General features: G+C 49.9%; 57 protein-coding genes, 1 rRNA gene and 1 riboswitch (1 of these 59 running past the window's edge). Of the genes, 2 read left to right on the forward strand and 56 right to left on the reverse strand.

The window, feature by feature from the left end:
* The 38 genes from AB4124_RS32310 to pth all read right to left on the reverse strand — a co-directional run.
* Positions 1-83: ribosomal RNA gene (locus tag AB4124_RS32310) — 16S ribosomal RNA — on the reverse strand; the annotation flags it as partial.
* Between the two features lie 376 nt (positions 84-459).
* Complete coding sequence (locus AB4124_RS32315; protein WP_441975313.1) at positions 460-996, reverse strand: hypothetical protein; 537 nt, start codon at positions 994-996, stop codon at positions 460-462.
* Positions 997-1,158: 162 nt separating this feature from the next.
* Complete coding sequence (lysS, locus tag AB4124_RS32320; protein ID WP_098741245.1) at positions 1,159-2,670, reverse strand: lysine--tRNA ligase; 1,512 nt, start codon at positions 2,668-2,670, stop codon at positions 1,159-1,161.
* A 316-nt stretch (positions 2,671-2,986) separates the two neighbouring features.
* The gene (gene greA / locus AB4124_RS32325; protein ID WP_076326680.1) at positions 2,987-3,463 is read right to left on the reverse strand and encodes a transcription elongation factor GreA; all 477 of its coding nucleotides are present in this window, start codon (positions 3,461-3,463) and stop codon (positions 2,987-2,989) included.
* 210 nt (positions 3,464-3,673) lie between these two features.
* A complete protein-coding gene (dusB, locus tag AB4124_RS32330) occupies positions 3,674-4,705 on the reverse strand; it encodes a tRNA dihydrouridine synthase DusB (protein WP_076326681.1) in 1,032 nt (343 codons plus the stop codon).
* 223 nt (positions 4,706-4,928) lie between these two features.
* Positions 4,929-5,135 carry a helix-turn-helix domain-containing protein gene (locus AB4124_RS32335; RefSeq protein WP_076326682.1) on the reverse strand — a complete coding sequence of 69 codons (207 nt, stop codon included), beginning with the start codon at positions 5,133-5,135 and terminating at the stop codon, positions 4,929-4,931.
* The gene (folK, locus tag AB4124_RS32340) at positions 5,087-5,635 is read right to left on the reverse strand and encodes a 2-amino-4-hydroxy-6-hydroxymethyldihydropteridine diphosphokinase (RefSeq protein WP_215157248.1); all 549 of its coding nucleotides are present in this window, start codon (positions 5,633-5,635) and stop codon (positions 5,087-5,089) included. The genes AB4124_RS32335 and folK overlap by 49 nt, the downstream gene beginning before the upstream one ends.
* Positions 5,636-5,642: 7 nt before the next feature.
* On the reverse strand, positions 5,643-6,005 hold the full coding sequence (folB, locus tag AB4124_RS32345; RefSeq protein ID WP_006207454.1) for a dihydroneopterin aldolase: 363 nt from the start codon (positions 6,003-6,005) through the stop codon (positions 5,643-5,645).
* Positions 6,006-6,043: 38 nt separating this feature from the next.
* Positions 6,044-6,904 (reverse strand): dihydropteroate synthase, encoded by an 861-nt coding sequence (gene folP, locus AB4124_RS32350; protein WP_213647973.1) that lies wholly within the window; start codon positions 6,902-6,904, stop codon positions 6,044-6,046.
* The gene (locus tag AB4124_RS32355; RefSeq protein ID WP_441975314.1) at positions 6,901-7,788 is read right to left on the reverse strand and encodes an aminotransferase class IV; all 888 of its coding nucleotides are present in this window, start codon (positions 7,786-7,788) and stop codon (positions 6,901-6,903) included. The genes folP and AB4124_RS32355 overlap by 4 nt, the downstream gene beginning before the upstream one ends.
* On the reverse strand, positions 7,785-8,366 hold the full coding sequence (gene pabA, locus AB4124_RS32360) for an aminodeoxychorismate/anthranilate synthase component II (RefSeq protein WP_441975315.1): 582 nt from the start codon (positions 8,364-8,366) through the stop codon (positions 7,785-7,787). The genes AB4124_RS32355 and pabA overlap by 4 nt, the downstream gene beginning before the upstream one ends.
* A gap of 1 nt (position 8,367) precedes the next feature.
* Positions 8,368-10,032, reverse strand: a complete 1,665-nt coding sequence (locus tag AB4124_RS32365) for an anthranilate synthase component I family protein (RefSeq protein WP_441975316.1) — start codon at positions 10,030-10,032, stop codon at positions 8,368-8,370.
* Positions 10,033-10,303: 271 nt separating this feature from the next.
* A complete protein-coding gene (gene cysK / locus AB4124_RS32370; protein WP_076326688.1) occupies positions 10,304-11,239 on the reverse strand; it encodes a cysteine synthase A in 936 nt (311 codons plus the stop codon).
* 427 nt (positions 11,240-11,666) lie between these two features.
* Positions 11,667-12,602 carry a peptidylprolyl isomerase gene (locus AB4124_RS32375; protein WP_441975331.1) on the reverse strand — a complete coding sequence of 312 codons (936 nt, stop codon included), beginning with the start codon at positions 12,600-12,602 and terminating at the stop codon, positions 11,667-11,669.
* 20 nt (positions 12,603-12,622) lie between these two features.
* The gene (hslO, locus tag AB4124_RS32380) at positions 12,623-13,507 is read right to left on the reverse strand and encodes an Hsp33 family molecular chaperone HslO (RefSeq protein WP_441975317.1); all 885 of its coding nucleotides are present in this window, start codon (positions 13,505-13,507) and stop codon (positions 12,623-12,625) included.
* Between the two features lie 57 nt (positions 13,508-13,564).
* Entirely contained in the window at positions 13,565-14,329 is a 765-nt protein-coding gene (locus AB4124_RS32385; protein ID WP_098741235.1) for a type III pantothenate kinase, read from the reverse strand.
* Positions 14,326-15,201 carry a carboxylating nicotinate-nucleotide diphosphorylase gene (nadC, locus tag AB4124_RS32390; RefSeq protein ID WP_076326692.1) on the reverse strand — a complete coding sequence of 292 codons (876 nt, stop codon included), beginning with the start codon at positions 15,199-15,201 and terminating at the stop codon, positions 14,326-14,328. The genes AB4124_RS32385 and nadC overlap by 4 nt, the downstream gene beginning before the upstream one ends.
* Positions 15,191-16,807, reverse strand: coding sequence for an L-aspartate oxidase (nadB, locus tag AB4124_RS32395; protein WP_441975318.1), 1,617 nt, complete (start codon positions 16,805-16,807; stop codon positions 15,191-15,193). Before nadB ends, nadC begins: the two co-directional genes overlap by 11 nt.
* 38 nt (positions 16,808-16,845) lie before the next feature.
* Positions 16,846-17,784 (reverse strand): quinolinate synthase NadA, encoded by a 939-nt coding sequence (gene nadA, locus AB4124_RS32400; RefSeq protein ID WP_098741232.1) that lies wholly within the window; start codon positions 17,782-17,784, stop codon positions 16,846-16,848.
* Positions 17,785-18,013: 229 nt separating this feature from the next.
* The gene (gene ftsH / locus AB4124_RS32405; RefSeq protein WP_076326695.1) at positions 18,014-20,089 is read right to left on the reverse strand and encodes an ATP-dependent zinc metalloprotease FtsH; all 2,076 of its coding nucleotides are present in this window, start codon (positions 20,087-20,089) and stop codon (positions 18,014-18,016) included.
* A gap of 99 nt (positions 20,090-20,188) precedes the next feature.
* Positions 20,189-20,728 (reverse strand): hypoxanthine phosphoribosyltransferase, encoded by a 540-nt coding sequence (gene hpt / locus AB4124_RS32410; RefSeq protein WP_441975319.1) that lies wholly within the window; start codon positions 20,726-20,728, stop codon positions 20,189-20,191.
* A 68-nt stretch (positions 20,729-20,796) separates the two neighbouring features.
* Positions 20,797-22,227, reverse strand: coding sequence for a tRNA lysidine(34) synthetase TilS (tilS, locus tag AB4124_RS32415; RefSeq protein ID WP_441975320.1), 1,431 nt, complete (start codon positions 22,225-22,227; stop codon positions 20,797-20,799).
* Positions 22,228-22,275: 48 nt separating this feature from the next.
* Positions 22,276-23,196, reverse strand: coding sequence for a serine/threonine protein kinase (locus tag AB4124_RS32420; protein ID WP_441975321.1), 921 nt, complete (start codon positions 23,194-23,196; stop codon positions 22,276-22,278).
* A complete protein-coding gene (locus tag AB4124_RS32425) occupies positions 23,180-23,920 on the reverse strand; it encodes a vWA domain-containing protein (protein ID WP_076326532.1) in 741 nt (246 codons plus the stop codon). Before AB4124_RS32425 ends, AB4124_RS32420 begins: the two co-directional genes overlap by 17 nt.
* Before the next feature lie 167 nt (positions 23,921-24,087).
* Positions 24,088-26,598 carry a stage II sporulation protein E gene (spoIIE, locus tag AB4124_RS32430; RefSeq protein ID WP_441975322.1) on the reverse strand — a complete coding sequence of 837 codons (2,511 nt, stop codon included), beginning with the start codon at positions 26,596-26,598 and terminating at the stop codon, positions 24,088-24,090.
* A gap of 345 nt (positions 26,599-26,943) precedes the next feature.
* A complete protein-coding gene (locus AB4124_RS32435) occupies positions 26,944-27,432 on the reverse strand; it encodes a S1 domain-containing RNA-binding protein (protein WP_076326534.1) in 489 nt (162 codons plus the stop codon).
* 114 nt (positions 27,433-27,546) lie between these two features.
* Entirely contained in the window at positions 27,547-27,897 is a 351-nt protein-coding gene (locus tag AB4124_RS32440; RefSeq protein ID WP_098741227.1) for an FtsB family cell division protein, read from the reverse strand.
* Positions 27,898-27,908: 11 nt separating this feature from the next.
* Positions 27,909-28,478 (reverse strand): spore cortex biosynthesis protein YabQ, encoded by a 570-nt coding sequence (yabQ, locus tag AB4124_RS32445; protein ID WP_098741226.1) that lies wholly within the window; start codon positions 28,476-28,478, stop codon positions 27,909-27,911.
* On the reverse strand, positions 28,475-28,756 hold the full coding sequence (gene yabP / locus AB4124_RS32450; RefSeq protein WP_009591926.1) for a sporulation protein YabP: 282 nt from the start codon (positions 28,754-28,756) through the stop codon (positions 28,475-28,477). Before yabP ends, yabQ begins: the two co-directional genes overlap by 4 nt.
* 218 nt (positions 28,757-28,974) lie before the next feature.
* Complete coding sequence (locus AB4124_RS32455) at positions 28,975-29,253, reverse strand: RNA-binding S4 domain-containing protein (RefSeq protein WP_076326537.1); 279 nt, start codon at positions 29,251-29,253, stop codon at positions 28,975-28,977.
* Positions 29,253-29,525: an HU family DNA-binding protein gene (locus tag AB4124_RS32460; protein WP_009591918.1), complete on the reverse strand. Its 273-nt coding sequence runs from the start codon at positions 29,523-29,525 to the stop codon at positions 29,253-29,255. Before AB4124_RS32460 ends, AB4124_RS32455 begins: the two co-directional genes overlap by 1 nt.
* Before the next feature lie 166 nt (positions 29,526-29,691).
* On the reverse strand, positions 29,692-31,206 hold the full coding sequence (gene mazG, locus AB4124_RS32465) for a nucleoside triphosphate pyrophosphohydrolase (protein WP_441975323.1): 1,515 nt from the start codon (positions 31,204-31,206) through the stop codon (positions 29,692-29,694).
* A 92-nt stretch (positions 31,207-31,298) separates the two neighbouring features.
* Positions 31,299-32,978, reverse strand: a complete 1,680-nt coding sequence (locus AB4124_RS32470; RefSeq protein ID WP_441975324.1) for a putative polysaccharide biosynthesis protein — start codon at positions 32,976-32,978, stop codon at positions 31,299-31,301.
* 204 nt (positions 32,979-33,182) lie between these two features.
* Positions 33,183-33,725 carry a stage V sporulation protein T gene (spoVT, locus tag AB4124_RS32475; RefSeq protein ID WP_071221080.1) on the reverse strand — a complete coding sequence of 181 codons (543 nt, stop codon included), beginning with the start codon at positions 33,723-33,725 and terminating at the stop codon, positions 33,183-33,185.
* Between the two features lie 327 nt (positions 33,726-34,052).
* On the reverse strand, positions 34,053-35,138 hold the full coding sequence (locus AB4124_RS32480; RefSeq protein WP_339269204.1) for a peptidylprolyl isomerase: 1,086 nt from the start codon (positions 35,136-35,138) through the stop codon (positions 34,053-34,055).
* A complete protein-coding gene (gene mfd, locus AB4124_RS32485; protein ID WP_430112099.1) occupies positions 35,122-38,649 on the reverse strand; it encodes a transcription-repair coupling factor in 3,528 nt (1,175 codons plus the stop codon). The genes AB4124_RS32480 and mfd overlap by 17 nt, the downstream gene beginning before the upstream one ends.
* A gap of 186 nt (positions 38,650-38,835) precedes the next feature.
* Positions 38,836-39,066 (reverse strand): anti-sigma-F factor Fin family protein, encoded by a 231-nt coding sequence (locus AB4124_RS32490; protein ID WP_339269200.1) that lies wholly within the window; start codon positions 39,064-39,066, stop codon positions 38,836-38,838.
* Between the two features lie 128 nt (positions 39,067-39,194).
* Positions 39,195-39,758, reverse strand: coding sequence for an aminoacyl-tRNA hydrolase (pth, locus tag AB4124_RS32495; protein WP_339292094.1), 564 nt, complete (start codon positions 39,756-39,758; stop codon positions 39,195-39,197).
* 106 nt (positions 39,759-39,864) lie between these two features.
* Between pth and AB4124_RS32500 the strand changes: the two genes are divergently transcribed.
* On the forward strand, positions 39,865-40,065 hold the full coding sequence (locus AB4124_RS32500) for a hypothetical protein (RefSeq protein ID WP_006207422.1): 201 nt from the start codon (positions 39,865-39,867) through the stop codon (positions 40,063-40,065).
* A gap of 153 nt (positions 40,066-40,218) precedes the next feature.
* Here AB4124_RS32500 and AB4124_RS32505 read toward each other — a convergent pair whose 3' ends face one another.
* From AB4124_RS32505 to AB4124_RS32565, 13 genes are all read right to left on the reverse strand, one after another.
* Positions 40,219-41,172, reverse strand: a complete 954-nt coding sequence (locus AB4124_RS32505; protein ID WP_006207421.1) for a ribose-phosphate diphosphokinase — start codon at positions 41,170-41,172, stop codon at positions 40,219-40,221.
* 81 nt (positions 41,173-41,253) lie between these two features.
* Positions 41,254-42,648: a bifunctional UDP-N-acetylglucosamine diphosphorylase/glucosamine-1-phosphate N-acetyltransferase GlmU gene (gene glmU, locus AB4124_RS32510; protein WP_379415554.1), complete on the reverse strand. Its 1,395-nt coding sequence runs from the start codon at positions 42,646-42,648 to the stop codon at positions 41,254-41,256.
* A gap of 110 nt (positions 42,649-42,758) precedes the next feature.
* Positions 42,759-43,043: a septation regulator SpoVG gene (gene spoVG / locus AB4124_RS32515; RefSeq protein WP_006207419.1), complete on the reverse strand. Its 285-nt coding sequence runs from the start codon at positions 43,041-43,043 to the stop codon at positions 42,759-42,761.
* A 183-nt stretch (positions 43,044-43,226) separates the two neighbouring features.
* Entirely contained in the window at positions 43,227-44,054 is an 828-nt protein-coding gene (gene purR / locus AB4124_RS32520) for a pur operon repressor (protein WP_071221086.1), read from the reverse strand.
* A gap of 109 nt (positions 44,055-44,163) precedes the next feature.
* Positions 44,164-45,018: a 4-(cytidine 5'-diphospho)-2-C-methyl-D-erythritol kinase gene (gene ispE / locus AB4124_RS32525; RefSeq protein WP_379415558.1), complete on the reverse strand. Its 855-nt coding sequence runs from the start codon at positions 45,016-45,018 to the stop codon at positions 44,164-44,166.
* Positions 45,019-45,196: 178 nt separating this feature from the next.
* Positions 45,197-45,379, reverse strand: a complete 183-nt coding sequence (locus AB4124_RS32530) for a small, acid-soluble spore protein, alpha/beta type (protein ID WP_076326546.1) — start codon at positions 45,377-45,379, stop codon at positions 45,197-45,199.
* A 230-nt stretch (positions 45,380-45,609) separates the two neighbouring features.
* Positions 45,610-45,885: a biofilm formation stimulator Veg gene (gene veg / locus AB4124_RS32535; protein WP_006207415.1), complete on the reverse strand. Its 276-nt coding sequence runs from the start codon at positions 45,883-45,885 to the stop codon at positions 45,610-45,612.
* 290 nt (positions 45,886-46,175) lie between these two features.
* Positions 46,176-47,078 (reverse strand): sporulation peptidase YabG, encoded by a 903-nt coding sequence (gene yabG, locus AB4124_RS32540; RefSeq protein WP_441975332.1) that lies wholly within the window; start codon positions 47,076-47,078, stop codon positions 46,176-46,178.
* Positions 47,079-47,191: 113 nt separating this feature from the next.
* Complete coding sequence (gene rsmA / locus AB4124_RS32545; RefSeq protein WP_441975325.1) at positions 47,192-48,076, reverse strand: 16S rRNA (adenine(1518)-N(6)/adenine(1519)-N(6))-dimethyltransferase RsmA; 885 nt, start codon at positions 48,074-48,076, stop codon at positions 47,192-47,194.
* Positions 48,073-48,624, reverse strand: coding sequence for a ribonuclease M5 (gene rnmV, locus AB4124_RS32550; RefSeq protein ID WP_379415563.1), 552 nt, complete (start codon positions 48,622-48,624; stop codon positions 48,073-48,075). Before rnmV ends, rsmA begins: the two co-directional genes overlap by 4 nt.
* Before the next feature lie 186 nt (positions 48,625-48,810).
* Positions 48,811-49,998, reverse strand: a complete 1,188-nt coding sequence (locus AB4124_RS32555; RefSeq protein ID WP_441975326.1) for a G5 domain-containing protein — start codon at positions 49,996-49,998, stop codon at positions 48,811-48,813.
* 271 nt (positions 49,999-50,269) lie between these two features.
* A riboswitch (cyclic di-AMP (ydaO/yuaA leader) is annotated at positions 50,270-50,484 on the reverse strand.
* Positions 50,485-50,689: 205 nt separating this feature from the next.
* Positions 50,690-51,454 carry a TatD family hydrolase gene (locus tag AB4124_RS32560; protein ID WP_098741212.1) on the reverse strand — a complete coding sequence of 255 codons (765 nt, stop codon included), beginning with the start codon at positions 51,452-51,454 and terminating at the stop codon, positions 50,690-50,692.
* Between the two features lie 95 nt (positions 51,455-51,549).
* Positions 51,550-52,839 carry an HD domain-containing protein gene (locus AB4124_RS32565; protein WP_076326552.1) on the reverse strand — a complete coding sequence of 430 codons (1,290 nt, stop codon included), beginning with the start codon at positions 52,837-52,839 and terminating at the stop codon, positions 51,550-51,552.
* A gap of 322 nt (positions 52,840-53,161) precedes the next feature.
* Here AB4124_RS32565 and AB4124_RS32570 point away from each other — a divergent pair, with 322 nt between their 5' ends.
* A complete protein-coding gene (locus AB4124_RS32570; protein ID WP_006207408.1) occupies positions 53,162-53,416 on the forward strand; it encodes an AbrB/MazE/SpoVT family DNA-binding domain-containing protein in 255 nt (84 codons plus the stop codon).
* Positions 53,417-53,684: 268 nt separating this feature from the next.
* Here the strand turns inward: AB4124_RS32570 and rsmI are convergent, their stop codons facing one another.
* The 5 genes from rsmI to holB form a co-directional block, all read right to left on the reverse strand.
* Positions 53,685-54,575, reverse strand: coding sequence for a 16S rRNA (cytidine(1402)-2'-O)-methyltransferase (gene rsmI, locus AB4124_RS32575; RefSeq protein ID WP_379415569.1), 891 nt, complete (start codon positions 54,573-54,575; stop codon positions 53,685-53,687).
* Positions 54,572-55,339 (reverse strand): tRNA1(Val) (adenine(37)-N6)-methyltransferase, encoded by a 768-nt coding sequence (locus AB4124_RS32580; protein WP_441975327.1) that lies wholly within the window; start codon positions 55,337-55,339, stop codon positions 54,572-54,574. Before AB4124_RS32580 ends, rsmI begins: the two co-directional genes overlap by 4 nt.
* Before the next feature lie 201 nt (positions 55,340-55,540).
* Complete coding sequence (gene yabA, locus AB4124_RS32585; protein WP_076326555.1) at positions 55,541-55,909, reverse strand: DNA replication initiation control protein YabA; 369 nt, start codon at positions 55,907-55,909, stop codon at positions 55,541-55,543.
* 32 nt (positions 55,910-55,941) lie between these two features.
* On the reverse strand, positions 55,942-56,742 hold the full coding sequence (locus AB4124_RS32590; protein ID WP_076326556.1) for a PSP1 domain-containing protein: 801 nt from the start codon (positions 56,740-56,742) through the stop codon (positions 55,942-55,944).
* 56 nt (positions 56,743-56,798) lie between these two features.
* Positions 56,799-57,671: the 3' portion of a DNA polymerase III subunit delta' gene (gene holB / locus AB4124_RS32595; protein ID WP_441975328.1), read on the reverse strand. 114 nt of this gene lie beyond the right edge of the window; the window shows 873 of its 987 coding nt (coding positions 115-987); its start codon lies beyond the right edge, outside the window; the stop codon is at positions 56,799-56,801.

Genomic DNA, 57,671 nt, shown 5'->3' on the forward strand with positions numbered 1-57,671 from the left:
GCACTCCATCAAGTCCGCTCGACTTGCATGTATTAGGCACGCCGCCAGCGTTCGTCCTGAGCCAGGATCAAACTCTCCAATAAAGTGTTTGACTTGCTCATTTCTTAACTGACGAGAATTTGTTCAATTCTCTATTTCAACGTTCCACCAAAGTGGTTCGTTTTACTCACTCGTTGTTCAGTTTTCAAAGATCAACTTCTTCGTTTGCCGCCAACATTTTATCTCGTTAGCAACTCTTATATCCTATCACATCCGCTCGATCATCGCAAGCTTTTTTTGAATTTATTTTTCAAATTCATTTTGGCTTGTTGTCTCAAGCGATTGTTTCGACCGTATTTCTTGGCCGGAAATATAATATACCATGGTATTCGCCAATATGCAACCCTTTTGACAAATTAATAATAAGGTAAAATCATACATTCATTTACTTACTATATACTAGGTATTCAGTATCTCCATTTACCCTGCCTGCTTCTTAGGCCAGAAGGTATAGCTGAAGCTATATATGAAGTCAATTCCCAGGATCACTGCCCATTGCAAGATCAACGCCTTTAGCTGCTCCGTTCGTTCTGGTTCCCCAACCACAACAATCATAACGCCAAGCAATATAACTCCTATCATCCACGCCAACACATGGCGATACCACCCCTGGCGTTCACGCTTGGCGCGAGCCGCTCCATGTTTCGGGGCTGGCTCCGGTTTCTTACCACCTGCAAATCGGTGAGCAAACCGGACGTCCGCCCATTGGATCATCCGATGCCCAAAAGCAATCGTCACCCCGATGTATACAGCTGCCAGCCCATGCATGAATCCGGCCTCTGCCCCGCCACGCAGATCTATCATGGTTACGGCTATCAATAATAAGTCGATGATCGGCGTACACAGCAGCAGTATGCCGCCCGTTCTTTTCATCCCGAGCAGATATCTTGTGCTTAATCCAGCGAGAACAAATACCCAGAATAAAATTTCACATCCAATAATAAAAGCTCCAATCATTCTCCGGCCTCCTTATTTAATACGTATGTGCTAAATAAATGTAGCACAGCTTTATTCTCAGAACAAGAGAGAATCGGGATCACCATACAAAAAGAAGGCAGCCGACTATAGAGATCTATAGCCGACTGCCTCTTCCACAATCTATTAATGGAGCAAACGCTGCTACTCCTTATTACGCATGTGCGGGAACAGTAAGACATCACGAATGGATGGGGAATTCGTAAGAAGCATGATCAAACGATCGATCCCGATACCAAGTCCGCCTGTTGGCGGCATGCCATACTCCAGTGCACGCAAGAAATCTTCATCCATCTCGTGCGCTTCGTCATTGCCCTGTTCTTTTTCCTTCATCTGCGCTTCAAAACGCTGACGCTGGTCGATCGGATCATTGAGCTCCGAGAAGGCGTTCGCGTGCTCACGTGCCACGATAAACAGCTCAAAGCGATCCGTGAACCGCGGATCCACGTCGTTCTTCTTCGCCAGCGGCGAAATCTCAACCGGATGACCGGTTACGAACGTCGGCTGAATCAGTGTCTCTTCAACGAATTGTTCAAAGAACGCGTTCAAGATGTGGCCGAATGTCATATGCGGCTCTACCGGAACTTTATGTTCTTTTGCAAGACGATGCGCCTCCTCATTGGACATGTCAACACTAAAGTCAACGCCAACTACTTCTTTTACGGCATCAACCATGGATACACGACGCCATTGTGGCGTCAGGTCAACTTCGTGCCCTTGATAGGAAATCACTTGTGTACCCAGCACCTCTTGGGCAATATGGGCAATCATATTCTCGGTCAGTGCCATAATATCTTTATAATCCGCATAGGCTTCATAGAGCTCAATCATCGTAAACTCCGGGTTATGACGGGTAGAGATCCCTTCATTCCGGTATACGCGGCCAATCTCATACACTTTTTCCAATCCGCCCACGATCAGACGCTTCAGATGAAGCTCAATCGCGATCCGCATATACAGCTCCATATCCAGCGCATTATGATGCGTAATGAACGGGCGTGCCGCCGCACCACCAGCGATCGAATGCAAAGTCGGGGTTTCCACTTCAAGATAGCCTTGGGAATCCAGGTAACGGCGCATCGATTGAATAATACGGGAACGGGCAATGAAGGTCTTCTGCACATCTGGATTGATAATCAAGTCGACATAACGCTGACGGTAACGGAGTTCCACATCCTTCAAACCATGGAATTTCTCAGGGAGCGGATAAAGCGACTTTGAAAGAACCTCCAGTTCCTTCACTTTAATGGTGGTTTCACCGGTTTTGGTCTTGAACAAGACCCCTTTGACCCCGATGATGTCACCCAGATCAAGGATGCTGAATGCTTCATATTGCGCTTCTGCAATCGAATCCTGGCGAACATAGATCTGAATCCGGCCGCTCAAATCTTGAATATGAGCAAAAGAAGCCTTGCCCATGCCACGCTTCGCCATAATCCGGCCAGCCAGGTTCACTTCCACCTGCTTCTCTTCCAGTTCTTCCTTGGAGAGCTCGTCATACTGTTTCAGAATATCACCTGCGTGATGTTCTCTTTCATATTTTCCGCCAAACGGATCGATGCCCAGCTTGCGAAGCTCGTCCAATTTGTTGCGGCGGATTTGCAAAAGCTCACTTAACTCCTGTTCTTGTTCCTGGTTATTCATTTCTTCCGTCATCGTCATTCATCTCCTTCATTTCACTTCCATCGTAATCCCCAACAGCACAAACGCCGCCACCCATTACATGATCCGGACAGCCCCTTGAATAACTTGTACACATTCGGTTAGGACTTAACGGTAGGGCAGCCATATCAAGACATGCCATTAACCCATTAAGCCCCTAACACAGCCTTGCCTATTCAAAATAACCCCACAAAGTGGAGCCTATGCTACGATGCTTATTCCAAATACTTTGCGGGGACCCCAAAAAACTTATAAATTCTAATATGTTAAAAAAGCCCCCCGAAGGAAGCTTTCTACACCACATTCCGACTTACTTCTTAATGTCTACAATTTTATATTGAATAACGCCCGCAGGAACGTTAACATCTACAACCGATCCTTTTTGCTTGCCAATAATCGCTTTGCCGACAGGACTCTCGTTAGAGATCTTGTTGTTAAGCGGATCCGATTCAGCGGTACCTACAATGGTATATTGCATCGTGTCGCCGAATTCCAAATCCTCTACGATCACCGTGTTGCCCACGCCGACGACATCTGTATTGATATCATCATTGTTGATGATGCGCGCATTGCGGAGCATTTTCTCCAGCGTTATAATCCGGCCTTCGATAAAGGCTTGCTCGTTCTTGGCGTCTTCATATTCGGAGTTTTCACTAATATCACCATAACCGATGGCAACTTTAATCCGCTCAGCCACTTCGCGGCGTTTTACAGACTTTAGATTCTCAAGTTCGTCCTCCAGTTTCTTCAGACCGTCCTGGGTAAGAATGACTTCTTTATCGCTCATTAACCGATTCTCCTGTCATGTAAATAATTTAAACCACGGTATCAACATACTATATGCGAATTCTTGGGGATCAGAACTTCCCTCTGATGCCTGCTCAATTTCTTGAATTTATACTGAAAGATTATATGGGAACCATTTCAAAAAGTCAATGCGCGCAAAGGCTGTTACGAATGTCGCATACACGCACCCATTAACAGCCTGCACCCCTAATTATCCCATCGCCGCAACGACTTGAGGGTATACACTTTTTGTCGATTCTTCTTGGGCCTCCAGATTGTTCACAAAGTTGTTCAGAAGGTTCACCATTTCGTCGCGCTTCGTTTCTTCCATAATCATATCTTTAATGCGAGCGGATCCCTTCAGCCCTTTCAAATACCAGGAAAGATGCTTGCGCATTTCCCGTACCGCAACCGCTTCGCCGCGCAGAGCGATCAACCGGTCCATATGCAGAATGGCAATCCGGATTTTCTCCTGCGGAGCCGGATCCGGCAGCAGCTGGCCTGTCTTCAGGTACTCCACGGTACGATACAGCATCCATGGGTTCCCCAGCGCTCCTCGGCCGATCATGACACCATCGCAGCCTGTCGTATCCAGCATTCGGCGAGCATCCTCCGGCGTCACCACATCGCCGTTACCGATAACCGGAATGGCGACGGCTTCTTTCACTTGGCGAATGATGTCCCAATCCGCGTGCCCGGTGTAGAGCTGCTCGCGCGTACGTCCGTGAACGCTGACCGCCTGACCGCCCGCGCGTTCGACAGCTTGTGCATTTTCGACAGCATAGATGTGATCGCTATCCCAGCCTGTGCGCATCTTCACCGTGACCGGTTTGTTCACGGCATCAACAACGGCCGCTACCATTTCATAGATTTTGTTCGAATCCAGAAGCCAGCGCGCACCCGCATCAACCTTCGTTACCTTCGGTGCAGGACAGCCCATGTTAATGTCGATGATGTCGGCATTGGTTTGCTGATCGACAACTTTGGCCGCTTCCACCAAGGATTGACGGTCACCGCCAAAAATTTGCAGGCTCAGCGGCTTCTCCCGCTCGTCGACGAACAGCATCTCCTGGGTGCGCTTGTTCCCGTGAACAATGGCCTTGCCGCTCACCATTTCGGCGCAAACCAAACCGGTACCAAATTCCTTAGCAATCAAGCGGAACGCTGGGTTGCACACGCCTGCCATGGGCGCCAGAACCACTTGGTTCTTCATCTCGATGTTTCCGATTTGCAACTTGTCCATTTTATGTGTCACCCCTTTATATTCAGATATTTATAGTTGAAAGATCCCGGTTATCGTGCAAGGGATCCATATGTTTCAAACCAACCCATCATACTCATGAATCGCACCCTCGTCCAGTCCGCAAAAATTACATGTCTTGTAGATCGCATCCAGAAGCATCATCCTATATTAATAGCCGGGTTTAATGAAAATAAACCTGCACCGGCTTTTCTATTCAGAGGTTCTAGCTCCGTTCCTTAAGCTCCTGCAATGTAATCTCCAGCACGTCCGCAATCTGAGCCAGCATCTGCTCCTCGGCACGGCGGTTCCCCCGCTCAATCGCACCAAGGACGGCCAGTGATATACCGGTTCGCTCGGCGAGCTCTTGCTGGGTTAAACCCTTCAATTTTCGGAAAGCGCGGATACGCTGCGCCAGCTGCTTGTTTTCCAAAGCTGTATTCCTTCCTTTCCTTCCAGGTTCTCAAGTGCTGTCTTCACTACAGGGTACAGACCTGAAGGTTCGAGCTCATATACGATATCGGCCAGCGGTCTGAGCACAAAGGCCCGCTCCTGCATACGGGGATGCGGCAGAACAAGGTCCGGCGTATCCAGACGGCGTCCTTCCATCCATAACAGGTCCAAGTCCACCGTCCGCGGTCCCCAATGAATATGACGTACCCGGCCGAGCTGCTTTTCAATTCGCTGCATTTCGGCAAGCAGCTCATGCGGACTCAGCGATGTCGACACGGCTGTGGCCATATTAAGAAACATCGGTTGATCCACATAGCCGACCGGCTCGGTTTCATACAAGTTGGATACGCGCTCTACCGATATGCCAGGTACTTCATCCAACCGTTCCAAAGCCTCCATCAGGTTACCCTCGCGGTCTCCCAAATTGGCCCCTAAAGCAATATAAGCCTCTGAACACTCAGAGGTGGCGTGTGAATTCATGATCGTCTCACTTCCTGGTCCGGTGCAGCTCAATGGTCACACCTTCAAAATGAATGTCAAAAGGCGGGTGCGGCTTCGTCAATCGGACCGTTAAAGCATCGATAATAGTATAAGTGTCCAATACCTTAGATGCAATATGCTCCGCTAAAGCTTCAATCAGGCGGAACGACTCCGTCCGCATAATATCCAGCAAGAGATCATGAATCTCGGCATAATTTACCGTTAACGTCAGGTCATCCGTCTTCGCAGCTTTGCTCAAATCCATCTCCAGCTCCAGATCTACATAGAATCGTTGACCCAACTTGCGCTCTTCCTCAAACACACCATGGTAGCCGTAGTATTCCATGCGGCTCAGTATCATTTTATCCATCTCGTACTCCGCCCTTCCATCCTTTGTCCCGAAAAAAATTATATACGTGTAAGCTCCGTTGAAGCGTAAGTCATGGCATCACACATCTTCGCTGTCCGTTTCATATGCAAAACGTCATGCACACGAACGATCTGGCAGCCTTGCGCAATCCCGTAAGCCACCGTAGCGGCCGTTCCTTCGAGCACATCTTGCGCCGGGGCGCCAAGTGCGGTCTGGATGAACCTTTTGCGGGAGGTAGCCAGCAGCACCGGAAACCCAAGCCCTACGAGCTGATCGAGGGAGGCCATCACTTTCATGTTCTCGTCATAGTCCTTGGCAAACCCGATACCCGGGTCGAGCAAAATATGCTGATCCTGCACACCTGCAGCCCTCGCAATTTCGACACTTTCCAGCAAATCGCGCTTTACGTCCTCGATAAGATTGATGTAATTCCGATCGCGGCGATTGTGCATCAAAATCACGGGGCATCCGAGTTCTGCCGCTGTCTTGGGCATATCCGCGTCGTCTTTAAAGCCCCAAATATCATTTATGATATGAGCGCCCGCTCCAATAGCCTGACGCGCAACTTCCGCTTTATACGTGTCAATTGATAATGGAATATGCGGCGCATGCCGATGGATGGCTTCTATAACCGGGATAACGCGGGCGAGCTCCTCTTCAGCTCCAACCGGCTCATGGCCTGGACGCGTCGATTCTCCGCCGATATCGATGATGTCAGCTCCCTCTTCCACCAGTTGAAGCGCGTGCTCGACCGCCCGCTCCGTGTCGTGATAACGACCTCCGTCGGAGAACGAATCCGGCGTCACATTCAATATGCCCATAATGAGCGTGGATTGACCGAGCTTTAACACAGCATCCTTGCTCAGCCGATATTCACGTTCGTAAATCGTTGTTTTCATGCCTTTTGCCCTGCTTTCCTTCTATATGCGCTCAGTAATGTACGGGTTATCGGACCGGCCAATCCTTGTCCAATAACTAGAGTCTCGCCTTCAGCTCCAATCAACGTCGTAACCGGAACAATCTCCTGCACAGAACCGGTCGTAAATATTTCATCCGCTCCAGTGAAAAACTCCCAGCTGTAACGGCCTTCTTCGACTTCCATCCCAAGATCGGCAGCCAATTCCAGCACCACGGCCCTGGTAATCCCCGGCAAAATGCCCGTACTTATGTCAGGCGTATATACACGACCCGCTTTGACAAAAAAGACATTGCTGACAATGCCCTCCCCCACTTCCCCGGCCGCCGTTAGCATCAGCCCCTCTGTCGGACCATCCGAGTGGCTGGGGTATTCGGCCAATTCCCGCTTTGCGAGTATATTGTTCATATAATGCAGAGATTTCAGCCGAACCGAGGATTCCGGTGTGTTTCGCGGAAGGGACAGCCTCCGCATGGCTCTGCCTTTCTCGTAAAGCATTTCGTTTGCGGCCGGCAGCTCTTTGGCGAATAAAATCTCGGAAGGCTTCAAATAATCGTCAGCAGGCAAACCGAGCAATCCCTCTCCTGCCGTTACAGTATACCGGATATAAGCATCCTGGAGACCATTGGCCTCCATCAGTTCCGATATCCAGCGGCTGATCCTCTCAGCATCCGCCCTGTGGACGATCCCGAGCTCCCGGCAGCTGTTCATGAGCCGGCTCAAGTGCCGCTCTATTAAAAAAGGCTTCCCCTCGTAAGTGCGGAAGGTCTCGAATAACCCCATTCCGTACAGAAGACCGTGATCCATTACAGGTATGACAGCCTCGGCAGCTTCAACGATGCCGCCGTTCATGCCAATATACTTCATGCTTTGGTGCCAGCTGTACGCTTCAAGAAATTGCGCAGCATCTGATGGCCATGGTCCGTAATGATGGATTCCGGATGGAACTGCACCCCTTCTATGGGATAATGTTTATGCCGAAGACCCATGATTTCGCCCTCTTCGGTCCAGGCGGTAATCTCCAGCTCATCCGGCAAAGTTTCCTTCTCAACGATCAGCGAGTGATAGCGCGTTGCGGTGAACGGAACCGGTAAGCCTTCGAAGACCGAGCCGCCCGTATGCTGGATCGCGGATGTTTTCCCATGCATCAGGCGCTCCGCACGAATCACGTTGCCGCCAAAGGCTTGCCCGATCGCCTGATGGCCGAGGCAGACGCCGAAGATCGGAATCACACCCTTGAAATGCGAAATCACATCCAGACTGATGCCGGCTTCATTCGGCGTGCACGGTCCCGGAGATATCAGGATATGGTCCGGGGCCAATGCCTCGATGCCAGCGATGTCGATCTCATCATTCCGGAAAACCTTCACTTCCTCGCCGAGCTCACCCAAATATTGAACCAGGTTATACGTAAACGAATCATAATTGTCGATGACAAGTATCATATTAGTTCCCCCCTATATTCGCGGACAACACTGCCGCTTCTTCTTCACTGCATATCAGTGCAGCAATCAAAGCCTTTGCCTTGTTATGACACTCCCTGTATTCCCGGTACGGATCGGAGTCAATGACAATCCCCGCACCCGTCTGAATATAGCCGACCCCATCCTTCACGGCGAGGGTCCGAATAATAATGTTGAGCTCCATATCACCATTATAATCGATCCAGCCCATGGAGCCGGTATAGGGTCCCCGCGTCACGGGCTCCAGCTCTTCGATGATCTCCATGGTCCGGATTTTGGGTGCGCCTGTAATGGTGCCGCCGGGGAACGCTGCCGCAATGACATCATGTGCATGGTTGCCCTCTGCAATCCGCCCTTCTACTTGCGACACCAGATGCATCACGTGAGAGTACCTCTCGACAGTCATCAGCTCCGGAACATGCACGGTTCCGTATGCGGCAATGCGGCCAATGTCATTACGCTCCAAATCGACCAGCATAATATGCTCCGCCCGTTCTTTCTCGCTGCCAAGCAGTTCCGCTTCCATTGCCGCATCCTCTTCCGGATTGCTTCCCCGGCGCCGAGTTCCCGCAATCGGTCGTGCAGATACGACATCGCCATCCAGCTTCACCAGCAATTCCGGTGAGCCGCTAGCCAAGCTGAAGCCCGGCGAGGATAAATACCCCATATACGGCGACGGATTCAGGATACGCAGCCACTCATAAATATCCGCGGGGTCCGCATGCAGTTGCAAATGACGGCGCAGAGACAAATTGACCTGAAATACATCACCCTGCCGAATATATTCTTGAATCGAGCGTACCGCCTGCTCGAACGCTTCCTGCGTAAAATCAATCTCCAGCCGATCCCAAATCTCGACATTCGGCCCTGACAGCTCTTGCGCTTTCTTCCATCGTCCCTGCCGTACGTGCTCATCTTCGGACTCCGAGCCGTTCCCTACGACTGTTCCAAACATTTGATTCCATTGGAACAGCATCGATTCAGTCCTTACGACAGCCCGATCATATAACTCCTGCAATAGCTTCTCTTGATCGGTTGAAAGCACCGAACCTCTGGATGCATCAACAGAAGCACCGGATGCCGCCTTTTCCTCCGAAACTTCCCCGGTCCCGAATGCCCAAGGCAGAGGGACATGTATCGAACAGTAGATGCTGTCATCTGTATGATCATAGATCCAGATCTCTTCCATGCGCATCCACATATAATCCAGGAACCCCGGCTCATCTTTGGCCATCTTGGGGAGCTGCTCAATCGATCGGATTACATCGTAGCTTAGAAAACCGGCGCAGCCTCCGCGAAAGTCCGGCCAGCCCGGAACACGGGGAGCCCGCCATTCTTTCATCCACTGCTCTAACAGATGCAGCGGCTTTCCCGTTACCTGCGTTCGCGAATCCCCCGACAGCGCTATGATCTCTCCATAGCTTCCCTTCCCCTGCAGAATGGACACTGGCCGCAATCCAAGATACGTATAGCGTCCGCCCTTACCGCTCTCCAGCACAAAGGCATACGGCGATGCCGCTTTCCATGCATGTCTCCATGACAGGGGTAACCCTCTTGTTGCTCCTTTATATTGAACCAGATAGGGAACGACGGACCAGCCCTCTTTAGCCCATGCCTGCCACTGGGCCAGTTCCACTCTTCTCTCCATGCCGATCCTCCCTTAGTCATCAAAAGCCTTACTGTTGCCTGTCAGTATACTGTATCCCGCTTCTCTTGAAAACCCTAAATAGAAGCTCGTCCAACAATAATTTTTTGGAGCGGTCATCCCGTGGATTCCAATAAAGCGTTATCTTAGGGACTAGTATACGCAAAAAGCCCTCAATGCTATAAAAACACATTGAGGACCCCTACCTTGTCACGCATTATCTCACCCAGATGAGGTGAGACCATGCGGGCATATTACAATATCATCTTACTCGTTACTCGAAGTTATAGAGCGGCGTGCTCAGGTAACGTTCTCCATTACTTGGGATCACGGCTACCACCCGCTTGCCTTTACCAAGCTCTTTGGCAACCTTCAATGCCGCATATACAGCCGCACCAGAGGAAATACCGCCAAGAACGCCTTCTTCCTTCGCCACACGGCGGGAGGTTTCAAAGGCATCGTCATTCTCGACATGAACGATTTCATCGTAGACTTCTTGGTTCAAAATTTCAGGAATGAAGTTTGCGCCAATGCCCTGGATTTTGTGAGGACCTGGTTTGCCTCCGGCAAGGATTGGCGATGCAGCAGGCTCAACTGCAATGACCTTAATATCAGGGAATTGCTCTTTCAGCACTTCGCCCGCCCCTGTAATCGTTCCGCCTGTTCCGATACCTGCCACGAACGCATCCAAGGAACCGCCGATGGATTGGATCGCTTCAACGATTTCCGGACCTGTTGTTTCACGGTGGATTTTCACGTTGGCTTGGTTATTGAATTGATCGGCCATAAAGAATCCGGCATTTTCCTTCAGAATTTCTTCCGCCTTCTTAACCGCACCGTTCATTCCTTCCGATCCCGGTGTCAGTACCAGTTCCGCGCCATAGGCACGCAGCAGGTTGCGGCGCTCCAAGCTCATGGTTTCAGGCATAACGATAACCGCTTTGTAGCCTTTGGCAGCTGCCACCATAGCTAGACCAATACCTGTATTACCGCTTGTTGCTTCAATAATGGTATCGCCCGGCTTCAAACGCCCGTCCTTCTCCGCTTCTTCCACAATGCTGATCGCGATCCGGTCTTTAACGCTTGCACCCGGGTTCTGGTATTCCAGCTTCAGATAAATCTCTGCGCTATCCTCCGGTACGATCCGGTTCAAACGGACGAGTGGAGTTCCACCGATTAATTCTGTCACATTGTTTACGACTTTTGCCATGAATGAAGCCCTCCTCTAAATATGAATCTGAATAAACTAGTAAATCCATAATGGTGTTATACATTCTAATGTCGAATCATTAAATTTGTGGTGTCTGGATGTTGAAAGAAAAGCAGAGCCAGCATATAGACTCTAATTCTTGATTATTGAGGTTGCAGATATCCGAGTAAAAAGGTAGGTTTTTATACCTTCATCTTAACAACGTTACGTGTCATTGTCAATATCCCACACCTCGAAAATCAACATTTCTAGGTGGATTTTCCTCCGCCTACCGAACGAGGAAACGCGAATTCGTCTCTAGCCATGCACGCTCAAAAAGCCACCATTCCTCAGTGAATAAAACCTTTTGCAACCTTCAACGCAAAAAAAGCTCCTGCAGCCACATCTTACTCCGCCACAGCGAGCTTTCTCCATGTTCTTCTTCTATTTACAACGTGACCGTACCAGCGCTAATCCGGGCCTCGTATTTCTCGCGAAGCTGACGCTCCAGTTCGGATAAAGACACCGACTGCTCTAGGGCCAGCTGCTTACGAACCGCCTCGCGGACACTTTCCTCGCTCGGGGCCTGAGGCTCGATAATTTCCTTCACATAAACAATGGCATAGGTGTCTGTGAGTGAGATCGGTCCCGCAATATCCCCGGGCTCAAGCGTTGAAGCTGCATCCAGCAGTGCCGGCGGCAAGAAGGGATCATCCTCCTCGACCAAGCCGATCTGCCCGCCGTCTTCGCGAGTATACTCATCGAGAGATACCTGAGCCGCGAGATCCGCAAAAGCTTCTCCATTCTCCAGCCGATCCATGACCCGTTCTGCCTCATTTTCCGAAGCGACCTCGATCATGGATAAATTCAACTGCTTCTTGGGGCGAAATTGGTCAGGGTACTGTTCCAGATACGAATCGATCTGCTGCTCTTCGATGTGTACGTCGGAAGTCGCAATTTTCTCAAGCAGCAGCCGATACATCGTCTCTGTCTTTAATTCACTCTCCGTAATGCCAAGCTGATCTTCCATTTCCGATAAGAAACGTTCCTTAGAACCGTAGCTATGGCTCATGACTTCGATTTCTGCATCGACTTCTGCCGGCATAACATCAATATCCTTCGCTTTGGCCTCCAGAGCCACGGCGTGCCGATTCAGCATGGTCATCAGCATTTCGCGGCCATAACGCTTCTTTAGCTCGTCAACCCACTCGTCTTCGGTAATCGTCCTGTCCTGGATGGATGCAACTGGTTGGGAGCCATCTTTCCAAGATGGTGAAGCCTCTTGCGATAAATTCCCGGAAAACAGCATCCAGCCACCCATACCCAATACGCATGCTGTCAAGACAATGACGGTCGCCCACAATCCCTTCTCTTGTCTCGTCATCACGGTCGCTCATCCCAACGTTAAGATTTGGCCCGCTCTAGCACGGATTTTAGCTGTTCTCTATCGAACGTATATTTTTCATTGCAAAAATGACAAGAAACTTCGGCCTTGCCATCCTCTTCGATCATCTGCTCAAGCTCTTCCTGCCCCAAGCTGATCAAAGCGCGCTCCACTCGCTCATGCGAGCAGTCACAGCTGAAGTACACGTCCATTTCCTCCAAAATGGTCACATCCGGAACTACTCGTTTCAGGATGTCTTCCAGTTCCAGTCCTTCTTCCAGCATCTCGGTGATCGGTGGAATCTTGCTCAGCGCAAGCTCAAGCTCCGTAATCTCATCCTCGGTAACGCCGGGGAGAAGCTGAATGATGAAGCCGCCCGCATTCGACACGGAATAATCCGGTGAAACCAGCACACCCAGGCTTACCGCCGAGTTGGTCTGTTCGGATACGGCAAAATAGTATGTGAAGTCTTCAGCGAGCTCGCCCGAAATAATCGGTACACTGCCACGGTAAGGCTCCTTCAACCCGAAATCCTTGATCACATCAATATGGCCGGTGGTCCCTACAGCAGCGGCAACATCCATCTTACCCGGACGGATATTCGTCAGCTCCACATGCGGATTTTTGACATATCCGCGGACCTCGCCGTTGGCATTACTCTCCGCCACAATCAAACCGATCGGTCCGTCGCCTCGCACTTGAATGCTAAGACGCTCGTCTCCTTTTAGCATAGCTCCCATCATCGCTGCTGCTGACACGGTGCGGCCCAAAGCGGCTGTGACGACAGGAAACGTATCATGTCTTTGGCGAAGCTCTTCAACCAAATCGGTTGTCCGAACGGCAAATGTCCGTACTTTCCCGTTTAATGCTGTTCCCCGCAGCAAACGGTCTTTTTGATTACCCATCTTGAGGCCTCCTTGTCTTTCTAGTTGTTTGTAATATCTAACGGTTTTATAGCGGTTCTAGTTACGCTCATAAATAATACGCAAGCCTTCTAATGTCAGAAGGGGAGAAATCTCTTCAATGGACTCCGTTTCGCTGGCAATCAGCTCGGCCATTCCCCCGGTAGCGATAACCTTAACATTGTCCGTACCCATCTCGGCTTTTATACGCTTGACCAGGCCATCAACCTGTCCCGCATAACCAAAAACGATACCGGCCTGCATGGCATGTACGGTATTGCGCCCAATTACTTTTTTCGGCTTTTCGAGCTCTACGCGAGGAAGCTTGGAAGCACGCTGTACCAGAGCCTCAGTAGCAATGCCAATACCAGGCACAATCACTCCGCCAAGATAATTGCCTGCCTCATCAATGCAATCAAACGTCGTCGCCGTACCGAAATCCACCACAATCAGCGGCCCCCCGTACTGCTCGACGGCTGCTACTGCATTCACGATCCGGTCAGCACCAACCTCGCGCGGATTCTCATACCGCAGATTCAGTCCTGTTTTGATCCCCGGTCCTACGATCAGGGGCGCCTTGCCAATATATTTATTGCACATCTCCTCGACCACACGTACAAGAGGAGGAACTACGGAAGAAACAATTACGCCTTCTATTTGGCTTACCAATATATTGGACATTTGAAACAAATTGTGAATCAGTACACCGTATTCATCCACGGTGGACTGACGCGATGTACTGATTCGAAAATCATGCAGCAGCTTCTTCCCCTGATACACACCCAGTACAATATTGGTATTCCCTACATCCACAACTAGAATCAACCTTCTGTCCCTCCTTTCTTCGCATTCAGATCCAGACTGATATCGAGACTATGGAAAGAATAAGTAAGCCGACCAACGGATATCACGTCGACCCCGGTCTCGGCAATCCCGCGTACGGTCTCCAGCGTCACGTTCCCCGATGCTTCGACCCGCACATGAGGCGCCTTGGCCTTGATTCTTCGAACAGACTCCGCCATCATGTCATGACTCATGTTATCCAGCATAATAATATCTGCGCCTGCAGCCAGTGCTTCCTCCACCTGCGCCAAGCTCTCGGTTTCAACTTCTATCGTCATGGTATGTGGAATATGGGCTCTTGCCCGGCTGACCGCTTGCGCGATTCCTCCTGCACCCTTAATGTGATTATCCTTAATCATAACGGCATCGTACAGACCGAAACGATGGTTCGCGCCGCCGCCAACCCGAACAGCATACTTCTCGAGCATTCGGTGGCCTGGTGTCGTTTTGCGGGTATCCACCAATCTTGTCGGCAATCCCTCGAGTACATCTACAAAAGAACGTGTTCTTGTTGCAATACCCGACATACGCTGAAGCAAATTCAAAGCAAGACGCTCGCCTGTCAAAATACGATGAGTGCTTCCTTCCACCTCAGCGAGAACCGTTCCTTTTTCAACCTCGTCCCCATCCCGAACCAATGCCGTAAACGTCAGCGACGGATCAACCGTTTCGAATACCAGCTCTGCTACCGGCATGCCTGCCACGATTCCTGCCTCCTTGGCATGGATAACGCCCTTGGATTCATGACCCGGCTCAATGGTGGTGAGAGTCGTAATGTCCCCCGACCCAATATCCTCCTGCAGCCAGGTCCGTATACTCTGGAGAAGGCCATCGTTGTATCCGTTAAACATCATCGCTTAATTCCTCCGTCATTTCTTGATCCCGTGTATGGACAATATGTTTCTGCCATACGCTGTCATTCCGCTCCGGGAAATCCTCACGGTAGTGGGCTCCCCGGCTTTCTTCACGACCCAGCGCACCCTGCACCACGAGTAAGGATGCTGTGAGCATGTTGGCAAACTCGTATTCCTCACGCTTGGAAAGCATCGAATGGAACAATGGCAGCTGACGGCCGAGCTCTTCTGCTGCTCTTAATAGAGTATCCCGATTTCTGCGAAGTCCTGCATAACGTACCATCACCTTCTGAAGCTTCAAGCGCTTTTCCACCATTGCCTGGGACGGGGTGTCCTTGCGACCGAGATGGAATGATACATGAAGTGGATCTCCTGAGGGTTCCGGCAGACTCTTAATGCGCTCGACAATACGACTGCCGTACACAATCGCCTCCGACAGCGAATTGCTGGCCAAACGGTTCGCCCCGTGAACACCGGTAGACGATACCTCCCCGCAAGCAAATAAACGCTTCACGCTGCTCTCGCCATGCAGATTGGTTTTGATGCCCCCCATCATATAATGCGCAGCCGGGGAGACCGGAATCCAATCTGACGATAAATCGAGTCCATATTGCATGCAGGTTTCATAAATCGTTGGGAATCGATGTTTGACCATCTCCGGCGACTCATGGGTAATATCCAGATATACAAAGGTAGACCCCGTTGCTTCCATCTCACTGACAATGGCCCGTGCTACAATATCCCGCGGCGCCAGCTCCAGCAATTCATGGTATTTGGGCATGAACCGTTCCCCTCGTATATTCCGAAGAACGGCACCTTCACCCCGAACCGCCTCTGATATAAGGAATCGGGGCGCCCCCGGATAACTAAGCGCCGTCGGGTGGAACTGTATAAATTCCATATCCCGAATTTCTGCGCCTGCCCGATAAGCCATGGCAACGCCATCCGCTGTAGCAACCTCCGGATTGGTCGTATACCGGTACAATTGACCGGCGCCCCCGGAACACATCACCGTCGCCCGTCCACGTACGAATACCCGTTTGCCGTCCGGCATCTGTACTAAAACGCCATGACACTCTCCCTGCTCGGTAATCAGGTCAATGACAAAATGATCGTCCCACACCTCTACATTGTGAAGCATTTCAATCTGAATGGAAAGGGCACGCACGATTTCATATCCGGTTGCATCCCCGTTGGCATGAAGGATCCGGCGATGACTGTGCGCGCCTTCTTGGGTGAGTGCGAGCTCGCCATTCTCCACATCAAACATCGTACCGAGCCGAATCAGCTCTTGAACACCGACCGGGCCCTCGTTGACAAGCACATCCACTGCGGTAGAAGAACATAGGCCCGCCCCTGCCAGGAGGGTGTCCTGCCGGTGGTAGGCCGGAGAGTCATCCTCGGCTGTTACGGCTGCAATCCCTCCCTGTGCATAACGCGTGTTGCTTTCAAGCAGCGATTTCTTCGTAATCAATAGTACATTCTGAGTCGCGCTTGCCATGATCGCCGTATATAAACCCGCAATGCCTGAACCGATCACGATGACATCCGTCTCAATGACCGGAAGATCGTTCAGCTCAAAATCAATTAAATACTGCGGTATCACGATGCCTCACCTGTCTTTTCACGAAAGAGTAGCGCATGCTACTTAACTTGTAACATGCGCTCTAATGAAGTTCTGGCTTTCTCTGCAACGACCGGCGGCACATAAATTTGCGGCTTCATCGTTTCCAACGCTTTAACCAGCTTTTTGAGGTTATTCACTTTCATATTCGGACACACCAGGAACTTCGTAGCGAAGTGGAACGATTTATCCGGGCTATCCAATCGAAGCTGATATCCGGTTCCATCCTCTGTGCCTACAATAAACTCCTTGGCAGATGAATTTTTGCAATATTCCAGGATGGCGGTGGTACTCCCTACAAAATCGCCCATCGCTACAACCTCAGGACGGCATTCCGGGTGCACCACAAATTCCGCATGAGGATATTTGGCCTTCATCTCGACAACATCCTTAACCGTCAGCATGTCATGCGTGTTGCAATACCCTTCCCAGATAATAAGCTTCTTGTCGGTATGCTGCTGAACATAATGTCCCAGGTTTTTATCAGGCACCCATATAATTTCATCCGAATCCACCGACTGAATCACTTTAACGGCATTGGATGACGTACAGCAGATATCCGTTTCGGCTTTGATCTCAGCCGATGAATTGATGTATGTGACCACTTTCGCATTCGGATGCTGCGCTTTCAGCTTCCGAAGTCCGTCCACGTTCACCATATCCGCCATAGGGCAGCCAGCCCGCTCATCCGGTATAAGAACCGTCTTGCCCGGTGCCAGAATTTTAGCGCTCTCGCCCATAAAATGCACACCGCAAAATACGATGACCTCAGCATCGGTTTGTGCTGCCTTCTGCGCGAGCAGGAAGGAATCCCCCCGGAAATCAGCGACCTCTTGTATTTCGTCCCGTTGATAATAATGAGCCAAAATGATTGCATTACGTTCCTTCTTCAATTGCATTAACCGCTCACGCAGTTCACGGTTCTGTTCTGCTTTACGCTCCAGTGCCAAAGCTTCCATGATCGACCCTCTCCCTTTATGTAGTTCGGCGGTTCGCCGCTGATGACCATGTGACTTTCAGGATGGTTTCCACCTTTGTGAAAGGATGCGCATCCTTATTTAACAACTAATGTACACGTTCGTTCTGCCCCCTGTCAATGTGATAGAAAGCACAAAAAGAACCGGAAAACGAATTATCGTTCTCCGGTTCTTCAATTTTATTCGGTATTCGATGTTTTATCAGCGAATATTACGTTAAGCTGCTGTTACCGTTGTCCGATCCGCCTGGAGGATCCTTGCGCTCGGAATCTTTTCGCTCCGGCCCTGGATCATTCGAATCCATCGGGTTGTTCGGAATTTCTTCCGTGGAAGTCGGCTGCTCGCCGTCTTCTTTCCCTTGGATACGAACTTTCACGTCGCCAATGTTGTCGATGATCGGTTCACCATTCTCGGTAGAACCTTCTCCTTCACCGTCGCCACTGCCGTTGCCTTCAGCTGATCCGGTCTCAATGAGATTCTTGATTTGCTCAAGCTCCAGCGTTTCCATCTCGAGGAGCGTGTTCGCAATCAGGTGAACCTCTTTTGCATGCTTATTCAGGATCTCTTTACATTTCTCATAGCAATCATTAATGAATCGCTGCATTTCCTGATCGATCTCATAAGCAATTCGATCACTATAGTTCTGCTCATGTCCGATATCACGTCCAAGGAACACTTGTCCTTGGGATGTACCGAACTGCATCGGTCCGAGCTTCTCACTCATACCATATTCTACAACCATGCTGCGGATAATGCCCGTCGCTTGTTGGAAGTCACTATATGCTCCGGTTCCGATTTCACCGATGAACAGTTCCTCAGCAACACGGCCGCCGAGCAAACCGGTTACGCGATCCAGCAATTCCTGCTTCGTCACGAGCATCCGATCTTCCTTCGGCATCATGATGACATATCCACCGGCACGGCCACGAGGAATAATCGTTACCTTGTGCACCGTATCCGCATGCTCGAGGAAGTAACCCACAATGGTGTGACCTGCTTCATGGTAAGCTACGATACGTTTCTCGCGATCACTGATCACGCGGCTGCGTTTCTCCGTACCGACGATAACACGGTCAATCGCCTCATCCACTTCTCGCATGGAGATATCTTTACGGTTGCGGCGAGCCGCAAGCAAGGCAGCCTCGTTCAGGAGATTCTCCAGATCGGCACCTGTAAAACCGGTTGTACGTTTGGCGATGATGTCAAGTTTAACATCCTTCGTCAATGGTTTGTTGCGTGCATGAACCTTCAGTACGGCTTCACGGCCCTTCACATCCGGGCGATCTACGGTAATCTGACGGTCAAAACGTCCCGGACGAAGAAGCGCCGGGTCCAAAATGTCCGGGCGGTTGGTCGCAGCAACGATGATAATGCCTTCGTTCGCTCCGAAACCGTCCATTTCAACCAGCAACTGGTTGAGTGTCTGCTCACGCTCGTCATGACCGCCGCCAAGTCCGGCGCCACGCTGACGACCCACAGCATCAATCTCATCAATAAAGATGATACATGGTGCATTCTTCTTCGCGTTCTCGAACAAGTCACGTACACGAGAAGCACCGACACCGACAAACATCTCAACAAAGTCGGAACCGGAAATACTAAAGAATGGCACTCCTGCTTCACCAGCAACGGCACGAGCCAGGAGCGTCTTACCTGTTCCCGGAGGACCGACAAGCAGAACGCCCTTCGGAATGCGAGCGCCAACCGTGTTAAACTTGCGCGGATCTTTCAAGAAGTCAACAACTTCAACAAGTTCCTGCTTCTCTTCATCTGCTCCGGCTACATCCTCAAATGTAATCCGTTTCTTCTCTTCATTATATAAGCGGGCTTTGCTCTTACCAAAGTTCATCACTTTGCCGCCGCCGCCTTGGGCCTGATTAAACAGGAAGAAGAACAGAACAAACATAATGATGAGCGGAATAAAGGATGAAAGCAATGTCAGCCAAATGCTTTGGCCTTCCATTGGCTGCACGGACAGTTTGACGTTGTTGCTGTCACTGGCTGCAGTCAGCTCTTGCATCGCTGCATCCGTGGCAGGAATATAGGTTGAGAAATTCTCCGATTTTTTCTCTTCGGAAATCTCCCTATACTTACCGGTCACCAGATAAGCGTAACCGTCAAATTGTACCGTCATTTCCTCTATGTTGTTAGCTTTGACTTCCTGCCGCAGTTGATTATAACTAGGGGCATCGGCTTGCTCGCCGCCATTAGTAACGAATTGTACTATGCCCACCACGACTAAAAATAGAATCAAATAAAAACCAGAATTCCGGATGAACCGACTCATCCCCTACCTCCTCTCAAGACACATAAGATATTTTACCACAGCCTGTCTGGCCATCTCAACAAAGGGCCCTGAACTGTGATAGCAGCCCATTGCCGCGGTTTAACTGCTGTAGATTTCCGGCTTCAAAATCCCGATGTAGGGGAGGTTCCGGTAATGCTCGGCATAATCGAGCCCGTATCCGACAACAAAAGCATCCGGCAGCACGAATCCGGTGTAATCGGCCTGCAAATCCACCGTACGGCGTGCCGGCTTGTCAAACAGCGTGACAACGTGCACCGAGTTTGCCTTGCGGCTCTTCAAAAGCTCAATCAAATGGCTCAGCGTAAGACCGCTGTCGATAATATCCTCCACAATCAGCACATCCCTGCCTTCAACGGATGCGTCCAGATCTTTAATGATCTTCACCACGCCGGAGGATTTGGTTGATGCCCCATAACTGGATACAGCCATGAAATCCAACTCAAGAGGTACTGTTATGGATTTAACCAAGTCGGCCATAAAAATAAATGCACCTTTAAGAACGCAAATAACGAGTGGATTGCGTCCCACATATTCGGCGCTGAGTTTGGAACCAAGTTCCTTAATCTTTGCGTGAATCTCTTCTTCACTGATGAGTATTTCCTGAATGTCATTCTGCAACTTAAGTGGACCTCCTACGTTTATACTATGAAAGCGTGAAACGGGCCATTCTTCGTTTTACACTTGCCTTAAGCATCCGATAGCTCCATCCGGAGAACTCGTGATGTGTGCCGCCCGCAAGCGGCGTGAACGGAACGTCGTGCACCTGGAATCCACACGATGCTGCCGGAACCGTCACAAAGAATAGGAATCCGGGCACGGACAGACGGTGGGATTTTCTCATCAATGAGAATATCTTTCACCTTTTTGCTTCCGTTTAATCCCATGATCTTCATCTTGTCCCCCGGCTGTCTGTTACGCAAGGTTAAGGGAAACGTCAGCTCATCCGCATCAAAATCCGCCACAAAGGCTGATGGTCTGGAGCCGTTCCGGCTTTCGCTTCCTGTCATTGACGACAATTTCAGCATTTTTCCGATTTCCTTAACATACTGCTGCGAAACATCAGGAGAATCAAGAATGTATATGTACTGTCCCTGTTCATTCGGAGGCTTAGGCCAAAACTGGATCACTCCATACTCACGAACACAGGTAATGCCGTCACCCAGATCCAGACGCCAGTTGCTTCGCTGATCGTTAAGAATGCCATGGCGCACCGTTTCAATCTTGACAAAATCGGTGTTTTCCTGGTCTGAGGGCAGGTAATTTAATATTAGTTTAATCAAACGCCGTTGTAAAGCGACATGTAAGCCCAAAAAGGAAGGCGCGTCGAAAGCGAGCCTCCCATCGTTCTCCTGTACCATACTCCGAAATTGCTTCGCAGCTTCAAGCTCCACAAAATCATCCTCCTGCTGGACTATTTCGGCCAGCTGATTGAGTGAGGAGGAGAACTGCCCATTATATCGTTCCAGAAAAGGCAATACTTCCAGGCGAATCGCATTACGGCGGTACTTCGTCTGTAGATTGCTATCATCCACCGCATACTGGAAACCGCATTCGTGGCACAGCTCTACGATATCCGCCTTGTACATACGAAGGAACGGGCGGATAAGTTCCACTTTTTTTTCCGTGCGCTTAAATTTTATTCCGGCAAGTCCGGACAAGCCGCTTCCGCGCAGAAGCCTCATGAGTACCGTCTCGGCTTGATCGTCAGCATGATGAGCCAGTGCCACGGAGCGCGCGTTGTATTTATGAGCCGTTTGCAGCAAAAATTCATAACGCTTCTCTCTTGCAGCCTCCTGCCCACCCTTACCGCTCTCTTCCATATAAGCAGGAATATCGATGAACGCCGTTTCAAATGGAAGTCCGAGCCGCTCCGCCAGTTCACGCACCATCTCCGCCTCTTGGTCCGACTCTTTCCGAAACCCATGATGCACATGGGCGCAGATCAATCGGAGCGGTGTCCGGTGCAAAGAAATTTCATGCAGCACGTGCAGGAGCGCAACGGAATCAGGCCCGCCGGAAACAGCGACCACGATGCTATCGCCTTCTGACCACAGATCAAACTCTGCGGCTGTACGCTCGACATGTTGGACGAATGTCCGTAAATAATCCTGTTTCACTTCCAGGTCCCCTTTATGAACTCCCAGTAACAAGGTAACAATTCAGCTTCATGAGCGGAAGAAAAAATAAACAGCAAAGGCCATGATGACTAACGATAAACCAAACGCGTTCTTCAGCCAACGCGGAGTTCGTCCTGGATTAGGACGCACGTTCCTGCCCGAATCTTCGTATATTCGTTTTCTCCACTCGTTCAACGCTTCCCGTGAATCCGCGAAATCCCCCGATAAAGCCTTGTTCAGCCAAACAGCGTATGGTTTGAACACAAGGTTTCTTCGCAGCACCAGCTGCAGATCTGCAACACTACGGGTCTGGGGAAGCTGGCAAGACGCCTCCCGTAACGATTTCTCATCCAGCAGGCCGATGCACATCACGGCAAACGAGAACAAATCATAGGTTACGTCGCCAGTCCGGCTTCCGGCATTCCAGTATCCCCGATCATACCATTCCGTAAACTGCTTTACGCTGCGTCCGAAAGGGCTGACGCCTCCGTAATCTATCAGTTCCACTCTTCCGTATGCCGAGACCATCACATTATCCGGCTTCAAATCACCGAATGCATAACCGGATGCATGCAGAACGGACAGCTTCTCGAGCAGCTTCAGTCCGATCAATCCGATCCAGTCGGCACCGCGTTTGCGAATAAAATGATGCAGCGGACTCCCCTCAATGTAACGCATAACATAGAAGGACACTTCGCCACTGCCGTCATGATGATCGTCCGCCTCCACGAGATACGGGTCCGGCATCTGTTCTTTTAACGCATTCAGCACATTAATTTCGGATTGAAGATCCAGAGCGTCATACCCTACTTTCAAAGCATAACGCCCGCGTACTCCTGCCCGGTGAACCAGATACACCTTGCCGTTAGCCCCTTTGCCGAGCATACGTTCCACGATGTACCGGCTGTTCCGCCACTTGCCTTTAATTACGGTTCCTGGCGGATAACCCGGGTTAGACAACGTAGTCACCGAGCATCCCTTCCTCTTGGCTGGAATGACCCTGCCATGATTGATTACCTTCTAGTGTACCATATCGGTAAAATTCAATCACCTTTAACAAGGCAGGTCCAGTCGGCGTCGCCCCTCTCATCTGCAAGCGGCTGAACATTCCCCGGGCGCCGTCAAGATCTGAGGTCCAATTCACGTCCATCACGATATCCTCGCCGCTGTGTTTTCCAGGAAAATGGAATACGGACAATTCACTTGAGCCTGCGCGCGCTTTCAAACTCAGCATCAAATCACGTATCGCTTCCTCAACGGCAGCCAGCTTGGGTTTCATACTTGCACTTGCATCGATTAACAGCGCGACCTGCAGTGATGATGTCTCAGCCAGCTCATCCACCACTTCCACGACCTGCGAACGCTTATCCGGCGGAAGCTCCTCCAGCGACCCGCCCCCCAGAATATGCTGTATCTCCTTATTTACCGCTTGTTGGATCGTCTGAACCACCGTTTTCCGAGTCATCATCTGTATCGTCTGCGCCAGCTGCGGTGTGCCTACGATCCGGTGTATGCCTCCTCCCGCTTTGGCTATCTCCTGAATTTCCAATCCCCCTAGCTCACCGATCGTCCCGTAATCAAGAACCCCCACCACATTCACAACAATACCATCCTGGAGCGCATGGGCTGCGGCCAGAACTGGACTGGCCCCAACGTTAGAGCACCCGTCCGTAATCAGTAGAATTTGCTTCATAATAAATGATCGCCTCCGTCTCATCCATTCCTATCGATTTGACTTCTATCTCTATCATTTCCACATTCAAGAGAGTTCAAACGATATATAGGAAGAATAGACGTAAAAAGATTTACCATCTCCGGGGGCCTCCATTTCCCGGGTAATCGCTTGATTTATCTAACGCATCAGCTAACCGTTCGCGGCCGCTCCATTCGGGCAAAGCCCGGAACATGCACATTCGACCATTCCGGATGAAAGTGATCCACACGCCCGACCACCACCGTCATATCATCATGAATTTGATTCTGCTGGTAACGAATCACCTTCTCCAACAAACAATCGGCAATTTCCTGCGGATCCTCACTGTTCACTTCCTGAATCATTCGTTTCATCCATAGCTCCTTGTTTACCGCATAACCCGGAGCATCATATATGCCATCCGTCATCATAATGAGAACATCACCGGCCTGCAGTTGTAATGAGACTAGGTCCACTTCGATATCCTGAATGATCCCAATCGGAAGATTGCTGGCCGAGACCGGTATGACATCATTGCCTCGTTTGATAAAGCTTGGCGTCGAACCGATCTTCATAAAGGTGGTCTGAGCCGTATATTGATCGATTAGGGCCATATCGACCGTGGCATAGATTTCATCCGGCGAGCGCAGCATTAGAATCGAGTTGACCGATTTGATTGCCAGCTTCTCATCCATCCCGGATTGAAGCAGTTGTTCTAATATATTCAGAGCCGAGCTGCTCTCGAGCCGTGCCCTTTCCCCGTTGCCCATACCATCACTAAGCGCTACCACAAACGTCCCGTTGCCCAGCTCGACCGTACTGAAGCTGTCACCTGATAAAATATCCCCTCCCTTAGCCGCTGCGGCTACGCCCGTCATAATTTCATATGTTTTCGCTGAGCCGAATCGCACGGTGGCCAATCCATCTCTTGGATGGATCAAGGTCTCTTCCATTACGGCGATATGCTCCCCGAGAATGTCGGACAGCAGCGGTCCGATAATCTTCCTGCATTCGTCATAACCCCGGGTGTATGCATGAATGATCTCAATCTCGACCTGCCCGGAATCCAAACTGATGATATCGATGCCTTGAACCGATAAGCCCAGCTGCTGAAGCGCTTCCCGAATCTGTTCTTCTTGAATGTGCATGGTCTGGCTTTCCCGCTTAATCTCTCGGGCCAAGTCTTCCATGACCTGCGAAACCCCGGATAATTGTTCCGCTACCAGATGACGGCTATCGTATATTTGGCGTTTCCACTGCATATCATGTTGGTAAAGATGATACTGCTGCTTGAGGATGCCAAGCACCTCCTCCTTCTTGGCACAGATCCGGCTCCATTCCGGCGGCAGATCGTCTGCTTCCATCTCAGGATTATCCTCGATCGAGGTCATCATATCGGTCATATATTTATAAGTCTGGTAAAACTTCATATCCCAGCACTGATTCCGTTTAAAGCATGTGGCACAGCTTCCCTCCGCCACGGCATTCATGAAATGATTCATCTCCTCCGTTTGTTTGCCCGGAGGCTGTATAACCCCGGACGTCTGTCCGAAGCTTTGCGAGAGCTGCCGGAACACCCGGGAAAATTGGGTCACACGGTCCGCTGTAAGATCCCGGACCCGCTTGGCGTATTCATGCTGTGAACGGGTATGATCCTGCGTGCCAGGCACATATTTGCCTATAGCCTGCATCACACTCTTGGGCGTAATGAGGAATAACACGATAGCCGCGCAGGTTTCCCAAGTGGAGATCATCACTTCTCCAGGATTGCTGAAATAGATGGAGAGAATAGTTGCCCCCAGCAGCATTCCCAGCGAAACACCGCCTTTCTTCCCTTCCTTCAGCATACCTGCGAGCATCCCGGAAAAGGCGAGCAAACTCATCTGGGAGAATGCCGAAATGTTGGCAAGACTGAGGATGAGGCCCGTTACTACGCCAACCGAGGCGCCTAGCGGAGCTCCCCCGACTAGGGCAAACAGCAGAATTAAGTATCGGGATAAGACATGCTCTACCGACAGAGATTGGATCGTCCAGCCAACGGCACCTGTCATGACCGACGCCAGCAAAATGATAATACATAGAATTTCTTCATTTCGAAGAGCATGCGTTTTTTTACGAAGCGTCAGCACGGGAATCGCTTGAATAAAGACCAATGTCAGGACAAAGCTGAGCACGGCATTCAAGGTGAGCATCATCATGGAATACCAGGTAATGCTCGGTCCGATGAGAACACTGAACAGATTCACGAAGAAGGTGGAGACAAATACCATTAGCGGTGCATACGACAATTCTGCCCGATCATAGGTCTCCAATCCCCGCATCATAAAGTAAAAGATCAAGATTTCTGCTGGTACCATCCATGCCACCGGAAAGGACGCAAATAAACTTCCTGCAACGATAGCGGCGCCTACCGGCAGCAAATAATCACGGCGCATAAAGGCAATGACTGCAAAATAAGCGATTGCAAATGGAGACAGCTCTCCCAGTATCATCGCTCGTCCGAGCAGAAAACCCATGAAGGTTAGCAGGATCATCCACTTCTTAGCGGCCAGGAAGTGGATGGGACGCTGTAGAAAAGGCAGCTGCCCTAACCGTTCTGTTACACGGGCACGAATGGAACCCGCTCCCCCTTTAACTGCCTCAGTACCCGGAAACATCACCAGATTTCTTTTATCCATTACGCTGGCACCCCATTCTTCACGAATTTGTTGGTCCCATTATAAAACCCCTGTTCAGGAAAGTTTGTCAGAACACCGGACAAGCCCCAAAGAAATTTCCGACAAAATCAACGGGCCTTGCGAACGTTCGGGAAAAGAGCCTTCATCCCCCACGCCCAGCGGTGTTTACACGCCTCAAACCTGGAGCATTCTTGCAGACCATTTCCCGAATTGAGGCAGACATCCCGTGCTCATTCCACACGGAAGCGCCGTAAATTGCGTAGGAACCTGTCGTACCCTTGGATACAACGACAAAAAAACCGCAGAAGGCGGTTTCCCTCTGCGGTCAGTTTATATTTTATCGAATTACATACGTTTGGCTCCGCGTCCACCGCGTTTGCCTTCCGTATTCTTCTTAAGCGAAGAGATTCGTTCTTCACTGTCTTTCAGGAAGCGTGACATTTTATCCTCAAATGAAGGCTTGTTGGCCGCAGGCTTAAACGGGCGTCCACCGCGTTCACGGTTGAATCCTCCACCAGCGCCACCTCCGAATCGTTCTCCGCCGCCGCCACTGCGTTCCGGTCTCGGTGCGCGGGGTGGACGACTTTCGGAAGCCGGCTTGTCGACAGCCTGCTTGATCGAAAGACCGATCTTGCCGTCCTTGTCGACATTAATCACCTTCACGGTAACGACATCGTTGATCTTCAAATGATCGTTGACATCCTTAACGTAGTTGTCGGCGATCTCCGAGATGTGAACGAGACCCGTGACACCTCCTGACAGATCCACAAATGCTCCAAAATGCGTTATGCCTGTCACCTTGCCCTCTAACTTGGTGCCCACTTCAATTGCCATAGAATAAAATGATCCTCCCTTAAAAATATACAGTCCGATTTATAAATCGCGCTGCGGTGATTTGATTATACGATAATGACCTAAACAAGGTCAACAGACGTCTGTCATGCCTAATTACGGCTCTTCGCCCGAATTTTGGGGCTGAATGATCGGCGTCTCATTTGGCAGATACAGTCCAAACTTCTTGCGGGCAATCTGCCCGATATATTCAGGGTCCTTCAATCGCTCCACTTCATGAGTAATCTGGATTAGCGACTGTTCAACGGACTTATAATCCTCTTGCTTTTGAGCTAGCGCTTCGTTCTGATTACGGATGCGGTCATTCTGGGACCAGAGCGTTGAACCTGCCCAGATCAAAAACAGCGCCATCATCGCCACAAACATTCTTTTACGCCGGCGTGCGCCTTTGTTCTTTGTCTTGGTTTGTTGGGGAGCCTGCTTCGATGGATCAGCAAATCTTCCCATGACCATACCTCCTAAAACCAGCGCTTCCACGCCTTGATAACCTTGTCCGCGAATTGCTTGCACCATGCCGGCAGCCTGACTCTGGATGTGATCGGTCTCAGCATCCATTTCAAGAGTCGCCAAAAAGGCATGAGGCATTTAAGGACTAAACGCAACAGCGACAGGAGAAACTTCCATAGAAACCTTAACAATCCTAAGATGAGCATCAGGATTCCTTTGATCGGATTCCACAATAAGATACGGAACAGCTTGTACAAAAAGGACAGCAAGCCTTTTGTCACTTGAATTAACATTACCACAAAACGCTGGGTTATGACACTCCATAATAAAAAATAGATCCAAACCCCTATAAACAGGCCCACAAACACATAAAAACGCAGTTGACCGTCATTGGTCACATACAACATGCGAAAAATGAAGAAGGCTGCCGCAATCCAGTAAAGGAAGTCCAGGGTATGCTTGGACCATTGCGGGAAACGGAGCTGCCCTGCCAGCACCCGGTAGCTGTCGAAGGCGACTCCCATCGCTGCTCCGGAGAAGAGCATCCAGAGCAGCGTGATCCATTGTACGCTGGGGTTCATTTAAACAGCTTACCTAGCAGACTCTTGTTCTTGGTCTGCGAACCGGGATTCAAATAAATCAGTGAATGCACCTGACCTTCAATCGACAAAAGCCCCTCTTCCAGGCTGAGATTTTTAATATGTAAATTTTGCCCCCGAATGGTGAGATGCCCAAGCTCGGTTTGAAGCAGAAATTCTTCACTGTCAAAGCTCTCCACATTTTGGACACCCGTAATGTCCAGCAGCTTCCGGTTCTGCATCCGCAGGTCATGAAACTTGCCCTTCCCTTGGTCGATCATGGCATGTACCCCTCCTTTTAACAATAGCTTATGGGAAGGCGCCTGCCTTTAGAACCGGAAGAAGAGCAACCGCTTCAGGAATGAGCGTGATGCTGCAAGGAATGCACGGAGAAAGAACGAGAGCGGGAGGTCCAACGTTTATACACCCATGATAAACATAAAAAACGTCCCCCACACCATATGGTGAGAGGGACGTTTGATGGAACGGCTCGGGCTGATTACCAGTCCAATCCGCGATCTTTAACGATCGGTTCTTCCTTGACCAAGGTATAGAGGCTGGTCGCCTCATCTTTACGGGTTGTCTCGGTAAGACGCTCGACCCGGACGGTCACCAGCTTCTGACCAAATTGGACGGTGATCTCGTCGCCCAATTTAACCGTGCTGCTCGGCTTGGCCTCACGGCCATTGATCAGCACCCGACCTTGATCCGATACATCTTTCGCTACGGTACGCCGCTTGATTAACCTCGATACTTTCAGGAATTTATCGACACGCATTATTTTACGGCTTCTTTAAGCTTGTTACCTGCCTTGAACGCAGGAACGTTGGATTCTGGAATTTCGATTGTGTTACCTGTTTGCGGGTTGCGGCCTGTACGTCCAGCGCGCTTGCGAGTCTCGAATGTACCAAAGCCGATCAATTGAACTTTATCGCCATTAGCCAAAGCTTCAGTAATTTCACCAAGGAAGCCGTTCAAGACGTTCTCTACGTCTTTTTTTGTCAATCCACTTTTACCGGAAATGTTGTTGATCAGATCTGTTTTGTTCATGAATTAAATCCTCCCAATTATCAGAAAAATATAAGATTTTACGGTTATTCGGTTAAACCGCCTTGCAATCTGCAAGATTTCACCATTAATGATTATTCTGGATGCCTTGCGGAATTCCTGCCGCAAATCCCTATTTTTTTATTTTTTACGTGAAAAGTTGCCTTTTTCACACATCGATACCGCCGCTTTGTGTCGATCCCGATTTAGCTGCCTGCCATAGGGCTTCCATCTCGTCCAGGGTACTTTCCTGCAAGGTTTTCCCCTGGGCGGCAAGATGCTCCTCTATGTAGCTGAAGCGACTGACAAACTTCCGGTTCGTTCTCGAAAGCGCCTCTTCCGGGTCCGCCCCAATAAATCTTGCCGCATTGGAGACCGCGAACAGCAGATCGCCGAGCTCAAGCGCCGTATCCTCATCAGACTGGCCCTCGGTCACCGCCTGCCTCAGTTCACCGAGTTCCTCTTCAATCTTCTGAAACACGCCCTCGATATTATCCCAATCGAAACCAACCTTGGATGCCTTCTTCTGGAGCTTGTACGCCTTCATCAAGGCGGGAAGATCCCGCGGAATGCCATCCAGTGCCGAAGCTTTCTCTGGGGAGAGCCCTTTGCGGCGCTTCTCTTCCGCTTTCATCTGCTCCCAGTTCTGCAGGGCAGATTCCGCATCTTTGGCGCTGCTCTCGCCAAAGACATGCGGGTGACGGAAGATCAACTTGTCATTCAACGCTTGAATGACATCATACACCGTAAAGGTACCGAGCTCCTCTTCCATCTGAGAATGCAGCATAATCTGCAGCAGCAGATCCCCGAGTTCTTCCTGCATATGCTCAGGATCATCCTCATCAATCGTCTCTAATACCTCATAGGTTTCTTCGATCAGATTTTTGCGGATGGATTCATGGGTCTGCTCACGGTCCCATGGACAGCCCTCAGGACTGCGCAGAATGCCAACGATCTCATGGAGTCTGGCAAACGTTCGCTGTCGAAGCAGGCTGTCATCGCTTCGGGGTACGTAGACCAGCGAAAGATTCCCATACCCGTCGATGCGATCAAGCTCGTAGAGCGGCACGCGCTGGATCACTTCCTCGCCCTCAACGCCCAGCGCATGGCCGACAATGACCGGATATTCGTCCGGATACAGTTCCATCAGCGCCAGTTTAACTTCCGAAGCGGTAAACATGTCATACACCTGGCCGATCAGGGTATGGAGCTGCGGCTGGATGACAGTTGCACGTAGCTCAGCCGCATCGAGAAGTTGGAAGCCCTCAATGGGATCGAAACCAAGGCGAACGAAGGCCTCGTCCAGAAAGCTCTCACCGCCGAGCACCGTAAGCGTCACATGCTCTCCCGGGCAGCGCTCCCGTAATAACCGAACCGTTGCCTCCGCTACCATCGGATGCCCGGGCACCGCGTAGACAAGCTCACGATCATCCTCAGCAGCCTTAGCCAAGTTGATTAGCGCGGATGCAATGGATTCGTACACCTCGGGAAAGGTGTCATGCGCTTCATACACATGGTCAAACGATTCCGGGTGAATCTGGAACTCATTCAACGCAGCGATGACGGGATGAGATAATGTACGCACATACACCTTCGATGCCCGCTGCATGGTTTTTATGATACCTATCGTCAATCGATCTGGGTTGCCAGAACCCAAGCCGACCACCGTAATGGATGCACTCATACGCTACTTCCTTTCGTCTTCGTCCGCCTTGTCGACGTCATTATCGTACACTACTATATCACAGAAGATCAAACATCTCACGTCAGCCCGGGTCAGCGCAGCACGCGCAGGGCCCGCAAGAAGGCCGCCAGCGGTCTTCCGACCTTTGGCAGCATCCGAATCTCCTCCTCGGTGAGGAGCTTCGTGAGTGCGGCGCCGATAAGGAAGGCGCCGCATCCAGCCGCGACGCCGCTCAGGCTCGCAGCCGCGTGGGTGAGGCGGCCCGGGGCGAAGCCGGCAGCCGCCAGGATGCCGCCGGCTGCCTCACCTGCGCCCCAGGCGGCCAGTGCCACCGCGGCGAGGACCGGCAGCGTCCTTGCGAACATGCCGCCGACGTCAAGGCGGGCGCCAGCGCTTCGCGAGAGCAGCGCGAGGTTGAGCGCGGCGGCGGTCAGATGCGCAGCCACGCCGGCGATGGCTGCGCCGGTAATGCCGAACTGCGGCACCAACAGCAGGTTGAGCAGCAGCTTGAGCCCAGCCGCAGCCAGCAGATGAACCGCCGGTGCTTTGACCATACCGATCCCTTGAAGCAGCGCAGCCGTAATCGTGCTTAGCGTACCCCCAGCAGCCGTAAAGGCAATCACCTGCATCGTCACCGTCCCAGCAGCATCCTCGTACAGCATGACGTTAATCGGTTCAGCCAGCACTGCCAGGCCTACGGAGGCCGTCATTCCAATCAGCCAAAACCAACGGAGGGCCATGCGGGTTTGGCTTGCAACCCGGGCGGACTCTCCTTTGAACTTGGCCTCCGCCAGCGCAGGGATAAACAGAACCGACAACGAAGTAGCCAGCATCGTAACCAACTGGACAAGCGGCAATCCGCGGTTATAGACCCCAAACTCCGCCATGGCCATTGCTTCGCCCAGTCCACCGGATGTCAATAACCGGGGCACCGTGAAGGTATCCACCAGTCCAATCAGTGGAACAGCGAGCAGACTAAGACAGACGGGGATTCCATAAGCAAGCAGGCGGCCAAGTAGAACACCTGCTCCCTCTCTAGTTACATCGGCACGCATCCCCGTTTCGTTCATACCCGCCGCTCCGAATCCTTGACTTACTTCTCCTTGTATTTCACCCCGAGTTGACCGGACATGCTTGCGCCAGTATAGTCCCATCACCAATAGACCGGCGGCGCCACCGGCAGCAGATCCGAGCAGCGCTCCGGCGGCAATTACGTCGGGATCGGCACCGGCACGGATCATGTAAAGCAGCAGCACAATCATGACCCCAACACGGACAACCTGCTCCGTAATCTGGGAAATTGCCGTTGGCACCATATTGTGCAGCCCTTGAAAATAACCGCGCAGGACTGACATCCAAGGCACGAATGCCAGCGCCAACGCACCTGCGCGGAGGGCGGGCACAACCTGACTGCTTCCGATCCACATCCCGATCCACGGAGCACAGACATACATCAGGAAGCCGAGAAATAGACCGAACAGTACCAACGAGACGGAAGACAGGCGCAGCAGGCGATGGCCGTCCTCAGTGCGCCCTTCGGCCTCATATTCTGCCACATATTTGGAGACCGCGGCGGGGAAGCCAACCGCCGCTATCGTAATGATCATCATATAGAACGGATAAACCGTATTGTAGATGCCAAAGACGGCATCCCCACCCATATTTTGCAGCGGTATTTTTTGCAGTGTGCCAATCAGCTTGGACAGAAGCGCGGCCGCACTGAGAATAAACGCTCCCTGTAGAAGCCTTGCCCCTGTTTGATCTGGTTTCATATCCTCTTCCAATCCCCTAGTTTCTTTTTTTTCGTATCACAGACCAAACATCTGCGTAGATGCTGCCATGTGTACCTCCATTATAACCAAGGGCGGGAGAGGGGTACAAAAAAGAGAAGCCGGACAACAAAAACTCCCAGCTGCCGATTGACCCTGTGATCAACGTTCAGCGGGAGTCTCCATCCAAGGATTCATGTCCTTGTCTTATTGTTCCATTTGCTTGCCGAGGAAGCCTGCGGCGGTTTCAGACATCTTCACTTCCATCTCACCCATGTTCACGGATTCGTCCTTGTTCAGCAGCACAACACTGCCAATCGGGTCTCCTCCAGCAATGATAGGAGCAGCGACAAAAGCGGATAAAGTTTCCGGATTGTCTTTGCTGATCTCATACGTACCACTGTTGCTTTCCAGCACCGTCTTGCGATTTTCCATGCAGTTTTCCAGAAGGTTGCCAATCGGCTTGTCCAAATACTCCTTCTTGGAGCCGCCTGCTACGGCGATAAATGTATCACGGTCCGATATGATCGTGATGTGACCTGTGCTCTCATAAAGGGACTCTGCGTATTCCTTCGCAAAATCGCCCAATTCACCGATCGGTGAATATTTCTTCAGAATGACTTCTCCATCCCGGTCAACGAAAATTTCCAGCGGGTCACCTTCGCGAATCCGCAGTGTGCGTCTAATTTCTTTTGGAATGACCACGCGCCCGAGGTCATCAATACGGCGGACGATACCAGTAGCTTTCATGTCACTTGTTGCCCCACTTTCATAAGAAGATTTTTCAACTACTGTTCCATTCGGGAAGAGGATGTCCCCAGGTATATAAGAGTTAATGTCTGACCATAGTATTCATCCATTCCCAATTCCTTATACATCATCTACCCTCTGTTGGTTGCGAAATCCAAAAATAAATATCATTCGAAAGAGACGGATGTCAGGGGAGAAAAAATCCATAACGCGCGATTTCGCACGTTATGGATTCGAAGATCCCACCATTTCATCATGCGCTAGCCGTAACATCCAGCATTACCCGCAGCGCATTACAATATCAATTGCCGGACCTTGTCTGCGGGCTTATTTACCCGTGTCTTCCTTGCCTGCATCCGGTGTTTGATCACCTTCCGCAGGTTTGTCAGTGGTACCGTCTTTCTTCTGGTCTCCTGTGCCTTCGGCAGGCTTGTCCGCGTTCTCACTCTTCGGAAGATTCATGCTCTCAATCAGGTCGTTGAGCTCATTCTGCATAAAGTTGTCGATCTTCGCCGAGGCAAGTTCATTACGAATGCCTTCCTTCTGATCGGCAGGCAGCTTGTCGTAAGACACTTCCTCGCGCTTCTCTACTTTCATGACATGGTAACCGTAGTCAGTTTCTACCGGATCGCTGATCTTATTAAGCTCGAGCGTTAGCGCCTTTTCCTTGAACTGCGGTACCCAAGTGCCTGCCGGTTTGTTCTCATACAGGCCTCCGCTGTTCTTGGAGCCCGGATCCTCGGAGTATTTCTTAGCGACCGCAGCAAAGTCCTCGCCTTTATTCAGCTTGGACTGTACTTCCTTGGCAATTTTGAGCGCCTCGCCTTCCGCTCTTTCCTTGCCTTCCGCATCCTTAAAACCAATCAGGACATGACGAACGCTAATGTTGGTGTAATCCTTCTTGTTCGCCTCGAATTCCTTCTTGATATTCTCTTCGGTTACCTGACTCTTCTCATATTCCATAACGGTCATGACGCGAAGCATATAATTTTTGAGATCGTCTTCCGTCAATTTCTGCGATTCTAGAGCAGCTTTAAACTGCTCCTCGCCCATTCCGCTCTTCTGCTGCTTTAGCAAATCGTCCGCTTGCTTCCCGGCAGCTTCCTTCGCTTTATCGTCAGCTTTGGCGTACAGGTATTCGTAGGCTACCCCCTGTTTCGCCAAATACTCTTTAAATTCATCCATTTGTAAAAATTGGGCGTATTCTGGGGACATGAACTGAATCATGCGCTGTTCCAGATCAAATTCCTTCTCGGTAATCTCTCCACCCTTATATTTGACAATAACTTTGCTATTATCATTTTCGGTTCCCTTAGTCTTGTCGTTTCCGCACGCAGCGATCATCGACATGGATAGCACTGCTGTGATGGATACCATAAACGTCTTCCATGCCTTGTTATTTCTTGACGGCATTTTGTAGTTCTCCCTTCAGGTTGAATGGCCCTTTTGCGGCCTCCAGGAATTGCTCCAGCAATTCTAACAGTTGTTGATCGGAAAGTCCCTTGCCTTTGATTCGAATGGCCATCGTCGGCCCTTGTTCAAATTGTACACGTCTTTCGAACATATTTCCAATTTGCGCAAGTCCTGCTGTATCAACCGTCTTATCCTGCCCTTCATAAAACTGCAGCAGCACATCGTCGCCGCGCTGGATAATGGAGTCGATCCCGTACGTACGACCATATACCTTCAAGCGGGATACAGCAAGCAGGTTACTTACCGCAAGCGGCAGCTCGCCAAAGCGGTCAAGCAGTTCATCCTCAAGCTCCGCCGATTCGTCGATAGACGAAACGACAGCCACTTTTTTATAAATTTCGATCTTCTGGATGCTGTCATAAATGTAATCTGACGGCAAGTAAGCATCAATCCCAAGATCGATGGAAGTGTTCCAGTCCTTCGATGGCAATGGCGGCTCGCCCAGCATGCTGACTTTGCGTTTTTGTATCTCCTCCGCCAGCATCTGTGAATACAGGTCGAACCCGACGGAAGCAATAAAGCCATGCTGCTCCGCTCCGAGCAGATTGCCCGCGCCGCGAATCGACAGGTCCCGCATCGCAATCTTGAATCCGGAGCCAAGCTCCGTAAATTCTTTAATGGACTGCAGCCGCTTCTCGGCCACTTCGGTCAGCACCTTATCCCGCTGGTACGTGAAATAAGCATAAGCGATCCGGTTGGAACGTCCGACGCGTCCGCGCAGCTGATACAGCTGGGAGAGGCCCATTTTGTCCGCATCATGCACGATAAGCGTATTTACATTCGGGATATCCACACCCGTCTCAATAATGCTCGTACTAACCAATACGTCGTGTTCGCCGTCCAGAAAGTCGAGAATGGTCTTCTCCAGTTCCGTTTCCGACATTTGCCCGTGTCCCACACCCACTCGGGCCTCCGGTACCAGCATGGATATCTGGGCTGCCATCTCTTGAATGCCCTGAACCCGATTGTAGAGATAGTAAACTTGACCTCCCCGGGCCAGCTCTCGCTCGATGGCTTCCCGCACCAGGGTCTGGCTATGCTCTACGACATAAGTCTGCACTGGAAAACGGTTCTCCGGCGGTGTCTCGATCACGGACAAATCCCGAACGCCGAGCATCGACATATGCAGCGTACGCGGAATCGGCGTTGCCGTCAGCGTCAGTACGTCGACATTGGTCTTCAGCTTCTTCAATTTCTCCTTATGCGTAACGCCAAACCGCTGCTCTTCATCCACAATCAGCAGTCCCAGATCCTTGAACACAATATCCTGCGACAGCAATCGGTGCGTCCCGATCAAAATATCGACAGAGCCCTGCTTTACTTTCTTGATCGTCTCATTCTGCTCCTTACGGCTCCGGAAACGGCTCAGCACCTGAATGTTGATCGGATAATTGGCAAAACGCTCCCGAAACGTCTCGTAATGCTGTTGGGCCAAAATCGTCGTCGGTACCAGCACCGCAACCTGCTTCCCTTCGATCGCTGCTTTAAACGCAGCGCGAACGGCCACTTCCGTTTTCCCGTAACCGACATCACCGCACAGCAGCCGATCCATCGGCCGGTTCTGCTCCATGTCTTTTTTGATTTCGGTAATCGCTCGAAGCTGATCAGGTGTTTCATCATATGGGAACATGTCCTCGAATTCCTGCTGCTCCGACGTATCCTTCTCAAATCCGTACCCAGGCGCAGTCTGACGCTCGGCATACAGCTTGATCAGATCGTCGGCGATATCCTGAACGGAAGAGCGAACCTTGTTCTTAACCCGCGTCCATTCATTTCCGCCCAGCTTGTAAACCTTCGGCTCCTTGTCTTCCGAACCGACATATTTCTGGATGAGATCGATCTGCTCAATCGGAACGGACAGCTTATCGCCCCCGGCATACAGAATATGCATGTAGTCCTTATGGATTCCGTTGATTTCGAGCGTCCCGATCCCCATATATTTCCCGATACCGTGGTTTTGATGCACCACATAATCGCCGACTTTGAGCTCCGTATAGCTCTTGATGCGCTCGGCGTTGTCCATATTCTTTGTGGTTTTGCGTGTTTTGCGCTGCTTCGAGGAGAACATTTCGCTCTCTGTAATAATGGCAGCATGAACCGAAGGCATCTCGAAGCCATTCTGCAGATGCCCCTCAAACATAACCGGTTCTTCGATACCATAGTCCAGCAGTACCCGCCGCATGCGGTCCATCCGCTCCGCATCGCCTGCCAGCATCATGACCTGAACACCCGACTTCTTCCAGCGCTCCATCTCAGCCTTGAGCACATTCATCTGGCCATGGAAATCCTGCATGCCGCGCGTAATCACATTGACGATATTCTGCGGCTGCATTCTTGGCACCTGACGCAGGAAGATCGAGATCAGTAGACTTTGATAGGGGTGCTGATAGATCAGTTCTTCCGTATCCAGTGAAAGCGGCAGATCCGGCAGCGATTTGCCATTCTGCATCAGATGCAAATTCCATTCCGCTTCATCCCGCTCCAACTGCTTGGCTGTTTCTAACAGACGAGCAGGCTCATCCATAATCAGAATCGTATCCTTCGGCATGTAATCATATAGATTGGTCTTCTCCGGATACAACAGGGAGATATATTTATAGATTTCAGGGAAATATATCCGCTCGCGCAGCATCTCAACTTCCCGGTGTATTTCATCCCGCAGACGGAGCTTGGCCTGACGATCACTCATGCGCTCGAGCTGCGTCTCCAGCAGACGGACCACCGTATCCGCTGTACGGCTTAGCCGCTCTGAATCTGCAATAATTTCCTTGCATGGTGTAATGGTGACTTCCCGGACCTTGTCAATCGAGCGCTGATCTGCCGGGTCGAAGGTACGAATGGAGTCGATATCTTCATCAAACAGTTCGACGCGATACGCCATGGTCGTTGTCATCGGATAAAAATCGATGATACCGCCGCGGACACTCATCTCGCCGCGGCTCTCGACGCGCTCCACCCGTTCATATCCCATCTCGATCATCTGGTTCAGGAAGGAATCCAGCACGAGTGTCCCGCCGTCATGAAGTACAATTCGGGCATCGGACATCACTTCAGGAGCTGGAAGCAGACGACGCACGCCGGAAAATGGCGCAACGACAATACCCCGGAAGCCTCTGGCACAACGGACGAGTACATCAATCCGCTGCGCCAGAGTCTCGGGGCTTGAAACGGCCGATTCGGCCGCTACCAGTTCATTCGCCGGGTATAACAATACTTGGTCCGGTGAGAGCGCTTCCTGTAGATCATCCGCAATTTTCTGGGCTGAAAACATATTATGAGTGACAACGAGCAGCGGTCGCTGCTGGTCCTGGTGCAATGCGGCCATTAAGATCTGCCTGGACGACCCAGAAAGACCGGAGATCAATTGCTCCCTCATGCCGGCTTGGACGCCAGCGGTTATGGATTTGAAGTCCGAATCCTTCGAAAATACATCAATAAGTGCTTGTAACAAAAGGGGCACCTCTCTTATGCAAAAGAAATGAATTACCTAGACTCTATTTCTCATGGAATTTTAGACGATTGCCAAAAAATTATAACCGAAAAGAAGCCTTGAGCAAAACTGCCAAGGCTAGAGCAGCGGCAAAGCCTGCCGCTGTATGTCTTCTACCAAAAAAACGTCGTGTACCCCATTATACGCTCATTGCAGGGGATTTGCCAAAAGGCTAAGTTCCGGATTGGCTTCGAGGGCTTCTCTGCAATGATCGCAGGTTACCCGGACCATCATTTCTCCGTTAAAATCATAGGCTATTATATCCTTGCGTTCCTCAGGGGTCAAGGAATCAAATCCGAGACGAGCTTCGGATACGTAATTGGAATCGATGCGGCCTTGAAACGCCCGACAATGTCTGCAAACATAGGTTATCGCCATCATATGCCTCCTGAAGGTCGTGTATACCTTCAGTATGCCCGGATTTTCCTCGTTTAAGACTTCGATGTTACGGTTGCCCTATGACTTAGGAATCATCTCTTTGGATACTTCCATTCTATGATGCTTTTCTAAGACTTGTTAAACTTCGCCATCGTCTGTTCAAAGGTATGATCCAGACTGAATTCCAGCGCGTCACAGGTCTCCTCTACCATGCTCTGCAGCTGTTCGCGTTCCTTCTTCGGAAAAGTACCGAGCACATAATCCACAATCGCATAACCCGGCTCAGGCCTCGATATGCCCATACGAACACGGTTGAAGCTCTGAGTCCCGGTATGCTGAATAATGGATTTAATGCCATTATGTCCTCCGGCACTGCCCTGATACCGCAGGCGGATCTTACCGACCACGGTATCCAAATCATCATAGACCACAATCATGTCCTCAAGACTCACTTTATAATAATCCATATAAGCACGCACGGCCTCGCCCGAAAGATTCATGAACGTCATCGGTTTGATCAGGACGGTTTTGATGCCGCCAATCATCCCTTCGGCGATGACCGATTTGCATTTATTCTGGTTGAACTTCATACCGTGTCGCTCTGCCAGTGCATCCAGCGCCATGAATCCAACATTATGGCGTGTCTTCTCATAATTTGAACCGGGGTTGCCCAGTCCGACAATCCATTTCATCACAGGTTGATTCCTTTCACGATTTATACTTTCTTCTTTGCGCATTTCTGAGTACAATATGAACAAAACCTATCGGCGTTATGCCTCATAAGAAGGTGAATCGGCATTGAAAGCTTTCGAACAGAAATTAACGCACCACAGCCATTTTCAATACCATATGAAGCATGGCATCCCTGTTCAAGTCTATGAACTGGGTTGTCACATAGACGTGGGTCTGATCACGGCAGTCGACGCCTACTTTGTCGAGCTTGAGGGAACGCTGTACAACCGGAGTACGTTCACTTTTATCTCTAGGCCCGGATATTAACAAGCTTGATCTCTATTAACAGGCTGGACTTATGAAAACGTTTTCTTTCTGACTGTTCCTCTGCTTTTTGCTAACCAAAACGGCAAGGTCGTTATAGCCGACAAGGGTTACATCTCCTCATGAGGAGATGTAACCCTGCCTTTACACGGTTTATTATTCTATTTCAAACAATTTACTAATCGACAATTCCTCATGAACTCGGATGATGGCTTCACCCATCAACGGAGCAACCGACAACACCGTCAGCTTGCTGCTCGGGTTCGGATTGGTGATCGGAATGGTGTCTGTTACAACAACTTCCTTCAGCGGGGAGTTTTCCAGTCGCTCATGGGCAGGGCCCGAGAGAACCGGATGTGTACAGCACGCGTAGACTTCCTTCACGCCGCCTTCCATCAACGCATTGGCACCCAGCACAATCGTACCGGCGGTATCGATGATGTCATCAATCAGAATAGCGGTCTTGCCTTCGATATTCCCGATAATGTTCATGACTTCACTGACGTTCGGCTCCGGTCGGCGTTTATCGATAATCGCCAGCGGCGCATTCAGGAAATCAGCAAGCTTTCTCGCGCGAACCACACCGCCGTGATCCGGAGATACAACGACCGGGTTCTCGATCTGCTTTGAACGGAAATATTGGGCAAGAATCGGTACGCCGAGCAGATGATCCACCGGAATATCGAAAAACCCCTGAATCTGCATCGCATGCAGGTCCATCGTAATGACGCGATGAGCTCCTGCTTTTTCGATCAGGTTCGCAACCAGCTTAGCGGTGATCGGATCCCGCGAACGCGCTTTGCGGTCTTGACGGGCATATCCGTAATACGGAATAACCACGTTGATGCTCTTCGCGGATGCCCGCTTGAGCGCATCCACCATAACCAGCAGCTCCATCAAGTTATCATTCACCGGCAAACAAGTGGACTGCACAATATAAACATGGCAGCCCCGTACGCTTTCGGAGAGCTTTACTTGAATCTCGCCGTCGCTAAAGCTGGTTGTATGCGATTCCCCCATCGGAATGCCGATATAATCGGCGATCTGATGGGCAAGTTTAGGATTGGAATTACACGTGAATATTTTTAATTTAGAATCAAGATAAGTCATAGAATAAAAACCCTCCGTGCTGGTTCGTTGAATTAGGTATCCGATCACCGCTTCATATCTTGGTTAAGGAAGCAGGGATAATTACGATTTCTTATTCTTCTTGGCGATGGCGCGTGCCCGGATCTTCTCTGCGTACCCTGGCTTGTTCTCCTGACGCTGTCTGGCGATGGCCAGATCATTGTCCGAAACGGAATGCGTAATGGTAGAGCCTGCAACAACGAATGCGCCCTTGCCCACCTTCACCGGTGCAATCAAATTCACATTACTGCCGATAAATGCATCATCTTCAATTTCGGTAATGGACTTATTATAACCATCATAGTTGACTGTAATCGCACCACAGCCGATATTAACGTTTTTGCCGACTTTGGCATCACCAACATAACTGAGATGGGATACTTTAGAGCCGTTGTCAATCGTGGCGTTCTTCACTTCGACGAAGTCGCCCACCTTTACATCATCCCCCAGCTTGGCGCCTGGACGAAGATAAGCAAACGGTCCTACGGAGGTCCGGGTGCCGACTTCAGCGCTGCTGAGCACCGAATGTTTGACGCTTGCGCCATCCGCGATAACAGAGTCCTCGATATCGGTATCCGGTCCGATCACGCAATCTTCACCGATCACTGTATTCCCTTTCAGGACGGTACCGGGATAAAGCACTGTATCTGAACCAATCTTAACATCAGCTCCGATATAGGTTGAAGCCGGGTCAATGATCGTAACACCGTTCAACATGTGCTTGCGGTTGATGCGCTCTCTCATGAAGCCTTCAGCTTCCGACAGCGCTAGGCGATCGTTAACGCCAATCGATTCCGCGTAATCATCGGTCTGATAAGCAAGCACGGTCTCACCGGCTTGTTTCAAAATGCCGACGCAATCGGTCAGGTAATATTCCTGCTGCGCATTCTGGTTGGTTACATTATCCAGTGCAGCGAATAGCTTTTTATTGTCAAAACAATAAGTACCTGTATTAATTTCAGTGACTGCGTCCTCTTCCGGACTGCAATCCTTCTGCTCAACAATCCGAAGTGCGCTGCCATCCTCGCCTCGAATGACCCGGCCGTAGCCTTTCGGGTTATCCATATGCGCGGTAAGCACCGTAGCGGCCGCATTGTTGCTTTCATGAAGCTTCAAAAGATTTTCCAGTGTCTCGGACGTCACCAGCGGAGTATCCCCACAAATGACAATCGTGGATCCTTCTTCGCCACCAAGTAATTCCTTGGCTTGCTTCACAGCGTGACCCGTTCCGAGCTGCTGCTCCTGCAGTACATACTCGGCTGCGTCTTGCAGATAAGCGCGAACCGTTTCCGCACCATGGCCTACGACCACAACACTGCGTTCACAGTTTACCTGCTGTACAGTTTGCAATACATGTCCGACCATCGGCTTGCCACAAACAGGATGCAGCACTTTATATAGTTTGGATTTCATACGTTTGCCCTGCCCAGCGGCGAGCACAATAGCAAATCTTTTCAAGGGCCATGCCTCCTCCTCTTGAACTCACTACTGAATATATATCATTCTACAAAAAAAGAAAAGAGAGCCACAGGTATGGCTCTCTTTTCCTTGAACCCCAATTGTAAATCTTAAGCGCCTTCTTCAATCACTTCTTCTTCAGTAGCCGCTCGCTCATACTCGGCCAATACAGCCGATTGAATTTTCTCGCGAGTACCGGAAGAAATGGGATGGGCAATGTCGCGGAATTCTCCATCAGGAGTGCGTTTGCTCGGCATTGCAACAAACATTCCATTGTTTCCGTCGATGACGCGAATGTCGTGAACGACAAATTCATTATCGATGGTAATGGATGCGATTGCCTTCATTCTCCCCTCAGAGTTAACACGGCGGAGTCTGACATCCGTAATTTGCATATGTGTTCACCACCTTTTTCCATCAGAGACTTGGTGTATAATTCCACACAGCAAACCATAAATCCTTCTTTTTTCTAATACAAAATGTCCTAAAAACAGGAATTTTTTTTAGAATGTGATATTTTCGACAGACTTCGGGCTAATTCGAATGAAAACGCTATTATATCGACAAATATCGCGACTCTATTTTTCGAAGTAATTACCAGGGTTTACGGTAATTCTCTTCGTTTTGGAGTCCACATCGCTTAAGATGGCTAGTGAAATATAGTCCTCCAGAAGTCTTTCCTCAGTTTCCACCGCTCCTGACTCTACCAGCACACCGACACCTGCGACTTCTGCATTAAATTCACCAAGCAGATCGACCATTCCCTGAATGGTCCCGCCTGCCTTCATAAAATCATCCACGATCAGCACGCGAGAGCGTTCCTTGAGCGCCCGGCGGGATAATGACATGGTATGAATGCTCTTATGTGATCCCGATACATAATTGATGCTTACGGCCGATCCTTCCGTCACTTGATGGTCCCGTCGAACTAGTACGACCGGCAGGTTCAATTGTGCCGCTGTCGCATAGGCCAGCGGAATCCCTTTGGTTTCCACGGTCATGACCACATCGATATCCCGGTCGGCAAACGCCGTGGCAATGATCTTGCCCGCCTCATTCATCAGCGAAGGTTGTCCGAGCAGATCAGACATGTACAAATAACCTCCCGGCAAAATCCGATCCGATTGCTGAAGCTGCTGACACAGCTCCTCCGCAAACCGCAAGGCATGATCTTTGCGCAGCTTCGGAATGTAGCGGACTCCTCCCGCTGCGCCGGCCAGCGTCTGAAGCTCACCGAGCCCCTCGCTCTCGAACACGTCCTTAATGATTGCCAAATCCTCACTGATGGATGACTTGGCTGCTCCATATCGCTCAGCGAACGTTGTCAGCGGAATCAGCGTATGCGGTTTAGATAGTAAATATTGGGTCATATCGACCAATCGTTCGCTTCGTTTTAATTTTTTCACCTAGGGTTCCTCGCTAAATCCGAATATTATATGTTAAATATAACACCTTTGTACGTATTTATACAACTTTGTTTGAAATTCGACCCCGAATTGTCAAACATAACCGTTTCTAAGTCAGTAGGCGAACGGCATACACTTCCTTACAGAATCCCCGCAGGCCATTGTAAATCCGGGCTACCTTGGATTCCTTGGAGACGAGACCGAAGACCGTTGGGCCGCTTCCGGACATGAGCGCACCGTCAGCTCCCAATTTCAGCATTCCTTCCTTCAGCTGCTGAACTTCCGGGTGCATCTTCAAGGTAACCTCCTCCAGCACGTTACCCAGCGATTGGCACATCTGCTGGAAACTGCCTTGCGTAAGCGCCTCGACCATGCGTTCAGCCGATGGATGGTGCTGAATCTGCTCGCTGCGCAAACGGCCGTACACTTCCGCCGTCGACACATTGATCGGCGGCTTGGCCACGATCACCCAGCACTGCGGCGGGTTTGGGATCGGCGTGAGTACCTCGCCGCGCCCTGTAGCCAGTGCGGTGCCGCCGGTTACACAGAACGGCACATCCGAGCCGAGCTCTGCGCCCAGCGCGAGCAGCTCCTCCTGGGGGATATCCAGTCCCCAGAGGCGGTTCAAGCCGCGCAGTGTTGCCGCTGCATCACTGCTGCCTCCTGCGAGTCCAGCGGCAACGGGAATTTTTTTGTCCAGGTGAATATGCACACCCTTTTTCACGTCATAGCGCTCTTTAATTAGTCTTGCTGCCTGAAAGGCCAAATTCTTCTCGTCCAGCGGTATGTACCCTGCCTGTGAGGTGATGATGATGGTGTCCCGCTTCTGTTCGGACATTTCGAGCCGATCGGCGAGGTCAATCATCGTCATGACCATCTCTACCTCATGGAAGCCGTCAGGACGTTTATGAAGTACATCCAGCATCAAATTGATTTTGGCCGGTGCTTTTTCGTATATTTTCAAGAACGTTCACCTATCCTTAGCTTTTCCCCATATGCTTGAACTTAACATATTCGAGGAAAAACATCTAATGCCTCTATATTAACAAACTCAGGCTTTGAAGTCATGGGACCGTTTGATGGGGTAAACAAACAGGGGCTTCCGCTTAACCGGAAGCCCCTGCCGCATTATGGTCTTTCTCTTACAGATCGGATTTGCTGGCTGCCCGCTCGGCGAGCTCAATCGCCCGCTTTACCATGTTGCCGGCATCCTTGGCCTTAATGCCTCCCCAGCCTTCTTTTTCCACGGTATCGTAGAATCCCAATTCCTTAGCTAATTCGGTCTTCAATTGATCGGACATAATGCTTCGTCTTCTCCTGCTCATCAATCCCGCCTCCTTGGAAAATGTAATTGAGTATGGCATGAACAGCATCCGGCGCGATTGCAGTGGCGTTTTACGAACCCCTGCAAGCTAACCTCCTTCACCGCATATGCGAATGAAGAAGGCCTCGCGCAGCCTTAGTATGTGTTCAACCCCCGCTTGTCATTCCCCGGATCGATGGCAACAAAAAACAGCCTCCCTGTTAGTGGAGACTGCTCTCTCATGACATATCGTTATGACTTGATATAGGTGATTCGCATCTCGTTGTCATCACCGGTTACCATGATTTCCACGGTTTCGGTCAGAATATCGGCATAACTGTAGGACACACGTTTAAAAGTTTGCTGGTCTTGATCCAGCTTCACAATGAAAACAGAAGGGTACGTTTCTTCCAAAACACCAGTACGCTCGACGGTCTTCCGACGGCCACCGTTAGCCCGAAGCGTAATTTTTTGCCCTAAATGGGCATCGAGACTGCGTTTGATTTCCAACAGCGCGTTTTTAGCCATTGTCGACGACCACCTCTTTCCTTGTCCATTATACAAAAGATTCAGTCATTTGTCAATTCAAAAACATTAATTATATCAGCATCAAAAATATATTGTCAACGTATTTTTTTTGACCCTGGATTTCTCGTGTGCATTTGCTTTAATATGCGCTAAATTGACAAGCTTTATGTATTTTTTTTGACAACTTTCTTAAAGAATTGAAACAAAAAATAAAAAAACCCCAACTTGTGGGGTTCTTCTCTGTTCTTTCTACAACGACCTATTACACCTCTTTTAGAACGCAATATGAGCTAACTGACCGAAGGCGTAACCTTCAACGTGGACAAATCCTGCAGCTTTGGCAGACCGATCCGGTAGCTGCCTCTCGTCTCGATTCCGCCCACGCCCTGACTGCCGCTGATCGTATGATGAACGACATCATGGATGTTGACGGTATCCCTGACTGACGTATAGGCTGCCTTAGCGGCAACGTAGACAGGATCCAGCGCATGGATGAGGATTCGCCCTGGCGAGCTGGCAAAATTGGCTCCCGCCTGCAGCAGAGCTTCAAAATGCGACTGACACGCCCCAGCCACAATGACCAGGGAATCCAGATTCCGCTCATATTGACGCGCTACCTGAATCGCCGTGACGAAGTTGTGTGAATTCTTATAGCTGTCCAGGCTATATAAATCGTATGGCTGTCGTCTCTTCAGAACTCCATCATGACCTGTAATTACCACGATATCAGGTCTTACCCGCGGAAGAAGACGATATAATGAATCGGCCATCCCCGACTCATTGATATAATGGCCTTCCGCTGGGACCCGAAGCTGATTGTACAAGGTCAAACTCTTCTTCAGGTATTGGGGATCTCCATCCAAATGCAGCACCTTGCCCGGCACGTCAAAATATCCTTTTTCCGCAAGCTGTCCGCCTTCAATATTGCGCAGGCTGGCCAGTTGACGCTCACTCTGCTCCTGTCTGTGCTTCTGCAGACGGTCCAGCGACTCATTGGCTTTGATCTGCGCCTGCTTTGTACGTTCGCTTAAGTTGGGATGCGGGACCGTGACCAAATCATCAATGGGAGCATCGGCAAGTAACCGAAATTCTGTCCCTTTGATGACGATATTATTATTTTTCCGCATGCCTTCTACCCGGAACGTTACATCGCCGCCGTAGGATTTACGAACGACCAAGTCTCCCAAGTTCATCACAACATCACCCCTACCCTATGGTATGGGCCACTGTGACTATTGGTTCTTACGAAACATCAATTTATCGCGTTAAGGCCTTCGCGGGCCCTATGGGCTCTCTAATGGCTGTATTAACGAATTTCCGCGTTGTACAATATGTTGCTGAGCCGGGCATACTCTTCAATACTAAGGGTCTCACCGCGCCGTGAGGGCTCAATGCCCGCTTCCTGCAGCAGCTGCTCCAGCCGTTCACGGCCTTCTCCCGGAAAGAACCGGCTCTTCAGATTGTTGGCAATCGTCTTCCTCCGCTGTGCGAAAGAAGCCTGAACCACCTCGAAGAAGAATCCTTCGTCTTCTACACTAACAGGAGGCTGTTCCCGGACCGCCAGGCGAATCACGGCCGAAGCGACATTCGGCTGCGGAATAAACACCGTATGCGGCACAATACAGACCAGTTTAGGCTCACTGTAATATTGAACGGCAATGCTAAGGCTGCCATAATCCTTACTTCCCGGTGCCGCTGCCATCCGCTCTGCCACTTCTTTCTGAATCATCACCACGATATTTTCCAGCGGCAGCTTTTCCTCCAGCAGTTTCATGAGAATCGGTGTCGTCACATAATACGGCAGATTCGCAACCACACTTACCTTCGATACGCCCGCAAAATCCTGACGGAACAGCTCATGAAGATCCACCTTCAGTACATCTCCATGGTGCACCTTCACATTCTCATAGGGCTCCAGGACCTCCCTCAGGATGGGAATCAGGCGCTGATCAATTTCGACCGCGGTGACGGTCCCTGCCGTCTGCGCCAGCTTCTCCGTTAATGCACCGATACCAGGGCCGATCTCAAGGGCTCCCTTATCCTCATCCAGTCCTGCAGCTTCCACAATTTTATACAGAATATTCTGATCAATAAGAAAGTTTTGACCCAGACTCTTCTTGAAAGAGAATCCATGCCGTGAGATGATCTCCTTCGTCCGTCTTGGTGTTGATATATCCTCGATCCGATTCATTGGCTTACGCCCCCTTCTTCCAACTGTGCAAGTGCGGCCAGAAATTCTTCACGTGATATTTGAAACATGGCCAGTCGTTTATGGAACTGCTTGCTATTGCAATAACCGATCCCCAGCAGATTACCCATCGTCATACGCCTTGCTGCCGCTTCCGGATGAGCCGATAATCCGGCCTCCAGCATGTCCTCCAGACTAATCAGGCTCTCTCCACCCTCGAAGGAGGTATGGACCCGCTCCAGCGCACGCCGTATCGCCTCTGGCGAGGCATTCTCCACGCCGATATCCCCTTTGCGGGTAGCATCCGCCTCCGGGATAAAGGCATGCTTACAGCCGGGTACGCCCTGATCCACGATTTTGCGGATCCGCTCCCCTGCATGGTCAGGATCCGTAAATATAATGACGCCTCTGCGCTCCTGAGCAAGCGCTATGCGTTTCAGGATTTGCTTGTTGATCGCTGATCCGCCCGTTTCGATCGTATCCGCTTCTACGGCCCGTTTAATGGCAACGGTATCGTCTCTGCCTTCCACAACAATCACTTCTTTAATCATGCGTTTGTTCTCTTCCTTCCCAAGCAAAGCCACGCTTGTACAACTTTAGATTCAACCATCTTAGCTCTGTATACTCCGTTCTTAACAAAACAAAAGAAGAGGAAATACTCCCTCTTCTTCATCATTATATATTATAAGCTAAATAGTATAGCATTAGAATGGCATTGTAAATTGGAATTCATGCGTCTAGTTCAATTCAGGTTTAACCGGACCGATCACATAAACGGTGCGGCCGCTCTTCCGGCCGAAACTCGTGGCCGATTTGAGTGAATCATAATAAACATCGATTTTGTTGCCTTTGATGGCGCCGCCCGTATCTTCTGCACGACGGAAGCCAATGCCTTCGATATAGACCCACCATCCGATCGGGATGATATTAGGGTCAACGGCGATGGTGCGCCCTTCTGTAACGCGTGTGCCGGATGCAGTGCGTGTACCGATTCCTTGTTGCTCAGAAGAATACGCCGTCATCGACACATTGTTCAATACCTTGTTGTATTTAAAATCAACGCCTGCCCGAGAAACCACGTTGTTCTCAACAGCCTTGGCGGTTGTTACTTTCTTCGTGCCGGACAATTTGGCCGGTGTGGCTTTCACATCGGTGGCGGCCGCCTGAACAATGACGGGCTTCTTCACCTTTTTCGTGCCTACGGCAATAATTTTATCCTTCGTTCTGCGCTCGACTTTTTGGGAGACCTTCGTCTTCGAAACCAGCTTGCCATTGTGGTAGACCTTCTCATAATGGTTCACCATGAGACCGGACTCGCCCCGCTGAATCACGCGGTTATCCCCTCTTTCAAGCGATGGGTCGGCTGTTTTGATCACACGGAATTCCCGGTCTTCCGTCTCCTTAACTTTTTGTTTCGTGACGCGGACGACATGGATATTCATATTGCTGGTCAGCTTCGTGTTCTGTGCCGGTTGTACTATATCTTCACCCTGGATCGTAATACCAGCCTCTTTAAGTACATGATCAACCGTATCCTGGGATGTAAATATGGTTTTAGTTGTGCTGCCTACTGTAACTTTAACTGGAATTGCCCGTTCAATGATGATCCGATCTCCATCCTGGATCGCGCCGTTTAAAGGCATCGAAATCTGATCCTGAGGACTCAACGTGATCGCTTGCTCATCCAGCAATTCCTGCAGCAATGATCCACGTGTTTCTACTGTGGTGACACGACCATCGACGACAAGCTGAACCTCCTTGCCTGCCTGATCATGTACGACCAACGATATGAGAAGTGATACCGTAACGGCACCCATGGCACCGAGCAACATCAGTTGACGCAAATTGTCATGCTTCCATCTCAATGCGTAAGACATGCTGGATGATTGTGATTCATGGGTTTCTTCAGGTTGAAAAATGCCCACTATTCCATCCTCCTTCATAGTCCCGCCGTCTAGGTAAACGCATGAATGCATTTGACGTGACTATAGCAATTTTTCTCACAAGGCGCCCTGCTATCTATCTACACCCTGCGTCAATTCCCGTCATTTCGTCCATCTACCACCACCCCTTGTTTACCAAGAGTATGATGATCCCTTCTCCATTATTCAAAAATAAAAGAAAGCCAATGAAAGAGTACTAGAGGCTCTAACGTGGCTTCCTGATGATTAGAATCATGGAAATGGTATGCACGAGATTTCCCCTCTTATTTCGCTTACGGAGTTAGCTGTCGGGTTCGGACGTAAGAGAGACGCCCTAGATCCGGATACCCGCTCATGGCGAGATCCTTCAAATTCACCCCAAAGACCCGAAAAAGAAATCAAATACAGCTGCGTGCATTCAGACCAGTATGCACGGCGGTATCGGTTCCCCCGTTCTCCAGAATTCCGGAGATTAAGCGAGACGGTTCATGAAATATTCGGCTACGATCTGCACATCGCAGCTTCTTATCACTGAAAAGATGATATCCTGTTTACATGCAGGTTGTAAAGCAACATTCAACCACATTTTCTCATGTAAAAGGTTAAATTATTGTAATATTGACGCCTTTTCTGATTAAAAAACTTTAATTAATCGCGATTGCTCTCTTTTTCATCGCTTTTGCTCTCTTTTTCGTTAAATACCAAATCGTTCCAGTGCATTTTTGGTGGTAATTTGGGCCAATTCCTCATAAGACAACCCTCTAATCTCGGCTGCGGTCTCCGCCACCAATTTCACATAAGCGGTCTCATTTCGTTTCCCACGGAAGGGATGAGGCGTCAGGTAAGGGGAGTCCGTTTCGATCAATAATCGATCCAGCGGAACCTGCGCCAATACCTCTTTGGGCTGCTTTGCATTCTTGAAGGTAATCGGCCCGCCAAATGAAATATGGAATCCCATATCGAGACATATTTTGGCGGTTTCCCAGCTTCCGGAGAAGGAATGCATGACACCGCCCACTTCGGAGGCCTTTTCCTCCCGTAAAATTTTGATAATATCTTCATGCGCATCCCGATTATGAATGACAATCGGCATGTTCAGTTCCCGGGCAAGTCCGATCTGACGCCGAAGCACTCGGTGCTGCACTTCTTTTGGAGACGTATCCCAATGATAGTCCAGGCCGATCTCTCCAATAGCCACCACTTTCTCATGACTGCATAAAGAGGCGATCCAATCCAGGTCCTGATCCTCCATGGTAATCGCATCTACAGGATGCCAGCCCACTGCCGCATATATAAAATCATAAGTCTCTGCCAGCTTCATCGTAGTCGGGATCGTCTCCCGGTTAAATCCGATATTGATCATCCGGGTCACGCCGGCTTCAAGCGCCCTCTGAATTGCTTCCTCCCGGTCTTCGTCGAATTGGGGAGCGTCCATATGAGTGTGCGTGTCGAACAACATAAGATCCACACTCTCCTTCCTGTCGTTTCTGTGTCGTATATCTTCCATTAGCTGGGTAAATTGCAAATGTACCAAGCTTTGACTATTCCTCTAGGTTAATGTTGTTGCTTGAAAACATCGGCTATCTTCTCCGGCATCTGAGCCAGCAGCGGAGTCACTTTCTCTTCCGGATAATAAAGATGGTACCGTCCTTTATGAATACCGCTGATCGAGCGTACAATATCGGAAACCTCCGAGATTTCCTTCAGCTCATCATGCCGATCCAGAAGCAGAATCTGTTTCTCGTTAAGCGGCATATCGGAATGAACTTTATCATAAGGAAGATCGGTTGGAAAATCAATCTCCAGGTCATATTCCGGATGTAATCCCACGGCACGGAACGCTTGGCGTATCCGGTCGATGGTTTCCAGATCAATATTGTCGATTTCTACATATTTGTAGAGCTTTCGGTGCATGAAACGACCGCATAATTCGCTAAGGAGCTTGTCTTCCTCCTCCGTCCATTGCAGAAAGGCCGTTTGGATCAGGGCTTCATCCAGACGCAGGTATTGACTCACGTCAATATGGCCCGCAAACAACGCAGGAAGCGGTTCGACCATGAACCGAAAGGCATATCCGCTGTCATGCAGTTCCTTTGCCCGGCGAAAGATTTGGCGCAGGATGATTTCGGAGCTTCGAGTGACGGGATGAAAATATACCTGCCAGTACATCTGATACCGTGACATCAGGTAATCCTCCACGGCGTGCATGCCCGATTCCTTCACAACGACCCGATCGCGGTATGGCCGCAGCATCCGCAAGATCCGGTCAATATCAATCGTTCCATAATTAACTCCCGTATAATACGCATCCCTTAGCAAATAATCCATCCGGTCTGCATCCAGCGGACTAGTGACCAGGTTTATCACAATCGGCTTATCGTAGGTTTTGTTAATCACGGAAGCCACTTTCTCGGGGAAATCCGCTCCGAGCTCACGCAGTACCTGATTGACGCAAGTATCCCCGAGCAGGATCCGGCATGTCCAATCCTCGTGATTCATATGAAAAGCTTCTTCTATAGAATGAGAGAAAGGGCCATGCCCCAAATCATGCAGCAGAGCCGCGCAGAGCGCAACTTGCCTTTCCTCGGCAGGCCAATCGGAATACCCCCTCCGTTCGAATTGAGAGATGATTCTTCTCGTAATTTCATAGACTCCCAGTGAATGGGAGAATCGGCTGTGTTCGGCCCCATGAAAGGTCAGAAAAGAGGTTCCAAGCTGTCTAACCCGGCGGAGTCGCTGGAATTCCGGGGTATCGATTAATCGCCAGATGATGTCGTCTTGCACATGAATATAATTGTGGACGGGATCCTTAAACACTTTTTCTTCCGAAATTGGTGAATACATTCCATCTCAACTCCTTATCGTTTCGATTGGGTTTTAGCCGATAAACACTTCTTTTGACATCTAATGTCGAACTGTGTCGAATAAGGGAAAATTGCGCTTTCCAAATCGACAAATCAAAAAATGCAGCAATAATTGGTTCGATTATGGTAATTACGTTGCTATATAAGGGTTTTGTTCACTATACTTTCGTAAATAGGTTCCGATTTTTCAAAAATATAGGTTGACTGTTTTGGGAATCGTTGGTACTATAAATAACATAAAAACTAGAACTATGTCGAATTATGACTTTTTTAAATTATGGCGAGAGGGGCATTTATAAGTTATGATGAAATCAACAGGAATTGTAAGGAAAGTCGATGAGCTTGGACGGGTCGTCATTCCGATCGAATTACGCCGTACGCTCGGAATTGGTGAGAAAGATGCATTGGAGATTTATGTAGACGGCGAACGCATCATGCTTAAGAAATATGAGCCTGCCTGCATCTTCTGTGGTAACGCTGAGAATGTCACTTACTTCAAAGGTAAAATTGTTTGCCATGAATGTATCTCGGAAATCCCTACACCTGTGACAAATTAAGATTTTTAGTATATAATAGCATTATTACATTTTGTTAATTCTAACCTTTTTCATATCTCCTTGGTGCCTTCCTCGGCTATGAACCCGGCCGCAGGAGGGTCTTTTTTTGAGCTTAAAGAATTTAAGTTTTCAGCGAAGCGAAAGCCATTCTTTATTCTCATTTATTGGTTTTGGGGTCCCCGCAAAGTATTTGGAATAAACATCGAAGCATAGGCTCCACTTTGTGGGGCTATTTTGTTATCCCCCTGCACCAAGTTAAGTATTATCACTATTCCGTCAGGAGCGCATTATAGATATCCCTCTTCGATACACCGCGATCACCCGCGGTTTTTTTCATGGCATCCTTGCGGCTTAGTCCTTCCCGCTCATAATGTTCCACATGCTCCTCCAGCGAAAGCTCCTGCCACCAGGCATTTTTCTCCTTCAGCTCCTCTTCTGCACTACCGGCTTCGACCACCAAACAATATTCCCCCAGCGGCGGATGCTCCGTGAGCCAGTCCAGGCATTCGGAAATGCTCCCGCGCAAGAATTCCTCATAGCGTTTAGTCAGTTCACGAGCCAAGGTCACCTTCCGATTTCCCAGTACCTCCTGCAAGATCTCCAGCGTCTTTTTCACGCGATGCGGAGATTCATAAAATAATAGCGTTCCCTGCGCCGTTTGCAAAGCTTGCAGCTGCTGAATGATATCTTTACGCTCCCGCGGCAAAAAGCCGATAAACGTGAATCGTTCGGTCGGCAAACCCGACACGATTAAGGCGGAAAGGGCGGCATTGGCCCCCGGGATCGGAATGACCGAAATTCCCGCCTCAATCGCAAGTGAAACCAGATCACTGCCAGGGTCCGAAATCGCCGGCAGACCGGCGTCGCTGACGAGTGCCACATTTTTTCCTTCTATTATATAACGTATAATTTCAGGTCCACTGGCCGCCTTATTATGCTCGTGATAACTAAACAGCGGCTTAGCCGGAATTTCGAAATGGGTCAGCAGCTTGCGTGACTGCCGTGTATCCTCTGCCGCGATAATATCGCATTCCTGGAGGATGCGTACAGCGCGATAGGTCATATCCTCCAAATTACCAATCGGTGTTGCCACCAAATACAGAGAACCCGGGCTTCCCTCTCCCTGATCGGCATAACTCTGTTGCACAAGATTTCTCATTCTTTCGTCTCATCCTTATGTGTTCCATAGTAAATTTCCATAAAATCTGGTCCGTAGTTTCCTTGCTCATCATATACGATCAGCGGGGGCTTCAGGCGAACCTCCGGCTTCCCGTCCCGAATACCCTCGATAAGCACCATGTTTGCTTCCATATTCACGCGCGGATGGACAAATCGGATGACTTTGGGCTCAATCCGGTATTTGCTCATCAAGGAGATGATCTCCGCTAGTCGTAGGGGCTTATGGACCATGCTCATCTTTCCGCCTTGGCGAAGCAGCTTTGCACAGGATTCAATCACTTCCTCAAGCGTACAGTGGATTTCATGTCTGGCAATCGCCTGGTGCTCATTCAGCTTCAAGTCGCTGCCATTCATCGGCATATAAGGCGGGTTGACCGTAATCAGGTCGTACGCTCCATATCCTTGTTCCTTGTATAGTTCCCGCAGATCGCCCTCTTGGATCGTGATCTGGTCCTGGAGATTATTCATCTCGACGCTCCGTCTGGCCATGTCCGCAAGTCTGGGCTGAATCTCAATCCCCTCGATCAGCGCACCTGTACGAGTCGACAGCAGGATTGGAACAACCCCGTTTCCCGTGCACATATCCAAAATACGGCCCCTGCGCGGTATGCTGGCAAACCTGGCGAGCAGGACGGCGTCCATGGAAAAGCTGAATACCTCCTCACTCTGGATGATGCCAAGCTCATGGGTGAGCAGATCATCAATCCGCTCGGATGATTGCAATAACACTTCTTTCAATTTCATAGTTTCAACCCTTTATCTCCAAAATTCCAAACACGCGTTTTTGGTGTATCGGCTCTCTACATAGTACCTGATAAAATGAAATACACAAAAGGCTGCTCTTCACATTGCATGACAAGCAGCCGGTATTTGTTCAATCGCGATCCTTACAGTATAACCTTTCCATTCTAGAAAAAAACCGTAGGCAGTTTCTCCTACGGCTTCTTATTTATTCAAAAAAGACAAGCAGAACAGGCAATCCCCTTCCGTCCGCAGATGTCCATAATAGACATTGCAGATGTGGAAGCCTTCATGATACAGCCGAGCCAGGTTATCATACCCCTCGCCGACCACATCTTCATGTGCCTCATCCTTCACATGAGGCTGAGGTTGTAAAGCCACTGGGTTTTCCAATTCTGCCGGATTGACTTCCCGCTTTAAAATTTTCCGGAGCTGTTCATTTTCAAGACTGAGGCGATGGTTCTCTTCCAGCAGTTCCTTGATGACCAGCTTAAGTCCACCCAGTTCACTGTGTATATTTCCCATCTGTGTTTCCAACTCTTGAATGAGCACAAAAATGTTTTTCTTCTCCAAGTCTACACCCCGAAAATAAACATTCTATTGGACTATTTGATGACAACGTCGTCCATTGGAAGTTCCTTAACCTTTCCAATTTCAAACAGTTGAACATGAACCGTCCGCTTATCCGCATTCAGTCCGACTACTTTGCCTTCTCCAAGCGAAGTAATGACCAATTTTCCCGCGGATGGAAGCTCTTCTTTCACGCTTTCATAATTATCATGCTCAAACTTCAGGCAGCACATCAATCTTCCACATAGCCCGGAAATTTTAGTCGGATTGAGCGATAGGCTTTGATCCTTTGCCATCTTGATCGATACCGGCTCAAAATCACCAAGCCATGAGGAACAGCACAGTACGCGTCCGCAAGGTCCAAGACCGCCGAGCATTTTCGCTTCATCACGAACTCCAATCTGGCGAAGTTCGATTCTTGTACGGAATATACTGGCCAGATCCTTGACCAGTTCACGGAAATCCACACGGCCTTCGGCCGTGAAGTAGAAAATGATTTTGTTGCGGTCAAACGTAAATTCCACATCAACCAGCTTCATTTTCAGTTCGTGATCCCGAATTTTATTTAAACAGGTGGTGAATGCATCCTTGGCCGCTTGTTTGTTCTCTTCAACCACACGGGCATCAGAATCACCAGCGATCCGAATGACCTTCTTGAGTGGAAGGACAACGTCCGATTCACCGACCTCCTTCTTTCCTATCACAACTTGACCATACTCAATGCCTCTCGCGGTTTCCACAATGACGGATTGTTCCTTCTCCACGGGCAGGTCGAGCGGATCAAAGTAATATATTTTGCCCGCTTTCTTAAAGCGGACACCTACTACACTGTACAAAAATAAACCCCCTTGTGCCTGTACATAATGGCCATTCTGCGGGCCTGGGGGTGTGCTCACGCCGGAGTGTTACCGCCCAAACCCATCAATAACTGCTCTAAACTGAGCTGTCCATTGACATTATAGCGTAACTTCTTCTGACACTCTGCGGCCAAATCCATGTATGACACCCACTGTGCTGTGCTGCGGGCTGATGCATGACCAGAGATATACTCTGCCTGATCTATGAAAACGAGAGACTCTTTCCTTCCATACTGGACATGGATCATGTCCTTAAACCATAAATGAAACATACTGAACAATAGGTCCAGATGATCAGAGAGCTCGGTTTTGAACACTTTTTGACTCGCTGTGATAATTGCTGAGCCACTGCGGTTCAAAGACTCCTTACCTAATTGTAACACTAGGTTTCTAATTTCTGCAAACCAATTCTCACTCAATATTTTCCTGCACTCATCAAGTCCTGACGAAAGATGAACTGCGCAGCGTACAAGTGCGGCAGGATAACCTTCCCCTACAAGAACCTTCTCCATCATCTGCGGATCCAAAGCCCGGAACGGAACCTGCTGGGATCTCGATTGAATGGTAGGCAGAAGGGCTTGTCCATTCTCGGCAATCAGAATAGCTACAGCCGGCGCCTGGGGTTCCTCCAGAAATTTCAACAGACTGTTGGCTGCCTGCGTGGTCATCTTCTCCGCTCGGTCAATAATATAGACTTTGGGATTTCGATTCTCCGATCGATAAGAGAATATACGCTGAAGATCACGGATCTGATCGATCTTAATGCTGGCTCCATCAGGCTCAACCAACGTCAGATCGGGATGATTGCCATGATCTACCTTGCGGCATTCCAAACACTGCCCGCAGGCATCGTCTTCAAGTTCCGTACAAAACAATGCCTTGGCAAACGTAAGCGCCATCTGCATCTG

Source organism: Paenibacillus sp. 2KB_20, from assembly GCF_052115765.1.
Classification (GTDB): Bacteria; Bacillota; Bacilli; order Paenibacillales; family Paenibacillaceae; genus Paenibacillus_AQ.

Coding starts and splice junctions, on each gene's coding strand:
- spoVG (WP_006207419.1), bottom strand. CDS start 43,043: ATGCAAATTACGGATGTCAGACTCCGCCGTGTTAACTCTGAGGGGAGA.
- AB4124_RS32315 (WP_441975313.1), bottom strand. CDS start 996: ATGATTGGAGCTTTTATTATTGGATGTGAAATTTTATTCTGGGTATTT.
- AB4124_RS32425 (WP_076326532.1), bottom strand. CDS start 23,920: ATGAAGCAAATTCTACTGATTACGGACGGGTGCTCTAACGTTGGGGCC.
- spoVT (WP_071221080.1), bottom strand. CDS start 33,725: ATGAAAGCTACTGGTATCGTCCGCCGTATTGATGACCTCGGGCGCGTG.
- AB4124_RS32480 (WP_339269204.1), bottom strand. CDS start 35,138: ATGCCGTCAAGAAATAACAAGGCATGGAAGACGTTTATGGTATCCATC.
- AB4124_RS32440 (WP_098741227.1), bottom strand. CDS start 27,897: ATGGGAAGATTTGCTGATCCATCGAAGCAGGCTCCCCAACAAACCAAG.
- spoIIE (WP_441975322.1), bottom strand. CDS start 26,598: ATGGATAAAAGAAATCTGGTGATGTTTCCGGGTACTGAGGCAGTTAAA.
- ftsH (WP_076326695.1), bottom strand. CDS start 20,089: ATGAGTCGGTTCATCCGGAATTCTGGTTTTTATTTGATTCTATTTTTA.
- greA (WP_076326680.1), bottom strand. CDS start 3,463: ATGAGCGATAAAGAAGTCATTCTTACCCAGGACGGTCTGAAGAAACTG.
- AB4124_RS32570 (WP_006207408.1), top strand. CDS start 53,162: ATGATGAAATCAACAGGAATTGTAAGGAAAGTCGATGAGCTTGGACGG.
- dusB (WP_076326681.1), bottom strand. CDS start 4,705: ATGGACAAGTTGCAAATCGGAAACATCGAGATGAAGAACCAAGTGGTT.
- hslO (WP_441975317.1), bottom strand. CDS start 13,507: ATGGGTAATCAAAAAGACCGTTTGCTGCGGGGAACAGCATTAAACGGG.
- folK (WP_215157248.1), bottom strand. CDS start 5,635: ATGAATTCACACGCCACCTCTGAGTGTTCAGAGGCTTATATTGCTTTA.
- AB4124_RS32580 (WP_441975327.1), bottom strand. CDS start 55,339: ATGAAATTGAAAGAAGTGTTATTGCAATCATCCGAGCGGATTGATGAT.
- yabG (WP_441975332.1), bottom strand. CDS start 47,078: ATGAACTTGGGAGACTTGGTCGTTCGTAAATCCTACGGCGGCGATGTA.
- pabA (WP_441975315.1), bottom strand. CDS start 8,366: ATGATACTTGTCATCGACAATTATGATTCGTTTACGTATAACCTGGTT.
- AB4124_RS32490 (WP_339269200.1), bottom strand. CDS start 39,066: ATGGCGATAACCTATGTTTGCAGACATTGTCGGGCGTTTCAAGGCCGC.
- AB4124_RS32560 (WP_098741212.1), bottom strand. CDS start 51,454: ATGTTGTTCGACACGCACACTCATATGGACGCTCCCCAATTCGACGAA.
- AB4124_RS32365 (WP_441975316.1), bottom strand. CDS start 10,032: ATGGAGAGAAGAGTGGAACTGGCCCAGTGGCAGGCATGGGCTAAAGAG.
- rsmI (WP_379415569.1), bottom strand. CDS start 54,575: ATGAGAAATCTTGTGCAACAGAGTTATGCCGATCAGGGAGAGGGAAGC.
- AB4124_RS32565 (WP_076326552.1), bottom strand. CDS start 52,839: ATGTATTCACCAATTTCGGAAGAAAAAGTGTTTAAGGATCCCGTCCAC.
- pth (WP_339292094.1), bottom strand. CDS start 39,758: ATGAAATGGATTGTCGGACTGGGCAACCCCGGTTCAAATTATGAGAAG.
- AB4124_RS32455 (WP_076326537.1), bottom strand. CDS start 29,253: ATGCGTGTCGATAAATTCCTGAAAGTATCGAGGTTAATCAAGCGGCGT.
- AB4124_RS32460 (WP_009591918.1), bottom strand. CDS start 29,525: ATGAACAAAACAGATCTGATCAACAACATTTCCGGTAAAAGTGGATTG.
- yabP (WP_009591926.1), bottom strand. CDS start 28,756: ATGATCGACCAAGGGAAGGGCAAGTTTCATGACCTGCGGATGCAGAAC.
- folB (WP_006207454.1), bottom strand. CDS start 6,005: ATGGATAAAATGATACTGAGCCGCATGGAATACTACGGCTACCATGGT.
- folP (WP_213647973.1), bottom strand. CDS start 6,904: ATGAAAACAACGATTTACGAACGTGAATATCGGCTGAGCAAGGATGCT.
- AB4124_RS32530 (WP_076326546.1), bottom strand. CDS start 45,379: ATGAGCAGGAGAAGACGAAGCATTATGTCCGATCAATTGAAGACCGAA.
- nadA (WP_098741232.1), bottom strand. CDS start 17,784: ATGGAAGCTTTGGCACTGGAGCGTAAAGCAGAACAGAACCGTGAACTG.
- veg (WP_006207415.1), bottom strand. CDS start 45,885: ATGGCTAAAAACGCGCTGTTGGAAATCAAACGCAGTCTCGATGCCCAT.
- AB4124_RS32435 (WP_076326534.1), bottom strand. CDS start 27,432: ATGGCAATTGAAGTGGGCACCAAGTTAGAGGGCAAGGTGACAGGCATA.
- mazG (WP_441975323.1), bottom strand. CDS start 31,206: ATGAGTGCATCCATTACGGTGGTCGGCTTGGGTTCTGGCAACCCAGAT.
- nadC (WP_076326692.1), bottom strand. CDS start 15,201: ATGATGTTTAACGGATACAACGATGGCCTTCTCCAGAGTATACGGACC.
- cysK (WP_076326688.1), bottom strand. CDS start 11,239: ATGGCAAAAGTCGTAAACAATGTGACAGAATTAATCGGTGGAACTCCA.
- AB4124_RS32505 (WP_006207421.1), bottom strand. CDS start 41,172: ATGACTTATCTTGATTCTAAATTAAAAATATTCACGTGTAATTCCAAT.
- AB4124_RS32355 (WP_441975314.1), bottom strand. CDS start 7,788: ATGAAGTATATTGGCATGAACGGCGGCATCGTTGAAGCTGCCGAGGCT.
- yabQ (WP_098741226.1), bottom strand. CDS start 28,478: ATGAACCCCAGCGTACAATGGATCACGCTGCTCTGGATGCTCTTCTCC.
- AB4124_RS32470 (WP_441975324.1), bottom strand. CDS start 32,978: ATGAAACCAGATCAAACAGGGGCAAGGCTTCTACAGGGAGCGTTTATT.
- AB4124_RS32375 (WP_441975331.1), bottom strand. CDS start 12,602: ATGACGAGACAAGAGAAGGGATTGTGGGCGACCGTCATTGTCTTGACA.
- rsmA (WP_441975325.1), bottom strand. CDS start 48,076: ATGAATCGGATCGAGGATATATCAACACCAAGACGGACGAAGGAGATC.
- rnmV (WP_379415563.1), bottom strand. CDS start 48,624: ATGATTAAAGAAGTGATTGTTGTGGAAGGCAGAGACGATACCGTTGCC.
- lysS (WP_098741245.1), bottom strand. CDS start 2,670: ATGACGGAAGAAATGAATAACCAGGAACAAGAACAGGAGTTAAGTGAG.